Origin of the sequence: Hathewaya limosa (genome assembly GCF_030815255.1) — a bacterium.
Lineage (GTDB): Bacteria > Bacillota > Clostridia > Clostridiales > Clostridiaceae > Hathewaya > Hathewaya limosa.
Genome location: NZ_JAUSWN010000005.1, coordinates 1 through 57671 on the forward strand (window position 1 = coordinate 1; position 57671 = coordinate 57671).

Consider the following 57671-nt stretch of genomic DNA (forward strand, 5'->3'; position numbering starts at 1 on the left):
CCAGCAGATCGGGGTGTAGCGCAGATGGGAGCGCGCGTGGTTTGGGACCATGAGGTCGCAGGTTCAATCCCTGTCACCCCGACCATATAAAAAAATAAAAATACACTATGCGGGTGTAGCTCAATGGTAGAGTTCCAGCCTTCCAAGCTGGCTGTGAGAGTTCGATTCTCTTCACCCGCTCCAAAATATGCGTCTTTAGCTCAGCAGGATAGAGCAACGGCCTTCTAAGCCGTGTGCCAGGGGTTCGACTCCCTTAAGACGCACCAAAATGTGGTGGACGTAGTTCAGTTGGTAGAGCACCAGATTGTGGCTCTGGGTGTCGTGGGTTCGAATCCCATCGTTCACCCCACATTAATGGGATATCGCCAAGCGGTAAGGCATCAGACTTTGACTCTGACATTCGTAGGTTCAAATCCTGCTATCCCAGCCATATGATCCACTAGCTCAGTCGGTAGAGCACATGACTTTTAATCATGGTGTCCGGGGTTCGATTCCCCGGTGGATCACCAATTTAAGAAATGCCAAAAATATGCAGATGTGGCGGAATTGGCAGACGCACTAGACTTAGGATCTAGCGCCTTAGGCGTGGGGGTTCGACTCCCTTCATCTGCACCAAAATGCGGGAATAGCTCAGCTGATAGAGCGCCACCTTGCCAAGGTGGAGGTCGCGGGTTTGAGCCCCGTTTCCCGCTCCATTTCAATTGAATAGTTTTTAAAATATGCGGGTGTAGCTCAATGGTAGAGTTCCAGCCTTCCAAGCTGGCTGTGAGAGTTCGATTCTCTTCACCCGCTCCATTTTTTTGTAAAATAATAATTGAATTATTTTACAAAGTAGCACCCATAGCTCAGTTGGATAGAGTTACAGACTTCGAATCTGGAGGCCGTAGGTTCAAATCCTACTGGGTGCACCAAGGGCATTATACAAAAACGTAGGGTATAAATGAGGTATATCAATGGTTCTAGGACTTTTGAATGCCTTATTTTTTTATGTAAAAAAATATTTTAAAAATAGTAATTATTAAAAATATAATTACATAAAATTTTAATATAAGATAAATTATTTGATATATGTTTTATAAAGAAATCTAAAAAATAAAGCTCTATTATATTAATTAGTAAAAAGAGGGATGGTCTTGGGAAAATGGACTGCTTTAGCAGAAAAAACATTTAAGGACATTCAAAAGAGAAAAGAAGAAAGAAAAAAAGGAAAACTTGATGCTAAAAATCATATAATAGAAAATACTATAAGAGTAAATAAGAGACTTAGAAGATTTTAATAAGGATTAAAAAGGAACTATCTTATATTAAAGATAGTTCCTAAAAAGTTATCTAGATTTCTTTTTAGTAGTTTTAAATGAAGGAACAATGCTTTGTTTTTCTTCAAAAGATTTTTTATCTTTTCTTTTAGATCTTTTCATATCTAATTCTTTGCCAACACAATATAATAATTTAATAACATAAAATAATAATACAGTAATAACTAAGTAACTAATATACTTAAATATAGCTAATTGAAAATGCTTATCCAAAAATTCTAATACAAGTAAAGCTTCTAACAAAGTACTACAATATACAAAGTAATATAAAGAATTAATTTTATTTGTTGATATGGAGTTATACTTACTATATTTATATAATAATACAGTAAATGTACCCATTATAAAACAACTAGATAAATATTTAGATTTAGTTAAATACATAACGAAAATCAATGATAGATTTAAAATAGTCCAATATATTAAAGGTATTTTTTTCATAATTTCACCTCGAAGTTAAATAAAGAATATATATAAAATTTAGCATATATATAATATTCGATAAAAAATTACAAGTACCTTTTTATTTATATATAATTGTTTTTTAATAAGACAAAAAGGTTAATCGATAAGATTATTACTACAAAATGTCTTATGCTTAAAAGAATAATGAAAAATATGTTTTTAAAGTATTATTTTATTAAATTTTATTTTAAATAAAAGGGTATTATAATATATAATTAAATAAAAGGAATATAAACTTTAAGTAGTATTCTTATAGAAAGAGGTGAATGAAAATTAGAATATTAGTAGATGCCGATGCATGTCCATCAAAATCAATTATTGAGAAAGCCGCAAAGCAGCATAGTATACAGTTAGTTTTCTATTGTTGCTTAAGCAGTATTGTTACTGTAAATTATGGAGAAGTGAAAATTGTAGATGCAGGTTCTCAAATGGTAGATATGAAAATAGCAAATGAAGCTAAGAAAGGGGATATAGTAATAAGTCAAGATTATGGTGTTGCAGCCATGGTTTTAGGAAAGGGGTGTGGTGCTATACATCCTAAAGGTACCATATACAATCTTGATAATATAGATAGTATGCTTATGCAAAGACATATAAGTGCAAAAATAAGAAGAGGAGGAGGTAGATTTAACAATCCTAAAAAAAGAACTTCTGAAGATGATGAAAAGTTGTATAAAAATTTATGCTTCTTGATTAATAAATATTCATAAAAAACGGAAAAACCATAAAAAGGTATATACCAAATTATGTAATTATAGTATAATAATAGGGTAAGTGAATGGTATATAATTTTGTGGTAGGAGGCCAATAATTATGAATGAGTTATTAATTAATTTTGAGGATAATAAAACTAATAATGATCAAAAAACTATTGGCATTTTTGTTGAAACATTATTAAGAGAAGAATTATTATATAAATTTTTAGAGGGTAGAAATGGAATGTGGAAGGTTATTAAAGATTTTGGAAAAGAAAATTACATTTCATGGAAACCCCAAAAAGAAGGAAATTATATTATTATGGTACAAGGTAAAAAGGTGAATGGGTCTAAGCCTTTTGACTATTTAGAAAGAGAAGAATATAGTTATAAAAAAGATTTAGATATATGTAAAAATATAGAGGTGGATGAATATATAGAAGAAAATTCTAATATGGAAATAGGTGTAGATTTATATAATGAAAAGGGAGTTAAACAAAGGGAGGAACTACACATAAATACTATAGCGAATAATTCAAAGGAAATACTAAATCAAAATATAGAGAAAAGCAAAATAAAATATATATTAACATCACCTAATGAAAATCATGTTGTAGATGAGGAAATAATGTTGGCATTGGTTATAGAAAATGCCCAAAATACTCTTATAAAATATAAATTGTACATAAATAATATATTTATAGAAGAAAAGGCTTATGATTCTATTAAATCTTTTGTTTTTAGGCCTAGAATTATTGGAGAATATAGGATTGAATTTTACTCAAAGCATAGGGATAGTGAAAAAGAATTTGATAGTAAAAAGGATTATAAGTTTGAGGTTAAAGAAACAAGTGATATAACTGATATAACAGTAAATTGTAATGAAAATAAAATTGTATGTAATAAAGATGTTACATTTAATATAAATGTACAAGGGGGGAAAAGTGTTATATACGAATTTTATTTATTAAAAGATCAGGAATGGAAAATGGTTCAGGGGTATGGTGCAAAAAGTTTTTATACTTTTACTCCATTTAAAGAAGGTATATATGACCTATTAGTTTTAGCTAAAAGTGCAAAAAAAGATATAGATTATGAAAAATTTACAATATGCAAATTTGAAGTTGAAAAACAAATAGATAATATTAATTAGAATATTAAGATTACAAACGAATTTTTATTATAATAATAAACATAATAGAAAATTAAGAGGAGAATTGAAATATATGGAACGATTAGATAAGGTGCTTGCTAATTTAGGATATGGTACAAGGAAAGAAGTTAAAGGGCTTGTGAAAAGGGGAGAGGTATTAATAAACGGAAATAAGGTTAAAGATAGTGCTATTAAGGTTGATCCTTATAAGGATGAAATAATAGTAGGAGAAGAAAAAATAGTATATAAAGAATTTATATATCTTATGATGAATAAACCTGATGGTGTAGTTTCTGCCACATTTGATAATTATGATGAAACTGTAATAGATCTTTTAGAAGAAGAGGATAAAGTATTTGAGCCCTTTCCAGTAGGAAGATTAGATAAAGATACTGTAGGGTTATTACTATTAACCAATGATGGAGAGTTAAACCATAAGTTGATTTCACCTAAAAAGCATGTAGATAAGGTATATTATGCTCAAATAGATAGAGAAGTAGATAAAAAGGATATTAATGCCTTCGAAAAAGGTATTGTACTGGATGATGGGTATAAATGCATGCCAGGGAAATTAGAAATTTTAGATTCTACGGAAGATGGATCAAATGTATTAGTTACTATTCAAGAAGGAAAGTTTCATCAGGTAAAAAGAATGTTCCAAAGTAGAGAGAAAAAAGTTGTATATTTAAAAAGACAAAGTTTTGGACCTATAGATTTAGATGAGGAATTAAATGAGGGTGAATATAGAGAACTTACGGATGAAGAAATAAACTTATTAAAAAATTTAAATTCTAGAGAATAAATTGAAATAAGATTAAAAAAACAAACTGGAAAAATTAAACTTATATGTCGAAATAAAAAAATATAAATTTAAAATTATTTAATAAAGTTGCATAATAAATGTTAAAAATTACAATAACAAAAAATAGAGAAAAATTAAAGTTAAATAAATAATTAATAGTATTTTTCTAAAAACCCTTGAAATTATGAGGATAATAGCATATAATAATTATGCAAGAAAAAAACAACCCCCTTTTTATTATTAATAACAACCCATCCCCTAATGTTATTAAAATAAAAAAAATGTCGAAAACCCCTAAAATAATCGACAAACAATTAACTATTTAACGCACTGAACAGTGCGTTATTTTTTTATTATCAATATGTAAATAAAAGGAAAACGGGAATTGCATAATGGAATAGGTTTATATATAAAGGGTAAAATAAATATAAAAGATACAATATTCACATAAAAAATAAAAGTAATATAAAATATAATAAAATATGGTATAATTTATAGATATTTAGAAAAACATAAATACTGCATAAATATAATAAAATTGAGTAAAAAGTAAGTTAAGAGTGAAAAATAAATGATATATAAATAGAAAGATAATATTTGGACTTGAAAGGAAGTGTAATTTATTTGTATAAAGAACTTAGAAAAATATTAATTAATTTTATGACAGAAAAGGCTTACAAACCTATGACAGCTAAAGAATTAGCTAAGATATTTGGAATATATAAAAAAGAAATGCCAGATTTTAAAAAGTTATTAGGTTATATGGAAGACGATGGAGAGATTATTAAAAATAACACAGAACATTATGGAATTCCAGAACGTATGGGATTTGTAATGGGAAGTTTTGAAAGTAATGCAAAGGGATTTGGCTTTGTTATTCGCGAAGGTGAAGAAAAGGATGTATTTATACCTAGTTCAGGCGTAAATGGAGCTATGCATGGTGATAAAGTTTTAGTATCTATTATCAAGGAAGAAAAAGTAGGTAAAAAATGTGAGGGAGAAATATATAAAGTAATAAAAAGAGCCAATAAGGTAATGATAGGTACTTTTCAAGATAGTAGAAATTTTGGATTTTTGGTTCCAGAAGATAAAAGAATTCACCAAGATATTTTTATACCTAAAGATAAAATAGGTGATGCTAAAGATGGTCAAATAGTTGTAGCAGAAATAACTAAATGGCCGGATAATAGAAGAAGTCCAGAAGGAGAAATCATAGAAATATTAGGTAATAAAGGCGATAGAGGAATAGATATCCTAACAGTTATAAGAAAACACAATCTACCAGAAGCATTTCCAACTAAGGTTGAGGCTTATGCAGAAAACATAGAAGATGTTATTTCAGAAAGTGAATATGAAAGAAGACGTGACCTTAGAGACCTTCTTATGGTAACTATAGATGGAGAAGATGCTAAAGATCTTGACGATGCTGTATCAGTACAAAAATTAGAAAATGGTAACTATCTTTTAGGGGTTCATATAGCTGATGTTTCACATTATGTTAAAGAAAAAAATGTATTAGATAAAGAGGCCTTTAAAAGAGGAACTTCAGTTTATTTAATAGACAGGGTAATTCCAATGCTACCTAAAAAGTTATCTAATGGAGTGTGTAGTTTAAATCCTAAGGTGGATAGATTAGCATTAACATGTATGATGGAAATTGATGATAAGGGTAAAGTTATTTCACATGATGTTTTTGAAAGTGTAATAAAAACAAATGAGAGAATGACATATACTGATGTAACCAAAATTTTAAGAGATAAAGATGAAGACCTTATTAAAAAATATGATTATTTATATGAAATGTTTAAAGATATGGGAGAGCTTTTTCAAATTCTTAATAAAAAGAGAATGGGTAGAGGCGCTATAGATTTTGACTTTGAAGAGTGTAAAATTATTTTAGATGAAATGGGCAAACCTATAGATGTAAAACCATATGAAAGGGCTATTGCTAATAGAATAATAGAAGAATTTATGCTTATATGCAATGAAACTATAGCAGAATATATGTTCTGGACTAAAATGCCTTTTGTATATAGAATTCATGAGGATCCAAATGAAGAAAAGTTAGCTCATTTTAGAGATTTTGTTTATAATTTAGGATATGTATTAAAACCAAATCTAAGTATACATCCAAGACATCTTCAAGAAATATTAGAAGATGTAAAGGGTAAAAAAGAAGAGGTTGTTGTAAGTACTTTAATGTTAAGATCTATGATGAAAGCAAAATATTCTCCTGAATGTATAGGACATTTCGGATTAGCAGCAAGATATTATTGTCATTTTACATCACCAATTAGAAGATATCCAGATTTAATGATTCATAGAATAATTAAAGAATACATTAATGGAAAAATAGATGAAAAAAAAGCTGTAAGATTAAAAGCTATAGTAGAAGAAGCTTCGTTAAAATCTTCTGAAAGAGAAAGAGCCGCTATGGAAGTTGAAAGAGAAGTTGATGATTTAAAGAAAGCGGAATATATGAGCTATAGAATTGGAGAAGAATTTGAAGGAATTATTTCATCTGTTACAAACTTTGGTATGTTTGTTGAATTACCAAATACAATAGAAGGTCTAGTTCATATAACAGATTTATATGATGATTATTACATTTTTGATGATGCTCATTTATGCTTAGTAGGCGAACATACAAAGAAAATGTATAAACTAGGTGATCCAGTAAAAATAGTAGTTAGCAGAGTATGTATGGAAACAAATGAAATATATTTTGAGTTGGTTCAAGATGAAGAAGAAAATTTAGAGGAGTTAACCGTATCAGAAGAAGATGCTAAAATAGTTAAGGAAGGCATTGAAAATTTAGAGTAGGTTATAAGAAAAACCTATGTTAATAAAAAATAGTAGTTTTCGTACAAGAAAACTACTATTTTTTTTGAAAATTTTTGTAGTGTATATGTTTTAATTATTTTAAAATAGTTAAAAAAATTATAAATTAAAAAATATAATATAGAATATGTTACGCGTAAATCTAAAATATGTAAAAATTTTAAGTTAATTAGAATATAAAAATAATGATAACAAAAAATATCGAAATATTACATGGAAATAACATGAGTTGACTAAAATTTTCAATAAGCATATTAAGCCATTTATTTATAAGTTAAATATATATTTTGTATTTTAAACTTAAATTAAAAGTTGTAAATCTTTATTTAGAGGAGAGATGTTATGGAAAATAGATTAATTATCAAAAATATAAATTTTGTTTATCAAAAAAGAAAAATTTTAGATAATCTTTCTTTTTCGAGTACAAACGGGGTGGTTGCATTAGTTGGTAACCATGATGTAGGAAAAACTACTTTGATTAATATTATAGTAGGGCTTAAAAAACCTCTAAGTGGGGAAATAATTTTTAATAACAAAAATCTTTTAAAAGATTTTAAATTTATATCTAAATATATAGGATATTTGCCACAAAATTTTAATGTATATAATGAAATTTCAGGATATGATTTTTTAGCCTATGTCTGTGATGTAAAAGGGGTACGGGGTAAGGAGAAAAAATTAAAGATTGAAAACCTAATAGAAGAGTTCAATTTATATGAGAACATTGAAAATCCTATAGGAACATATTCTAGTGAATTTAAAAGGAAACTTGGAATTGCACAAGCTATGATAGGTAACTCACAATTAATTATTATGGACAATCCCATGGTAGGGCTTACTGAGCAAGGAAAATTGGACTTTAAAAATTATTTTTCTCATAAGGGGAAGGATAAAATAATACTTATAGCAACTAATTGTATTAAAGATGTAGAGTCCTTTTGTGATCAAATATTAATTATGAAAGATAGTAAAGTTTCATTAAAAAAATAGGGAAGGTGTCAAAGAAGAAATTTAATAATTATATTAAGGAGAGAAGTTTAAATGAATTTAGATAATTTTAAAATTGATAATCCTATATTTAAGAATTATTTTAAGATATTTGATCTTAAAGGAAAAAAATTAAAGATAACATTTTTATTTTTAGTAATTTTATTATATAAGGCTATATTCACTCCGGTTAAGCCTGAATATTTACAATTAATAAAATGTAGTTCAATAGTTAATGTAGATATATTATATGATTACATAGTACCATTGGTTTTAGCATTGATAATTTGTTATATATTTTATAGTGATTATAAAAATAAAGAATATGAATTATTAACCTTTTATAATAGAGGAAATATAAATTATAATGTTTTTTATAGATGGTTAATTCATACCTTGTTATATATATTAGGATCTTTTATTACGGCAATGATTTACTACAGAACTGTATCTTTTTTGGATAAAACTAATTTATTACTAAGTTTAAGATTTATTCCAAGTCTAGTTTTTTTATGTTCTTTAAGTTTATTTTTAATTATTTATATAAAAAAAATAAATATAGTCAGTTGTATTTTAATATTATATTGTGTGTTAGACTATGTATTTCTTGGTAAACTTGGTTATTGTTTTTCTATAGGAGCTAATATAAATAATTTTTATTATAAAATTTCACCTCAGTTTTTTTTCATAAATAGAATAAGTTTGTTGTTCATTGGGATTGTACTTGTTTACATAGCTTGCAAGAAAGCTATAAGAATTTAAGAATAATATAATAAATTTATGGAGTAAGGTATAAAATATTATAAACCTTACTCCATTTTTGTTATAAAATAATAGAGTTTATGTTAAATCTTTATTTTTTCATTGATATATTTATTAAAAAATTGTAAAGTAGCATACGAAAGGTAAAATTATTATTTTTTAATATAATATTATATTTTTTCTAAAATTTGTTATAATATTAACAAGGATAATAATATTAATTAAATAGCTAGTATTCTAAGTAAATCTTTATGAGAAAGTAGAATTTAAATTGTGGGGGGAAATATTATGGATTTTGAAACTCAATTAAAAAAACTTAAATATTTAACATTAAAACAGGTATCTACTTTGGCAAAAGAAAACAAACTTACAAAAGAAACTATAGAAAAAATACCTTATAATATTATAGAAGGTGATAAAGCTAATTATAGATGCTGTATTTATAGGGAAAGGGCGGTAGTTTTGCAAAGAGCTCAATTAGCGTCAGGTTATGTTCCAAATGATAATATTATAGATGACTTGGTAGATATGGATGAATATAATCACGTAATGTATGTTCTTCCAGCAGCTTGTGATAAGTGTCCTATACATCAATATACAGTTACTGAGGTCTGTAGAGGATGTATACAACATAAATGCATGGAGGTTTGTCCAGTAAATGCTATAACACGAGTTCAAGGAAGAGCTTATATTAATCATGATATATGTGTAGAATGTGGTATGTGTAAAAAAGTTTGTCCATATAATGCAATTGTTCAAGTTAATAGACCATGTAAAATATCTTGTCCAACAGGGGCTTTAGAGATAGATAGTAAAAGTAAAAGAGCAAAAATAGATAAAGAAAATTGTATAAATTGTGGAGCATGTATGGTTGCTTGTCCTTTTGGAGCTATAGCAGATAAAAGCTATATAGTACCAGTAACACAGGCGTTAGTTGATAAAAAAAAGGATGTATATGCAGTAGTAGCTCCTTCAATTGTTGGACAGTTAGAAAATAAAATAACAATAGGTATGATAAAAGATTCATTAAAAAAGATTGGATTTAAAGATATGATAGAAGTAGCATGTGGAGCTGATGCTGTTACAGTACATGAATCTAAAGAATTTACAGAAAGAATGAAAAATGATAATAAATATATGACTACTTCTTGTTGTTCAAGTTTTGTTGAATATATAGAAAAAAAGTTTTCAGATCAAATATCTAATATTTCTACTACAGTATCCCCAATGGTAGCAGTAGGTAGAATGATCAAGCAACAAAATAACAATGCTATTATTGTATTTATTGGTCCATGTACAAGCAAAAAAGCAGAAATTACTAGAGAGAATGTAAAATATTCTGTGGATTATGTATTAACTTTTGAAGAAGCTATAGCTTTATTGGGGGCATTCAATATAAAAATAGAGGAATGTAAAGACTTAGTTGTAGAAGATGCTACAATTTATGGTAGAGGTTTTGCACAAGCAGGAGGTGTTACCGCTGCCATTCAAAGTTATTGTAAGGAAAAAGAAATAGATATAGAACTTAAACCAGTAAAAGTTAGTGGAAAAGATGCAATAAAAAAAGCCATGACTATGGCTAAAGTAGGAAGATTAGGCGGTAATTTTATAGAGGGTATGATGTGTGAAGGTGGATGCATTAATGGAGCGGGAACAATAAAATCAATGATAAAATCAAAAGGACAGTTAGTTAAATTTAATAATTCATCACAAAAAAAATCTATTAAGGATAATGATCAGATGAAACAATTTAAAAATGTAAATATGAAAACTAGAAAAAATAATGAATAACAGTACAAATAAATAATTTTAAATAAAAGTACCAATACTATTAATGAAAAATTTAATTAATGGAGGTGTACTTTATGAAAAAGAAAGACAAAAGGGAATGGACAAAAGAAAATTATTTACACAATGGTGCAAAAACTCAAAATCAATGGGCAAAAAATAGATTAGACACAACTATAGAAAAGCCAGGGATTAATGAAAGTGGGAAAGAAATAAAGAAACAAGGTTTTTAAAAACATATAAAAATATGGGGTATAGGTAAAATATAATTTATATAAAAACACTATGAATTTTAATGTTTGTTACTAAAATTTGTAGTGTTTTTACTATTTTTATAATAAAAAGTTATGGTACATTATTTTTTTATTAATATGAGAGTTACAAATGTTTTAGAAAAAAATAAGTTTAAGTGATTGAGTAAGTTTATAAGGGGATATAAAAAGATAGCAATAAAATTAAGAAAGTCATATATATAATACAGTAACACTTTTTAAGGGGCCAGTTATGATGAAAGCAGATGCTGTATTCCAAGGAGGAGGAGTAAAGGCTATAGGATTAGTAGGTGCAGTTTGTAGGTTGGAAAAAGGAGGAATAAGATGGCAAAGAGTTGCGGGAACGTCGGCCGGAGCAATTATAGCATCTCTAATAGCAGTTGGATATACTTCAAATGAATTAGAAGATATACTGTATAATATAGATTTTTCTAAATTTAAAATAAAGGAACCAATTAGGAAAATACCAGGTATGGGAAATATACTAAGTTTATTAATAAATAAAGGAATTTTTAAAACAGACTATCCAGAAAAATATTTAAAAGAATTGTATAAAAAAAAGGGGAAAACTAAGTTTAAAGACATTAGTATAAATGGTGAATCAAGGTTAAAAGTAATAGCTTCAGATGTAACAAATAAAAAACTTCTAATTTTACCAGATGATATTAAAGAATATGGTATAGATCCCATGGAATTAGAAATATCTAAGGCTGTTATAATGAGTATGAGTATACCATTTCTTTTTTGTCCTACAAAATTAAAATATAAAGATAAAAATTCGTATATTGTAGATGGTGGTATTACTAGTAATTATCCTATATGGATATTTGATGTTGACGGAATACCAAGATGGCCTACTATTGGATTTAAGTTAAATGAAACTGAAAAAAATAAAATTTTATGTAAAAGAAAAAATAGTTTTTCATGTTATATATCCGATATAATAGATACTCTTCTAGAATGTTACGATGATAGATTTTTTAATGAGAGAGATAAAATAAGAACAATAAACATATCTACATTAGGAATAAAAACCGCACAATTCAAAATTAGTAAAAAAGATAAACAAGAATTATTTAATGAAGGATATAATAAAGCAAATAAATTTCTAGATACTTGGAATTTTCAAGATTATATAAGGAAATATAGGAGTGAAAAATAAAATATATTATTAAATAGGAAATTACTATAATGGAAGATAATTATACTAATTTCCTATTTAAAATTAATAAATTATCTAAAAAAGCAACTTTTTTATTCCTAAAATCATAAGTCCTAAGAATAAAGTTATTATTATAGCACCTAAAAAAGCAATTAAATTTTTTTTATTTAAGTTGTCATTGTTATTCATATAATGTACTCCAATCTTATTTTGTGTAATAGAAACAATATATTTATTATAATATAGTTTATTTAAAAAGAATAGTTATAAAATTCTATAAATTTAAAAGTGTATTAAAGAAGTTATTTAGTCTTAGAAATTCTATTTGAAATTTCAATTATTTCCTTTAAAATTATTTTCCTATTGATTTTTTATAAAAGGTAAAGTTGAAATAGTTAATATTAAAGCAGCTGGAATAATAGTGCTTAGAGTAATTCCTAAAATAAATAGTATAAGAGCAATACTGATATGATTTTTTTTAAGGTAATTTTTAAGAATTTTTATATAGGTCATGAACATTACCTCCTAAAATAGATTTTTTATTCTGAAAAGTTGATATTCATATTATAATTATAGCATTTATTTTTATAAATTTATATATTTAAAAATGAAAAAATGTTGAAAATTATCAAATTTCATTAATAAAGTATAAAGAAATATAAATAAGTTACATATTATATTACAAAATAAGTAAAATGGGATATATTAAGTAAAAATAAATAGAAAACCGTTGAACTATTGATAGTTTGAATATATATTTACATGTATTAGTCATAATAATATAATTTCATAGGGAATATTTATATATAACTTTAGGGAAAAGGGGAAAAACTATGAATAAAAAAATATTATCATTAATATTAAGCGGACTTATAACAACGTCTTTTATAGGTTGTACTAGCAAGGCTTCTAGTAATGGAAGTAATAATAAAATTGTAATGGATAAAGAACAATGTATGAATTTAACTTTAAATGAACCTAAAAGTTTAGATCCTGCAAAAACAGGAGATGCATATTGTACTCAAATAGCTACAGAGGTATTTGAGGGATTAACAAGATTAGAACAAGATGAAAATGGTAAGGATATAGTAAAACCAGCTGGTGCAGAAAGTTGGACATCAAATGATGATAAAACAGTTTGGAAATTTAAATTAAGAGATTTTAATTGGAGTGATGGTAAGAAAGTAACAGCTAAAGACTATGAATATAGTATAAAGAGAAATTTAAATCCTAAGACAGCATCTCCTATAGCATATTTATTATATGTAATAAAAAATGCTCAAAAGTTTAATGGAGGAAAAGTTTCAGAAGATAAGTTAGGAGTAAAAGCAATAGATGATAAAACTTTAGAAATCACTCTTTCAGAACCTTGTCCATATTTTTTGAATTTGACATATTATAAAGCAATGTTTCCTCAAAGAAAAGATATAGTAGAAAAAGATCCAGAAAAAATAGGATCAGAAGTAAATACTATGGTATACAACGGTCCGTTTAAAGCTACAAAATGGGTACATAATAATGAAATAGTATTAGAAAAAAATGATCAATATTGGGACAAAGATAAAGTTAATCTACAAAAAGTTAGTTTTAAAATAATAAAAGAAACAATATCTCAAAATCTATCTTTATTTAATGGAAGTGTAGATGTATTAGGCGTTAATGATGACAATTGGATAAAAAAATTAAGAGATTCTAAAAAATTTGGTGAACTAAATTTAAATATACCAACAACTCAATTTTCAATTTTAAATGAAAAATCTAAGTTGTTTAGTAATGCAAATGTAAGAAAGGCATTTTCATTAGCATTGGATAGAGAAGGATTAGCTAAAACCGTCTATGCAGGAGATGATCCAGCATATGCTTGGATACCTAAATCTATAACTATAGAAGATAAAAGTTTTAGAGAGGCATCAAAAGAAGAACCTGTAAAAGATATTGCAAAAGAAGGAGATGCAAAGGCTTTATTAGCTAAAGGGCTTAAGGAGTTAGGAATAAAAGAAGATCCTAGTAAACTTAATGTTAATTTCTTGTGTGGGGGAACAGATCAAGGAAATAAAGAATTGGGAGATTTCTTCCAAGAAAATTATAAAAAAGGTTTAGGAATAAATGTTCAACCTCAATTGGTTGAATGGCCAGTATTTTTAGATAATATTTATGCAGGAAGATATGATATAGCTACAATGTTCTGGACAAGTGAATATAATGATCCAAGTAATATGTTTGATATATATAAAAGTGATGCAGATATAATGCCTACTTTTTGGAAAAATAAAGAGTATGATCAAATCGTTAAAAAGGCAAAAATATCTATAGATAGTAATGAAAGAATAAAAAATTATAAAAAGGCAGAAAAAATGTTATTAACTGATCAAGCTGTAATAATGCCTATGGTGTATAGAAAAGGAAGAACATTTACTAATAAATGTGTTAAAAATCTTATGACCCCATTGTTTGGATCAATGGAATTAAAATATGCATATATTCAAGGTAGAGCTAAAAAATAGACGCACACAAGACTATCCTAGAAATTAGGGTAGTCTTTTTAGAATAATGAATTTTATAATATTAAAAATGTATAAAATTATTTTATAATTATAATTAAAAAATATATAAAATTTATGCTATAATAATGTTTAAAAATTAGGGGATTGTTATATAACGAGAGAGGATATAAAGATATGCTTAATACTTTAATGGAAATAGGGAAACAATTCAACGAAGAAAAAATTTTATGGGGGGTAGGAGCTTCTTTAGTTTTAAATTTTTATGGATTAATAGATGATCCACATGATATAGATTTAATAATTTCTATAAAAGATGTAAAAAAGGCAGATAGAATTTTAAGTAGGTTAGGAACAAAAGTTAGTGGAGAAGATGATAAATCGTATTCTACGAGATATTTTTATGAATATAAAATTAATGATATAGATATTGATTTTATGGCGGGATTTATTATAAATCATGAGTGTGGCAGTTATGAATATAAATTTGATCAAAAATCTATAACATTAAAAAAATATTTAAAAAATATAGAAATTCCATTGACTTCTCTAGAAGATTGGTATATTATATATCAGTTGCTAAAAAATCGACAGACTAAGGTTGAGTTAATAGAAAATTATCTTTTAAAATATGGTATAAAGAATAAGTTTTTATTAGAAAGAGCATTAGTACAAAATCTACCATACCATGTAAAATTGAAGATAAAAAACCTAATGAGATATACTAAATAGACTTATCTATAAGGTAGGTCTATTTAATTTTTCTTCAAACTTCAAAAAACATAAGAAAATAATAGTATTATTAAGGTAATGTTAAATATATGTTAAAAATACGGAGATTTTACCCTTAAAGTAAATTTCCCATTAAAAGAAACTTGGTGTATAATTATAAAAATTTATTTCAAAGGAGTGGTTAATATGGGTGATAACAGAGAATTGATTTTTAAGTATAAAAATTCAAGAATAATTTTCAATGCAATTACCGTAATTTGCTTGGTTACTATGGTGTTTTTAAGAAAATTGCCGACAAGAAATAATTTGACTGCTATCCTTTATGTAATATTCTTTTCAAGTGGGATGATATTTGCTATTGCACAAATATATGCATTTATAACTAAAAAATATAAAAAACCTAACTTAACTATAAAAAAAGATAAAATAATTTTTTTAGATGACTTTTTTATGAATTCTAATAAAATAAAATTAAATGAGATTTCTAAAATATATATACCGGAATATGACAATATAATAGAAATTAAATTAAAGAATCATAGACGTAGAACTATTAGTCTTTCACATTATAAGAAAGAAGATAGAGAATTAATAAAAGAAATATTTAAGGATATGCAAGAAGAAATAGTTTAAAAAAATCAACCTGTTCATGTAATGTGGATAGGTTGATTTTTTTATTTAATTAAATATAGCAAAAGACAATATCATAATTATAAATGATATTGTCTTTTGTGAAAGGAATAATTTTATCTATGAAAATTTAGGAAAACTACTATTTATTTATAGTTACATCGAAGATTTGGTCTATAGGAACATCTACTCCCTCTTCCCCTGCACTTGGAACTATTTTTACTAATTTAGAACCACCTAAATTTATTTTATCTTGAAGATCATTAGTAGCATTTTTAAATGTAGTAGGATCTATTTTATAATTATCTACTAATTGATATCTTAAAATAACTTTATCGATATTACTAGCTTGATAAGATATGTTTGTATTGCTTTCAAAAGTAGATTTTATTTCTTGATTATTGGTAAATGATTTAGAAGTAGTTTTATTTAATTCACCTGTTAAACTAGCCATAATTTTACCTGATGCGAAACTACATTCTCCACCAACACTTCCACTAACTTCACTTACAAGTTTTAATCCTAAAGTTTGGCCCATTTTTAATTCTTCATTTTTAGTAATGCCAGATGTATATTTTTTAGTTAGAGTATGGGTAGAACCAGCAGGAAGATCTATAGCATCGATAAGTTTCCAATAAGTTGTTCTTTGAACAGCATTATCGTGATAAAGGAATGCTAGTTTAAATAGAGTATCTCCTCTGTAAAAATCAGTTTTTAAAAGTTCTTGTATTGCCATATCTGTAACTTTTTTATCTTTATAATTTTGTTTATTAATGACAAAACCGTTGTTTAAAATAATGTAAAAGTCACCATCTTTTAGAGAATATTTATGGTCAGTGAAAAATCCGAAAGCTTTTCTTAAAGCTAATTCTGCATAGTTAAATTTTCCATGATCTGATTTAGTTTCATCTAATTTTATATCTACATACATCCATGGATTTACCGTAGAAGTTTCAGATTGAATATTTATTTTAGATTTAATTTTACCATCAACTACAGCAGTTTGAGATGTTGGAATAGTAATGTCTCTATCGTAACTATAAGCAGTTGCTAAAGGAGCAAAAACTAATAAAGCGCTTAATGCTAATAAAAATGCAGTTTTTTTCATAATATAATCACCCTACCTTTACATTTATTAATATTTAATTAAGAATATTAACTTTTAGTTAAAAATATTAATATCTTGTTTACAAATTTATTATAGCAAGTTAGATTAAAAAAGTATAATGAATCTTATAGGTAATTGAAGAAAAAGTTGGAATTATAAAAAATATTTAATGCAATTAGAATATACAGAATGTTATGTTTGATTTGTAGTTCTTATTTGAACTTTTGAAAAAAAGAATCCTTTATAAATACTATAATAAAATTTTTAAAATAGGTTAAAATAGATAATAACTAAAAATAGAAAGGAGCGTTTAGGATGCCAAAAGATAGTCAACCTGATAATAAAAAAGCAAGAATGGAAAAGTGTAATTATCAAACTCCAATTACTAGTGAAGAAGGAAAAAATCATAATAGAACGGCTAAAAAACATTCTATAAAAAGACAAGGATTCCAAAGCGATCACATAAGTTAGTGTTAGGGTTAATAATATAAATCCAAATTAAGAAAGATTAAGTATAGTTGCATGTGTATAGCATAGATATTTTAGGAAGAAATATCTATGCTATATTTTTATATAACATAGATTTATTTAAATATATGTTATATAATGCTTAAAATTTTAGGGTTTGTATGGTAGAATAGTTTAAATTATAATTTTAAGTATATGAAATATATGGAGGAGATAATGATAAGACAAGCTGAGCTTTCCGATATAAGTAGTATTATGAATATTATAGATGACACCTTAAAAGACATGCATTCCTATAATAATTATCAGTGGGATGAAAATTATCCTAAAAAAAATGACTTTATTAAAGATATAAAGAAAAAAGAATTGTATGTAGAAGAAATTGATGAAAATATTGCGGGATTTATATGTATAAATAAAGAACAAACTCCGGAATATAAGGAATTAATTTGGTCAAGTAATAAAGAAGCTATAGTAATACATAGAATGGCAGTTGCAATTAATTACAGAAGAAAAGGAATAGGAACAAAATTAATGAATTTTGCAGAAAACTTAGGAAAACAGCAAAATATCTATTATATAAAAACTGATACTAATTCATTAAATGTTAAAATGAATAATTTATTTAAAAAGTTTTCATACAATTTTATTGGAGAAGTCAATTTTCCAAGTAAGGAAACACCATTTTATTGTTATGATAAGATGTTAAAATAATATATTTATAAAGGAGTTGCTCAAAAAGTAACTTCTTTTTCTTAAAATTTATTACATGGAGGGATAATAGTGTATACTGAAAAGTTAAAAAAGGGAGATGTTATAGGAATATATTCACCATCATCTCCAATGACAAGTACAGCACCAAAAAGATTTAAACGAGCAAAAGAATTTTTGGAAGGTAAAGGTTTTAAAATTTTAGAAGGAAACTTAACAGGAAAATATGATTATTACAGATCAGGTAGTATAAAAGAAAGAGCAGAAGAGTTAAATGCGTTAATAAGAAATCCAGAGGTTAAATGTATAATGTCTTCTGTAGGAGGAATGAATTCTAATTCAATTCTTCCATATATAGATTATGAGGCTATAAAAAAAGATCCTAAGATATTCATAGGATATTCAGATGTTACTGCAATTTTACTATCAATATATGCTAAAACAGGAATTAGTACCTTTTATGGACCAGCATTAATTCCTTCTTTTGGTGAATTTGAACCTTTTGTAAACTATACTTATGAGTATTTTAAAGATGTATTAATAGATGAAAATAAGTTCCCTATTAAATTTAAAACGCCTGATTATTGGACAGATGAATTTATTAATTGGGAAGAAAAAGTTAAAGAAAAAAAGAAAGTTTCAAATAAATGGATTTCAGTTATTGATGGAAAAGCAAAAGGAAGAGTAATAGGTGGAAACTTAGATACTATTCAAGGTATATGGGGTAGTCCTTATATGCCAGAAATAAAAGAGGGAGATATATTATTTATTGAAGATACTATGAAAGATGCAGCAACTATTGAAAGAAGTTTCTCATTACTTAAGGTTAATGGGATTTTTGATAAAATTTCTGGGATAATACTTGGAAAACATGAGTTATTTAATGATAATGAAACAGGAAGAAAACCATATGAAATTTTATTAGAAGTTTTAGGGGATACTAATATTCCTTTACTTGCAGATTTTGATTGCTGTCATACTCATCCTATGTTAACTATGCCTATAGGAGCAGAAATTGAATTAGATGTAACTAACAAATCAGTAAAGATACTAGGATATTAGAAAAAGAAAAAATATAGGGTTAATATAAGAAAAGTGATTAAAAAATATTTTATTGGAAATAATAACTAGTAATCAAATAAGCGCTATGAAGTTAAGTAATAAACTTACATTTCATAGCGTTTTATATTTAAAAAATTTATATGCTATTTGTTTTATTAATTTAGCAAGTTATATAAAGATAAGTTATATACAAAATAATGTATTTTGATGAATAGAAGTAATTTATATGTAATTTATATGTAATAAAATTGTTACCTAATTTTAAATAATTTAAAAAAGTAGTAGTGTATAATATGTTTATTAATTTACGAAATGTTTATATATAATTAAGGTGTTTATTTATGGATGGAGGAAATGGATGGGATACACTATTATAAAATCAGAAAAAGACTTAGAATTATCAACAAATTATCTAGCATTAAAAAATTTAACTGCTATAAGAAATTTTAATGGTAAATTTAAAGAGGATAAGTTATTTTCAGTCAAAGACAATATGTTTTATTGCATAGATGGAGTTATTTTAAATCTTACAGATTTAAAAAAGAAATATGGATGTTTTAATATAGAATCTTTAATTCATTGTATGTTCAAAAAACATGGTATAAATTTTGTAAAAGAATTAAGAGGAAATTTTAGCGGAGTTGTATATGATGCGTTTAATGATAAAATTTATACATTTACAAATCAGTTAGGAAATAAGTTTGTATATTATTTTTTCGATAAAAAAAATGATGATTTTATAGTATCTACTAATATATTAGATATTGTAAGATTCAAAAAAGAGTTAGGATATAATAGTTCTATTTCAGAAGAAGGGGCTTATTTTATGTTAACTTTTGGATATATGCTTATGGATTATACAATGGTAGATGGTGTTAAAAAAATTAATCCAGGTTGTTATCTTGAATGTAATAAAAATAAATTAAATAGTGTAAGATATTTCGAATATAATAATGAAGATATATTAGATGTTTCAATGGATAAGGCCATCGATGAATTATATGAGAGATTTTCGGATACAGTAAATCTATCTTTTAAAAAGGATAAAGAATATGGATTAGATCATTTAAGTTTTTTAAGTGGCGGCATGGATTCAAGAATGATAGTATTTACTGCTAATAAGTTAGGATATAAAGATATAAATTGTATTAATTTTTCCAAGCTTAATTCCCAAGACGAAAAAATTAGTAGAAGTATTTGTAACGATCTAAACTTAAATTATACTTTTAATAGTTTAGCTAATGGGGATTATTTAAAAAATATAGATTATTATATAAGTAAAAATAATGGACAAATTTTATTTAATGGAGCGGCACATTTAGTTAATACTATGTCAAAAGTAAATTTAAATAAATTTGGAATAGTTCACAATGGAAATTTAGCAGATATAATGCATGGGGATTACTTAGGAAAACCATACCACGAAAAGCCTATGTTGAGTAAATGGGGATATTCGAATAAGTTACTAAATAGGGTGAGTGAATTTGATAAAATTGTAAAAAACACATATACAAATGAGGAAGAATTTGTAATTTTTAATGCAGGTATTAATGGAGTATATAACGGATCAGTAAGTTTACATGATAATACTGAAACATATGAAGAATATACAGATCCAACAGTTGTAGAATATGCAATGAGATTAAGTCCTAAATATAGATTCCAAGAAAAGTTATTTATTAAGATGATTCAAAAACATTGTCCAGAGGCTACTAAATATAAATGGCAAAAATGGAATTGCAAGCCTAGTAAGTTAAATTCAAAAATTATGTTAAATAGATTTTCTAATACCTATATAAAGATACTTAATAAGTCTTATGAAATGATACTTGGTAAAAATAACATGAGAGAGATGAATCCCTATGATTATTGGTATAATAAAAATGATAATTTGAGGAAATATGTTGATAATTATTTTAAAGATAATATTCATTTGCTTTCAAAATATTCAACATTAAAGAGGGATTGCGAAGAATTATTTAAAAAAGGCAGTTTTTGTGAAAAGGCTCAAGTATTAACTTTACTTGGTTTCTGTAAAAGTTTTTATAATATATGTTTCTTATTAAATTTATAAAATAGGTTAAAAAATAGTAGTGTTTTTATCTAAATAACACTACTATTTTTTTAGTAAAATAATTTTAATATATAATAATAGATATAATTTTAACAAATAACTATGAAGTTCTTCTTGATGTTTTACGTATAATTTCTATACTTTTATATAAAATATAGTTATATAATGAGAGTTTTAATATTTTTTATGTTAATATTTTAATAATATTAATAAAAATAGGACAAAATATAGATAATGTTAAAAAAATGACGAACTTTTATCTTTGAATTATTATCAATGATATGTTAATATAATATCAAGAAAGACAATTGAAAGATTTAAGTCAATAAAGATTAAAAAAATATTTATTTAGAATTGAAATACACAGATAAAGTCTTGATATAAAACCAATGATTAAATATTAAAGAATAATTGCAATGTTTTTGAAATGCAAGAAAACTTGATTTAATCTTTTTTTCACAAATTGTGTGTTAAAAAATATACTAAGTAACAAAGGGTATTAAAAAGTTTCGAAGAATAAAAATTAAATTTATAAAGGTGGGATTTGAATGTGTACAAAAATATACTTTGTTAAACATGGTGAGGTAAATGCTTCAAAAAATAATGTTATAAAAAAACTATCTAAAAAAGGTGAAGAACAAGCTAAAAGAATAGCTAATAGATTTAAAAATTGCGAAGTATCTAGAATAATTTCAAGTCCATATTTAAGAAGTGTAGAAACAGTTAATGAAATAGCAGAGGATAAAGGTGTAAAGTTAGAATTAGTTAATGATTTTAATGAAAGAGAAGTATCAGAAAATCAAGATGAGGTTTTAAAGGAAACTCAAAAAAGAAGTGTTGAGGCTATAAATAAAGTGTTAGAAGAATCAGTAGATGAAAATGTAATTATATCTACTCATAGTGAAACACTTAAAGGAATATTAAGCTATTTTGATAAAAGTAACAATTATACAGTTACTAAAGAAGATGCAGATATATTTGAATTGACTTTTGATAATAAAGACTTAAAAAGAATGGAGCATATAAATATTGAAATTAATTAATTTTTTATATAAGGTAGCATCAATTAATGATTTTATATTTTAATTGATGCTATTATTTTATATAAAATTTGATTTATTTTAATATAAAAACAGTATAAGTAGAAGATTAAGTTTCTAAGATAGTTTTTAAATTTTCTTTTAAATGATCAATTGATTTACTTCCAATCATTGACGCATATATATTTTTGTTACTTATAACATAATTTAAAAGTTTCTTAGGAGAAGCAGTAGAATTTAAATTTTTACATTGATTTAGCGGGGCACTAATTGTTACATATAATCCTAAGAGCTGAGCAGCTTCCATGAGAGAATAATGTTTATTTTTTATTAATTGATTTTTTTTAGTACTTGCTGAGGTGTTAAATTTATTATAAGGAACTTGTATAAACTTAAAATGATGATTAGGACCAGCTACTTTTTTTACAATATCCATTACTTTATTTAAGGAAATATACCACTTAGAGTCCATATCATCTATAAATGCATACCAAGTTGCCATACCATAAAATTATATAGTACCTTTCTTTACTTCCTGTTCATAAAAATAGATAAGTGGTTCTAATTTTGTATAAAAAACATTTTCACCTAAAACATATTTGGATATTTCAGGGTTGTGAATATAATGAATATCTATAGTGTCTATACATAAATTTTTTTTGCTTAATTCTATACAGTTTTTATAAAACTTCGGTTCTAAAGTATGTCTATGATTATCTATAATATTTACATCTTCTTTATTTAAAATGTTTTTAGGTATTAATATATTATTAAGATAATCTATAGGATGAACTCCTAAGGTATAATCACCATATATTTGACCTCCCTTTGTAGAAATCACTATTTCTTCACGTTTAATTGCTTTTTCATGTTGTATAAGTTTGACTAGTATTTCACCTATGTCCTTTTCAGAACGCATACCTCTATAGTTAATGGCAGTATCTATAAAATTTATTCCATGTATAAGTCCATAAGTTAGAGTTTCCTTATACATATTAGAATGAGAATCAGAAAAGTCGCCTAAATGAGTGCCTAGTGCCATGGGTAAAAAATAAAAATTTTTTGTATATTTTACGTGGGATAAAGATATATTATGATTAAAAAAATAATTTTTAGTTTCTTTAAGTGTAGAAAAGCCTTTAATGTTCACAAGCAGACCCCCTAGTTTTTTATTAACAAATACAAGTAAATTATATACATAAATACTAATAAATTAAAGACTATAAAAATTTTGTATCAAGAGGTATAATAAAAGTATAAGGATGGCTTATTGCAAGTATAAAAAATATAAAATTATTTTCAAAATTTACAGAAAATTATAAAAATAAATAGAAATTCTTTATAAGAAATGATAAAATTATTTATATAAAAGACCTTACGTTAAGAGAGGATAGCCATATGAAAAAAATAAAGAGAAATAGAAAAAGAAATATATCATTAGTATTAACCATATTATTTTTGTTTTTAATAATAAATATATTTAACTATATTACTAATTTTAATTTTTATAAAGCAGCGCCTTCTAAAAAATGGTCTAAAAGTAGAGCTTTAGGAGAAATAAAAGCAACAAGTAATTCTAAAATTGTTCCTGTAGGAAAAAATTATATTATAGCTGCCAACAACGATAAGAGCATTAAACTTTTAAAAGTAAATAATAGGGGAGATATATTAGAAAAATGTAAACTAGATATTGACACGGAAATATTAAATAGTTTAGATATCTTAACTTTAAAGGATAATAAGGTTTATATTCAGTGGAGTAGTATAAGATTAGAGGGATTAAAAGTAAATGGTGCTGTTTTAGACGATAAATTTAATGTGCTTTCAAAAAATAATGAAAAAATGATGAAAGATACATCTAGGCTAGATGAAAAATTAATGTTATTTGCCTATAAAGATAAAATTGAAGTTAAAGATATAAATATGGGTAAGATTAATACTCTTAAAGTTAATGACCCTGACTTTGTGCGAGGTATTAAATTAAAGGAGAACGAATATTGCATAGTTTATAGAGATAAGGAAAAAAACTTAATAAAGGTTATGTATAAAGATGGTAACTTTCAAAAGCCAGTTAAAATCTGTACTTTAGTTGAACTTAGTGGAGAGATATTAAAAAATATAACTTTTGGAACAGATTTGAATCAAGGATATTTAATAATTGAGAAACAAAATAAACAAGGTATAAAAAGTGAGTTGATATCTTTTAATTTAAATGATAAGAAAGAAGAATTATATAGTACTTTAAAATTAAAAGGTGTATCCAATATAGGAGAAGTAGTTTTTAATAAAGTGAAGGATAATAAGGCTTACTTTTTAGCTGTTGGAGATAGACGAATCGGCGTTAAGAAAACCTTTAATGATGTATTTGAATTCTATATACAAAATAATCAACCAGTATTAGGGGATTTTATTTCTAGGTCACCAGAATTAGTAGCATTTGAGGGGGCAGTAGATGATATAGTAATTTATAGTGAATATGACCCTGATAAGGGAGAGTATAGTTTAAGGTTTACATCAAGCAATGAAGAGTTTAAAAAAGAAAATAATAGGCCTAAAAATAAAGAAAGAAAACAAGCTTTATTAGAAACTATTGAGATAGCTATATATGGTATAGCATATACTTTTATATTAGGATTAAAATGGATTTTACCAGATGTCTTAATATTAACAGTTTTAAGTTTTATTCAAGACAAACTTTCAAAAAAGGGAAAAGTTATTACATTTACTATTTTAGCCTTTATAATAGCTGCCTTTAAATCTATGAATATTTATCAAATAGTTTATACAAACCCTATAGCATATTTACCTAAGGCTTTGTCCTATAGTTTTATAGGAATGGGTATAAGTATATTAATAAGTATAATATGTTATATATATGCTTACTTATTTTATAAGGAAGATATGGATAGTATGTATGTAATGATATTTTCACCTTTCTTAGTGTTGGATTCTATATTAACATTTATTTTATTTGCACAATATTTACTATAAAAAGTTTCGTAAAAGACTATCTTGATTTAAAGTAAGTTTTTAAATCAAGATAGTCTTTATTTTTAAAATCAGTTTGAAGATTCATACTATTTATGATAATGTAAAATTAGGTAGTTTTAATTAAAAAAAGTTAAGTTACTTGGGGGATAAGAACATGGAAAAGAAGAAACTAGATGATATAACTATATTAAGGGTTATAGGGATATTATTGGTAGTGTTGGCACATGCAACGCACGCATATACATCGGGGTGGGTATATGAAACTCATGTAAAGTCTTCATTTTTCAGAAGGTTAACTTTATATGTTTATAGTTTTCATATGCCCTTATTTCTTTTTATATCAGGGGCAGTATATTACTTTTGCAGAAAAGAATTAGAAAAATATAATGATTTTAAGGCATTTGCATGGAATAAAATTAAAAGATTAATAGTGCCATATATATTTGTAGGAAGTGTTTACTTAGTACCTATAAGATTAAAACTAGGAATAAATCTTTATCCAGGAATTACTTATGGAGGAGCTATATTTAATCAGATATTAAGAGTACAAATTCCAGGGGGATTATGGTATGTAGTCATGCTTTTTAATATATTTATTGTTTTTAGGTTGTTTGAAAAACTTATTGATGCCAATCCAATAATTACAAATCTAATTATTTTTTCATTTTTATATTATTGGTCACCTAAAATAACAAATCAGTATCAGATAAGTAGAACTTGTTTTCATATTATATATTTTTATTTGGGATATTTATTTCAACAATATAAAAATCAAATTATTGAAAAACTTAAAATGTTAAAATATCCATTTTGGATTTTATTTATAACACATTTTTGTTTATTTACTTTTATGAGAAAATGTCTAAGAGTACCATATCCATATTTCTTATGGAGGATGTTAAATCTTTCTGTTAGAATAATAGTTCCCGTATTAGGAATAGGATATTGTTATTTTGCAGTATTATGGATTTTGAATAAAATACCTAAGATTACTAAAAATAAGATTATTAAAGTTTTAGATAAAAATAATTTTATAATTTATTTATTTCATGAACCAATTATATATTGTATTTTATATAAATTATATGATAGTTCAATGAAACCAATTATATTAGTAAATATATGTTTTTGGGTAAGTCTTTTAGGGTCATTGATTTTAGCCTTTATAATTAACAAAAGTATAATTTTGCGTTTTTTAACAGGAAATAAATTTAAGAAAAATATCTTGAATAAAAGGTTTATTAATACTTAAATAAAAAAAGACATAAATTAAGTTGAATATACTTATTTTATGTCTTTTTATTTTGGAGAAGTTAGTTTATATAGAAATATAAAAAGATTCGACCAATTAATAAAGGTCTTTCTTAATTGGTCGAATTTACTAATGGATAGAAAAAAAATAAACTTAGGAGGAAATATGAAAAAAAGTACAGGAATACAGAAAAGACTTCTATTTTCACATGTAATATTAACAGTTGCAATTTTGCTTGTTTTTGGCACTTTCATTTATTTAAAAATGGCAAGCTATACTGAAGAACAGTATAATCAATTTGTATCTAAGAATATTATGGAAATCGATAGAGGGATAATTAACTATATTGATGCTATGAAAGAAAATGTAAAAATGTTATCTACTTCTGAATTAACTAAACAAATAGATTCAAGGATAACATCTTATGTAAAAGGTAAAAGTAATAAAGGTATAATAAAAATGGATCCTTTAAAAGCAAATGCTTATGAGGCAAGCCTTTATAAAAGTTTTCAAAACTATGTAGATACTCATGAGGATATTCAAAATGTTTTTGTGGGAGTAGAAGAAAATGGAGGGTTTTTAGAATATCCTGCTATAGATAGAAAAGTAGGTTATGATTCTAGAAAAAGAGATTGGTATAAAAATGTTTCAAATAATCCAAGCCAAATTATTGTATCTGATGCACGTAAAAGCATAGATGGAGATTTAAGTATTAACTTTCTAGCTCCTATAAAATTAAAGGATAAACTTAGAGGGGTAATGGGAATGAGTATGACTCTTGATGATTTAGCTCAAATGGATAAGGAAATAAAAATAGGAAATAGAGGATATTTGGTTATTGTAGATAAAAAAGGTACAATTTTAGCCAATCCTAAGGATGGAAGTACCGTTTTTAAAAATATAAAACAATTAGGAATTAAAGGTTTAGAAAATCTAAATAATTTTAAAAACGATAATGAGATGAATTCAAAAGATAAACAAGGTAATAAATACTTAGTTAGAGCTTATAAAAGTAAAAATAAAGATTTGGGATGGACTTATCTAACTTTTGTAGATAATAGTGAGTTAAGAGAAAAGGTAAATTTTATAGGAAGATCCAATTTAAAGTTATCTATAGTGTTTATATTTTTTAGTATATTAGTTGCTTATATTATAGCTAATAAAATTTCCAAACCCATAAAAGTTGTAGCAGAGGAAATTAAAACTTTTGGTACAGGAGATTTTTCAGGAAAAATTGATAATAGCTATTTAAATGTAAAAAATGAAATTGGAGAAATGGCTATAGCAACGGAAAATATGAAAAATCATATAGGAAGTATGCTTTTAAATGTTAAAGATAGTTTTAATTTGATTCATAATAAAGCAGATCATTTAAATTCTGCTGTGGAAGAAATGAATATGTCGTCTATAGAAGTTAATAGTGCTACACAAGAAGTTACAAAGGGTATAGTTAATCAAACTGAACAATTGGAAGAGATTAAAAGAGTAGCCTATAATTTAGAAGAATCTTTAGAAGCCATGATTAATTTATTATCAAATGTAAACACCAAAGTAAACGGTATAGAGAGTTTAGCTAACAGAAGTAATGGAGATATGGTTAACTTAGCTCAAAGCGTTAAAAATATTGAAAAGATATTTTCTTATTTTACTAGCAAAATTGATAATTTAAACGGTAAAATAACCCAAATTGATAAAATGACAAATTTAATAAATGCAATTTCAGAACAAACTAATTTATTGGCATTAAATGCAGCTATAGAATCAGCTAGGGCTGGAGAGGCAGGCAAAGGTTTTTCAGTTGTTGCAGATGAAGTTAGAAAGCTATCTGAACAAACAAAAGCTTCAGCAGATAATATAAATAATCTTATCCAAGAGATAGTAACTGAAACATCTGATATAATAAAAAGTACTCAACATTTAGATAAACAATTAGAAGTACAAGATGAACATATAACAAAAGGAATATCTTCTTTTAATAATATAGTTGGATCAGTACAAGAAGTAGTTCCTTCTATAAGAAATTTAAATGAGTTTGTGCAAAAGATTACTGATGAAAATCAAGTTGTCATGAGTAAAGTTGAAAATTCTTCTGCTTCAGCTCAAGAAATTTCAGCATCATCTGAGGAAATATCAGCTTCTACTGAAGCAATGAGAAATGTTGTGGAAAATGTCTCAAAGGCATCAGAAGAATTAGATATTTTAACTGTAGATTTTCAAAAAGAAATTAATAAATTTAAGTTAGAAGATAATTAATAAATAAGTTTGAATTAACTTATAATATATAGTAAATTAAAATCCAAGTAATTATAAAAGCTTGGATTTTAATTTTATAAAGAAAAAAGAAATGATTTTTAATTATATTTGTAATTTGGTATAATGTTTAAAGAACTTACAAATTAATTTTTAAAGGTTGGTGAGAATTCATGGCAAAGAAAAAGAAAGAAGGGACTTTAGCAGAAAATAGAAAGGCCTTTCATGATTACTTTATAGAAGAAACTTATGAAGCAGGTATATCACTTGTAGGAACAGAAGTTAAATCTATAAGAGCTGGAAAAGCTAATTTAAAGGATAGTTATGCATACATTAAAGATAGAGAAGTTTTTGTTAGTAATATGCATGTAAGTCCTTATGAACAAGGAAATATTTTTAATAGAGATCCATTAAGAGATAGAAAACTTCTACTTCATAAAAGTGAAATTTTTAAACTTATAGGGTATACATCTCAAGAAGGATATACATTAGTTCCACTAGCTCTTTATTTAGTAAGAGGAAGAGTTAAAGTAAAACTAGGCGTAGCAAAGGGTAAACACAATTATGATAAGAGAGAAGCATTAAAAGAAAAAGCTGCTAAAAGAGATATAGAAAAACAATTAAAGAATTCTATGAAATACTAGAATAAAATTAACTCTTGAATTACTATTAAATATGCTGTATTATAATTAGTGAACCTTAGAAATAAGGAAAGCTTAATATAGTCTGTGCATTAAAAACACAAGGAAATGATTTGTGTAATAAGGCACAAAATTTTACCTTGAAAATTGAATAACAGTGGAGTGCCTTCAAATAAACGAAGTGCCAACCTCTCATATAACATGGGGGCGTACTTGGTTTCGACGGGGGTAAGTAGCGTTTAGTAAGCGAGCCGAGGCAATTCTGGGACCTCGTAAATCACCTAGAAACTTAAAGATAAACGCAGACGAAAATTTTGCATTAGCAGCCTAATATAGCTGCTCGTCCTACCTGGGAGTCCCACGGCCTAGGATAGGGCGTCAATTAGTGGGGACCCGAGCTTAGCAAAGCTTTGAGCTAAGAACGGAATTTATGAAGCTACTAAATCTAGAAGCCAGTCTATGGGCGTCTAGAAGAGGGAATGTCAAAACATAGAATGCGCTCGGAGAAAGCTAGATGGGACTATCTTCGGACAGGGGTTCGATTCAAAAGAGTCGCCTTAAGAAGTGATTCTTAAGTGAAAACTTGGCTTTATCGGTGAAACCGTAACACGTAGTGGTGATGGCAATACCGAGTGGTATGTGAAGAAATTCAACAGCCATGTATCGACTTATAGGCTTCTAAATCTGAAAAGATATGAAGTACTAGGATAGAAGTTATAAAAACAAAAATACAACTTCTATAACACGCCAAGAGAGTTATTATTTTATAATAACTCTAAGATATAGTCAGTGCTATTAGAAATAATAGAATAAACGTCCCCTCGCCTCCACCAAATAATCAATCAAATATTGATACAATTAAAAGCTCTTGATTTCAAGGGCTTTTAGTGTTTTTTGTAACAAATCTTAGTGGAATATTTTAAGTTTTGGGTTCGAAATTGTAGATTTTTATATTAGAGATGTACACCCTGAGTGCAAATTTTCAAAGGGGTGTGCATTTTTTTAGTGAGGTGTGCACAATTTAGCGGAAATAAAAAAAGATGGTAATATTAATATAGTATATTTTAAAATTTATGAATTTAATAAGGAGGAGTAAAAATAATGGCTATTACAATTGAAAAAGTTAATGATAACTATATAATGGTAAGCTTTAATTATAGCTATGATAATGTTTCGGCAATTAAAAAAATAGAAGGCAGTAGATGGAATGAAGCAAAGAAAGCATGGATAGTACCAAATACCAATAAATCTCTACATGCAATATCTGTAGCTTTTTGTGACGAAGATATTATATTTGATTCATCAATTGATTTGTTTGATTTATAGTTGTTGGTTTGTAAATTTCCTATAAAATATGTTTTTGTAATTAAGCCTTATAATCGTGAAATATTGGGTAAGTTAAGATTGTGTGGAGATGGTGGGGACAGTGGATATGTTTCCACACACGGGGCATGTGGAGACGGTAGTAAGGCTTAAAAGGAAACACAGTTAGAACCTTGAGAAATCAAGGTTCTTTCTTTATGAAAAAATTTATATGTTACCTTATACAGGGGAAGGAAACAGCAAGTATGATACCACTCACCTCCACCATGAAACCCACGAAAATCTAAAATATTGGATTTTCGTGGGTTTATTTGCATTATAAATTAGATTTAGAAGAAATATGATCCATATTGCATGGTTATTAATGTAAAAAATACTAATGTTATGATATAATTTTATAGAATTAGTAATAATTAAAACAGAAAGGATAGAATTATGGACTTTCAAGAAATTATGGCATTTAATGCTCCATATAATCAAAAAAATTTTGATGCTTTAATACAAAAGATTAAGTTGCACCAAGTAGTTCCATACATAGGTGCTGGAATGTCTATGTTATTCGATGGTGTATATCCATCATGGGGAGGATTTCTAAATGCCACATTTGAAGAATTTGGGGATCTTTTACAAAAAGAAACGTTTGATAAATTAAATTATGAGGATAAAGCGGATTTCTTGTATGATGATATGGGAAAGCTATCATTTTCAGATAATCTAAAAAAAACATTTGCACAAGATTATCTAAATAGGGATATTAGTGATTTTGTAGATAAAACTATGTATTTATTACCACATATTTTTGAAAAAGGGTTAATAATTACAACTAATTATGATAAAGTGATTGAAAAAATTTATGGACTATATAATAATTTGATTTTATCGGTTGCACATCCAGGACATTTTGAAGCATTAAATGGTGCACTTAGAGATAATGAATTATTATTATATAAAATTCATGGTGATATTAGTGAACCAATTGAGTCTATTATTTTAACAAAAGCCCAATATGATTCTGCATATAATAATCCACAATTAATTGATACTTTAAAACAAATTTATACTAGTAAAAGCATGTTGTTTTTAGGATGTAGTCTTGAAAAAGACCGACCAATAAGTTTATTATGTGAAGTTTCAAAATCGGGAATGAAAAACTATGCTATTATTGAATGTGCAAATGAAAGCAAAAGGAAAAAAAGAGTAGACTTAGAAAATGAATATTATACTCAAGCTATTTTATATCCTGCGGGAATGCATGAGTGTGTAAAGATAATATTAGAACATATTGCTGAAATAATTAATCCAGATAAATTTAAAAATATAAAAAATAGATGTTGTGATAATATGGATTTGAATAGAGAATTGTCTCATGAATGGTTTATTAATCAAAATAAAATACAAATTGAAAATTTAGGAAATAGATACTTGCCAGAATTAAATATAGAATTAAATGAAAAATATATTTTTGATGCTATTAGCAGGAATGAGGAGTTTTATAAAAGATTTATTAATAAAGCCGATCAAATTTTAATTGCTCTAAAAGAATTAAAGATTACTGCAATAGAAAATAATATTAATAATATATATAGGATAATTGACAACTTTCAAATTAATTCAATTGATAGTATAAAAGTTGATGAAATAATAGAAAACTTGAATTATATAAGTGAAATACTTGATAATAAAATTAAAGTAAATAAAACAAACTTAGATGATGGTTCTAATTTAAATAGTAATTCATTGAGAGATGAAATTTATAAATTAAACCAAAATCAAACTTTAATTGATGAATATATACATTATATGACTTCTAATGAAATAAAGTCAGTAAATAATCCATTTATTTTATTAGATGGTGAAGGCGGTATTGGTAAATCACATTTACTAGCTGATACAATAAGTAAGAGAAATTGTGAAGGTAAAAAATCACTATTATTTTTAGGTCAACATTTTAAAGAAGGGGATAATCCATTTGAGGCTATTTTAAAAATGCTTGAACTTGATTGTACATCTGATCAATTTCTTGAAGAATTAAATAGAATAGCTAAAAATGATAAATTTCGTATTATTATTTTTATAGATGCGTTAAATGAAGGAAGTGGCAAAAAAATTTGGAAGGAATATTTAGCGGGGATTATAGAAAAGATAAAATTGTATCCGTGGATAGGCCTTGTTTTGTCAATTAGAACAGAGTATGTAGAAAATGTACTAAATGATAACGATTCATTAGTAAATAATTTAGTGAGGGCTACTCATAGTGGTTTCTCAACTGTAGAATATGATGCAATAAAGAAATATTTTAATTTTTATGAAATTCCTTATTCAGATATACCTTTTGCAAATCAAGAATTTAGAAATCCGTTATTTTTAAGACTTGTTTGCGAAGGATATAAAAAGAAAGTCATAGATTTAGATAACATAAGCTTTAATGATGTTTACAAAAATTATTTATCAGCTATGAATTTAAATATAGCAGATAAATGTGAATATAGTAAGCATATTAATGTAATAGAAAAAGTTATTAATGAGATGGTGTTATATAAATATAATATTGGACTTGGAAGTAACTTGATACCATTAGAAAAAACAATTGAAATAGTACTTGACGTTGAAAAAAAATATAATATAAAAAAATCTTTGTTAGATGAATTACTTTCAAATGGAATACTAACACAAAATACAAACTATGATAATGAAAAATATATTTATGTTACTTATGAAAAGTTAGAAGATTATTTATATGCAAAACTGTTAGTTGAAGAGTTTGAGAAAATAGGAGCAGAAAAGTTTGGTTTAAAATACAAAAAATTAAAATACCATAATGATATATTAGAAGCATTAGCAATAGCTTTATCTGAGAAAGGAGAATATGAATTATTTGAGTTACTTATAGATGAAGAATATAATAAAAATGTTGTTGAAGCATTTTGTAGTGCTTTAAAGTGGAGAAAATCTAATTCTCTTAATGAAAAAACTCTTAATTATATTAATGATGTAGTTTTAAAATCTCAGTACGGATTTAGAAATTTATATGATGCATTAATTTTAATTTCTACAAAGGTGGGACATGCATTTAATGCAGAACGTACTGTAGATAACATTTTAAAATATAGTATGCCAGATAGAGATAAACTATTTATTCCATTACTTGATGAAATTTACTTTGAAGATGGATCACCAATTAATCGAATGTTAGATTGGTGTCTAAATAAAAAGAATTTTTATAATGTATTAAATGAAACTATCAGATTATCTGCTATAATGATTTCAACTTTTTTAATATCATCTAATAATATATTAAGAGATAAAAGTACAAAGGCGCTCGTAAATTTGTTGAATGGACATATTGATATTTTATTATCAGTATTAAGAAAATTTGAGAATGTAGATGATCCATATATACTTGAACGATTATATGCAGTTGCATTTGGTTGTGTTGTATCTGAGAAATCTAATAGTAAAATAGAACAATTATCTATATATGTTTATGATAAAATTTTTCAAAATGAGTATGTATATCCTAATATTTTAGTACGTGATTATGCAAGAAATATAATAGAATATGCTAAATATAAAGTTTCTAGTGATATATTAAATAATTTTAATGTTCAACCACCATATAAATCTGATATGCCAGAAGTTCCAACGGATGGAGAAATATCAAATTATGAATATGATTATAAATCATCAAGTTTCAAAAATTATTTTTGGAGTCAAAATGCTATTTTAAGCTCAATGAAAGTGGAATATTCTAGGGATGGTTCACCTGGAGGTTATGGAGATTTTGGTAGGTATGTATTTCAAAGATATTTTTCTGAATGGGATGGATTAGATTATAATGACTTGAAAAATATAGCCATTAAGAAAGTATTCAATATGGGATATGATGTAGAAAAGCATGGAACGTATGATAGAAACATAGAGAGTGGTCGTTATAGAGATAATACTAGAGAAAGAATTGGGAAAAAATATCAATGGATTGCTTTATATGAACTTGCTGCTCAAGTAGCTGATAATTATAAAATGAAAATTCATACAGATTGTTATGGTGGCATTGAATATAATTACTGTAAGGGAGCATTTGAACCGGATATAAGAAATATAGATCCTACAGCTTTAGCTATTAATACAAGTGATAAAAATGATAAGATAATACACAATAAGTTATATGAATTTCCTAAAGTAGCTAATGATGAATGGTTAAGTACTGTTGATGATATACCTAAAATAAATAATTTAATAAATCTTAAGTATAGCAATGAAGATTTTATTTTACTTAGTGGTTGGTATAGTTGGACAGAAGAAAAGCAATTAGGTAGTAAACAATACGAAAATCCTCAAAAGGATTTATGGGTACAAATTAATAGTTATATTGTAGACTCTAAATCAATTGATTCTATTCTAAAAAATTTAAAGAATAAAGATTTTATGGGAAGAAGTGCATCTGAGCCTAATGAAACTTATAATCTTTACAATAAAGAGTATTATTGGTCTGATGCATATAGATTTTTTAATAATTCTTATTATTGTGGTAATGATATAAAGGAGTTTCACAAATTTTCAGATGAAGATAATGAAAACTTTAAAGTATTGATACCATGTTGTAAATATGTTACTGAACGTAAAGGCGATAAAGTAATAGATAATAATTTAAGTTCATGGTATAAACCTTGTATAAAGTTATTTACAGATTTAAATATTCAATATGGAAAAGGAAATTCAATTCTATACGATTCTTATGGTAAGATTATTTGTTTTGATAGCTCTGAAGTATTAAAAGAAGATATAGGATTCTGTATTGATAAAAATATGTTTTTTAAATATTTAAAAGAGCATAATTATAGTTTATTTTGGACTGTATTATCGGAAAAAAGAATTATTTCTGAAAGAGATTGTGGTAATAAACATTATAAACAGCCACATATTAGCGGTGTTTATACAATTGATGAAGATGGTAAATTAAAAGGCTATACAAATACGTTTGAAGAATAGTTTTAAGGATAGAGAAATTGGTGGATTTCAAAGGTAACGCTTCGCTTCCACCAAATAATCAATCAAATATTGATACAATTAAAAGCTCTTGATTTCAAGGGCTTTTAGTGTTTTTTCAAACAAATTTTAGTGTAATATTTTAAGTTTTTAATTTGAAATTGTAGAATTTTATATTATAGATGCACACCCTGAGTGCAAATTTTCAAAGGGTGTGCATTTTTTTAGTGAGGTGTGCACAATTTAGCGGAAATAAAAAAGATGGTAATATTAATGTAGTATATTTTAAAAATTTACGAATTTAATAAGGAGGAGTAAAAATAATGTCTATTACAATTGAAAAAGTTAGTGATAACTATATAATGGTAAGCTTTAATTATAGCTATGACAATGTTTCGGCAATTAAAAAATAGAAGGCAGTAGATGGGATGAAGCGAAGAAAGCATGGATGGTACCCAATACTGATAGAACCCTACATGCAATATCTGTAGCTTTTTGTGACGAAGATATTATATTTGATTCATCAATCGATTTATTTGATTTATAGTTGTTGATTTGTAAATTTACTATAAAGTATGTTTTTGTAATTAAGTCTTATAATCGTGGAATATTGGGTAAGTTAAGATTATGTGGAGGTGGTGGGGACAGTGGATATGTTTCCACACACGGGGCATGTGGAGACGGTAGTAGGACTACGTCGCAAAGATACCTTATAATCCTTGAATTCATGCACTTTACCAGCTTTTTTAACTTTAACACAAAAGGTGATGATTTTAAGAATAAAGAACAAATTAATGGTGTTAAAGTAAGAGTTGGTATTTGATATGGTGTGAGTGGATATGTTAGTGTTAATTTAATATGAAATAGAAAAAGACTATGAAGGAAGCTTTTTAGATAATAACTTCATGGTCTTTTTGTACTCTAGAAGTATTTATGAAATGTATTAGTAATTGTATTATAATAAAGAATAATTAAGATATTCAAAAATAAGGTATGGTTTCTAGAGAACAATAAATGCTTCATTTGATTGTATTACTTTACAACATTGACGATAATAAAATCATATACCCAAAATTAAATATGCTACATTAGTTTTAATGGAAATTTATTTGTATGCATTTGAGAGGAGAGATGAACAAAGAATGGGATGTTCCGAATGTAATACTAATTTTAAACCGTCTATTTTGATAGAGAAAAATGAACAAACATGTAAAACATGTAAGAAAATAAAAGATTTTATTGAGGGTTCTATTAATTCGTCATTTCAAATTTACCATGTTAATTTGCAGAAAAAGTTTAATATGATTGCCCCTACTTTTACTGGTAATGAACTTATATCTATTAATCCTAAATTTATAGATATGGGATTAACAGAGGAAGATATCTTTATTGATATAATAAATTATTTAGGTATAAAGAATACATATTATACAGATAAAAAAGCCATAAAAAATATTTGTAATCGGATTATGGGATTAATAATAGATAAAATAAGTGACTTAATTTGGATTAATCCAAAAGGTTATTTATTAGCTCTTTTAAATGCACTTGAATATACTGTTCACCTAACATTTGTTACAGTAGGATGGCTTAACGATAAAAACAATAATATTGAAGTGGAAGAAATAACTGATAATTTTGGAAGGATGATAATTAAAAGTTTAAAATTTCAAAGGGATTTTAATTTTTTGGGAAATTTTGAGCATATGTATAAAGAGTGGGAAGGTGTATTAAGTTTTGATAAATATGCTTTGGAGTATGGAATTGAAATTGTTACATATTTATCAGGAGAGAAGCAATTAAATGAGGAAAAAGTAAATCCAAATAATTTTGAAAAGCTACTGATAACAATTCGTGCTATGTATACATTATTATATATAAGTGATAATGCTTGTGAGAATAAAGAACTTATTATTGATGAGCAAGGAAATATTATTACTAAAGAAAAAAATAATTACAAGGAAATTTCAAAATTATACGTAGAGTGTATGACAGATAAAAAAATAAGTGACTTAGATGTTGCAACAAGAAATAAATTCAACAGGGTCTGCAAGAAGTATATTGGTATATCGTTAGACGATATTTTTCAAATTATAAATGGTTTGAAGAAGCATTATATTAATTCTGACGAATTTTTAATTGGTAGTATAGATTATTTTCAGAAATTAATAAAACATTTACTTGCATGTTCAGATGACGAAGCGGAAAAATTTTTATTGAATTTAGTGGCTACAAAGAATGATAATTTTGTTTATGCTACCGCTACTTCATTAAGAGATAATAGACCTTTGCGGAAATGTTTAATTTTAATAGAAAATAATAAAGTTATTTGTCCTGTTAGCCTTCTAGAATTCTCATTAATTGGATTATATACGGATATTATTCATGCAACATTACCAGAAAGTGATTTTCAGAAAGAATTATACACTATAGTTAGTAAATATATTCATGAAAAATTTGAATTAGATGTAATGTTGTATCTACAAGAAAATTTTACAGGAGCAATGATAAAGAGGGATATAAAGGAAAATGTTATTCCGAATATTAAAACTGGAAAGGGATTTGTACAATTTTCAGGGCAAATAGATGTTATGATGTTATATAAGGATAAATTATTTATTATTGAATGTAAAGATATAGGACTTAAATATACAGAAAAATCATTATTAAGTGAACTACATAGATTTAGCAAGATTAGTAATAAGTCTTTTCAAGAAAAATTAAATACTAAATCAGCTGAAGTCTATGAAAACTGGGATTCAGTTATTCATTTTTTAGGGGTTCCAATTGGGAAAAAAGTTGAGAGGCATATGCCAATAAGCTTATTTGTGGTAGATACTTTTTCTATTGCTGCAACAGAGAAGAATTTGCCTAATTCAGTTGTACCACTAGCTAAACTAATTGAATGGATAAATTCAAAATATTTATAGATATTAATCATAATAGCCAATTAATCAAAAATTTAAGTGAATGTATAATTTTAAATAGTAATATTTTGTATGTAAGATTGAACAAAGTTTAGCTATAAAAATAAAGTATAAAAGTAATACAAATGTTTGTTTTTACTATTCTACAAGCAATAAATGCCAAACATCCTCTTTATATAAATTTTAAAAATATAATAAGTATTGATGGAAATTATTTGCATGATAATGACAGGCTCTTACTTATTATAATCCTACAATAAGCAATTTGTTAACAAAAATAGTATAGTTAATTATTTACAGTGAAATGAGATAGAGAAATGATACTTTTATATCATTTCTCCATCCTCAAAAATAAAATATCCTTCAAATTTACACCCAAGAGCTTCAGCAATTTGCTGGAGCTCTTTTTCTGAGAAATTATCACGAGAGAGTTTATTGGATAAATTTTGGTTAGTAGTTCCAATTAATCTTGCAAGCTCCGAGATAGTAATATTTTTTCTTTTTATTAAAATACGAATCTTTTCACCCATAGTTAATTGCATGTGATTCACCATCCTTAGATTTAAATATACACTTTTTAATGTGAATTTTCAATAATAAGAAAAATAATTGATGAAATCAAAAGATTTTTCTTGATTACATACATTTATAAGTGTATTATTAAATTAAATAGTGTGAATTAGAAAAACGGGAAAAATTAATTTATAAAGGTGGATGGTAACTATGTGTAAAAGTAAAGTTATTTCTATTGTTAATCAGAAAGGAGGAGTAGCCAAAACTGTAACAACTTTAAATTTAGGATATGCATTAGCAGAAATGGGAAAGAAGGTACTACTTATAGACTTTGATCCTCAGAGTAGCTTAACAGTATGCTTTGGCTATGATAATACGGATAGTATAAAAACAACAATATATAATCTTATGGCAATGGCTATTGAAGAGAAAAGTTTACCTAAAAAAGAAGAATATATTCTTTCAGCAGGAAATATTGATATTATTCCTTGTAGCTTAGAGTTATCAGCAATAGAAATAGCACTTGTTAATGTTATGAGCAGGGAACTGGTTTTAAAATCTATAGTTGATGAAGTAAAAACTGATTATGACTACATTATTATTGATTGTTCACCATCACTTGGAATGCTTACTATAAATGCATTAGCTGCTTGTGATAGTGTAATTATTCCTGTTACTCCTCAATATCTTTCAGCTAAAGGCTTGGAGCTACTTCTTAGGAATATTATAAGAGTTAAAAAGAGAATAAATCCTAGTATTGAAGTTGATGGCATACTGCTTACAATGTACGCAGAAAGAATGAAACTTTCAAAGGAAGTGCTATCAATTATTCAAGAAGCTTATGGAAGTCATATTCACATCTTTGAAATCAAGATACCAACATCGGTAAAGGTTGGAGAAGCAAATATGAGAGGTAAAAGCACCATAGAATATGATCCTAAGAATAAAGTATCCATAGCTTATATGGAATTTGCAAAGGAGGTAGCAGCACTATGAGTGAAAAAAGATTAATGAGTTTAGATGATATGTTTGGAGATACTCAACCTGAAAAAGAAACTAAATCAGGAATAACAGAAATTGAAATAGAAAAACTGGTGTCTTTTAGTAATCATCCTTTTAAGCTATATGAAGGAGAAAGACTAAATGACATGGTAGAAAGTATTAAGGAGTTTGGAGTTATAGTACCTATAGTTGTAAGGACTATAGGTACAAGCTATCAGATCCTATCTGGTCATAATAGAGTTAATGCTGCAAAACTTGTAGGAATACTTAAAGTGCCAGCAGTTATTAAGGAAGGACTTACAGAAGATGAAGCTACTTTAATTGTTACTGAAACAAATACAATGCAAAGGTCATTTTCAGATTTACTTCATTCAGAAAGAGCTGCTGTTATTTATACAAGACATAAAGCTATGGCTAATCAAGGAATTAGAAATGACCTATTAAATGAGATAGAAAGACTTTCTAAATCTAATGAAATCAAGGAGGATGAAACTTTTTCCCCATTGGGGAAAAAGTTAAGAACCCATGAAGAAATAGGAGAAACATATAAACTTTCTAAAAATTCTATAGCAAGATATTTAAGAATTTTCAAGTTAATAGATGAAATAAAAGAGTTTTTAGATAAAGGACAAATATCTATAAGAGCAGGTGTGGATTTATCATATTTATCAGAAGAACAGCAAAATATGATTGTAGAAATTACAGCAGAGAATAACTACAAAATAGATATGAAAAAAGCTGAAGTTATTAGAGATTACTCAGAAAAAGGTAAACTAAATGAAAAAACAGCTTATTCAATTCTTTCAGGAGAAGTTAACAAAAGAACAATATCAAATAAGCCTGCTTCTATGAAGTTAAAGCAAAAACTAATAAACAAATATTTTAAGCCAGAAGCTAAGCAGCCAGAGATTGAAGATATTATTGATAAGGCTTTAAAGCTATATTTTGAAACTCAGGGGAAGGAGGTACTTGATGAGTAGATTAACAGAAGTAAGAGAAATCTACGAAAAAGTAACAGGAATAGTTACAAGCAATAAAAAAGAATGGAAAGAATTCTTAGACTTTGCATCAAAAATTTATAAATATAACTTTGATAATGCAATTTTAATTTATGCTCAAAGACCCAATGCTACTATGGTTGCTAGTATGGAAATATGGAATAAAAAAATAGGAAGGTATGTAAATAAGGGAACAAGAAGTATAGCAGCTTTTGACACCTCAATGCCAACCCTTAAATTAACCTATTTATTTGATGTTAAAGATACCAATGGAGAGCCTCATACTATTCCTAAGCTATGGAAGTTAAATGATGTTATTAGTGAAAAACTTTTAGAAAATATAAATGAAAAATATGATTTAAGTAGCAGTTCTATTGAAGAGTTAATATTAAAGATTACTGATATTAAAGTTAATGAAAGCTTTGATAATATTTTACAAGGTTATGAACAGGATATTAAAGAAACATGGCTTGAAAATTTACCTGAAGAAGGTTTTATAAGTTGTTTTACTCAAACTGTTATTGAAAGTATAAATTATATGGTGGCAAAAAGATGTGGGATACAAGCTTCAAACTTTGATGATGATAATAATTTTAGAATAATAAATCATTTTAATACACTACCATTAACCTTTAGACTTGGAAATTCTGTGTGTAGTATATCTCAGCAAATTCTTAGAGAATTTGAAAGTGAAATATTAAAAATTATAAAAGAGCAAAGGAGCGAAAAAAATCATGAGAGAGAATCTAAACTTAAATTACAAGGAGATAGACGGAATATTTTATCCAGAGATACAAATACCCAAGGACAAGGAAGTAGATCAGAAACCCTTAGGAAAATATGGACAAATGGCAATGAATTATCTAAAGAACAATCATCAGAGCAGATACAGTCTACTTCTAGCCCAAGGGGAATTGATAGAGAAAATGCATCAAGTAAACGAGGAAGCTTATCAGAGGTTAGAAATATTGATGGAGCAAATGCTAAAGACAAATCCAATACAGAATCCAGAAAACACAATGGAGAACTTCAAACACAGGGAAATGATAAAGGAAACAGCAGAAGAGATAGTTCTTCACGAGATAGTATACAAAACGAGATAAAGCAAGTAGATATTTTTGAGCCACAAGCTAGTGGCTCTTTTTTAATGCCTGAAAATAATCATAATGCAGATAAAAATATACAAGATATTAAAGATGAAAAAAGTAAAGTTATTAACAATGAAGAAGATAGGGATACAGATAAAAATTCAACTTGGGAAGATTATAAAAATAAAGCCATAGAAAACTATGAAAGTAATATATTAGGCTGGTTAAATAACAATGAAGTTAATAAAATGACTGAACACAAAGAAAAAGTAGATGTAAAAGAAAAAACTAAGAAAATAAATTACAGATATAGTTTAGAAGATGAAATTGGTGTTGGAGGACTTAAAACTAAATTTAGAAACAATATAGAAGCCATTAAAACATTAAAGGTTATTGAAGAAGAAAATAGATTGGCAACACCAGAAGAACAGAAAATACTTGCTAAGTACGTAGGATGGGGAGGTATGGCACAAGCCTTTGATATTAATAGTACAGGATGGAATAGTGAGTATGCAGAGCTAAAAGCACTACTTACTCCTGAGGAATATGTATCTGCAAGAGCTTCAACACCTAATGCTCATTACACTTCAACTACAGTTATTGAAGGAATATACAAGGCGCTTGAAAGCTTTGGGTTTAAAATAGGAAATATATTAGAACCTTCCATGGGAGTCGGAAATTTCTTTTCTATGCTTCCAGATAGCATGAAAGATTCTAAATTATATGGAGTAGAACTTGATGATATTTCAGGGAGAATAGCAAAGCAGCTATATCAAAAGGCCAATATTAAAATACAAGGCTTTGAGGAAAATAACTATCCAGATAATTTCTTTGATGTTGCTATAGGTAATGTTCCCTTTGGAGATTATAAGCTGCATGATTCTAAATATGATAAACAAAATTTTTTAATACATGATTACTTTTTTGCTAAAGCTTTAGATAAAGTAAGACCGGGCGGAATTATAGCTTTTATAACATCTAAGGGTACTATGGATAAAGAAAACAATAGTGTAAGAAGGTACATTGCAGAAAGAACAGAATTAATTGGAGCAATAAGACTTCCAAATACGGCTTTTAAATCAAATGCTAATACAGATGTTACTGCTGATATTATATTTCTTCAAAAGAGAGAAAGGGTACAAGTTACAGAAGAAAATTGGCTTCATGTATCTAAAACAGAAGATGGAGTTCCTATAAATGAATACTTTCTTGATAATCCAGAAATGCTTCTTGGAAAAATGGTTTTTGACCAGAGAATGTTTGGAGAAGGTAGCAAATACACAGCTTTGGTTAATGATGATGAAAACTTTGATTTAAAAGAAGCTTTGGAAAAAGCAGTAGGTAATTTAAATGCTAACATAACAAGTTTTGAAAGAGAAGAAGTTAATGCAGAAGATTTTATCCCTGCTGATCCTAACATCAGAAACTATACTTACACTTTTATAGATAATCAGTTGTATTATAGAGAAAATGCTGTAATGAGAAAAATTGAAGCTACAGGAAAAACTTTAGAGAGGATAAAAGGACTTCATTCTATAAGAGAAATTACAAGAGAAATAATAGATATTCAAACAAATGGTTGTACATATGAAGAACTAAAAGAAAAGCAGGAAATATTAAATAGAAGATATGATTATTTTATTAAAAGTTATGGATATATAACAGCAAGAACTAATAATACAGCTTTTAGAGATGACAATGATTATCCTCTTTTATGTTCTCTTGAAGTAGTAGATGAAAATAAGAACGTTACAAAAGCTGATATGTTTACTAAACAAACAATAAGACCACAGATAAAAATAACAGAAGTAGATACGGCTATTGAAGCATTAACTGTAAGCTTAAATGAAAAAGGAATAGTAGATTTATCTCTAATGTTAGAAATTTATGATAGCACAAGAGAAAACATTATAAATGAACTTAAAGGTTTGATATTCTTAAATCCTGAAAAATATAATAAAGATGATTTACTTCAAGGCTGGGAAACTCAAGATGAATATTTAAGTGGTAATGTAAGGCAGAAATTAAAATTAGCAAAACTTTATGTGGAAACTAATCCAGAGCTTTTTACTCAAGATGTAGAAGCCTTAGAAAAGGTTCAGCCAGTAAATTTAGAAGCTAGTGAAATTGACATAAGGCTTGGGACAACATGGATTGAAGAAAGTGATATAGAAAATTTTATTTATGAAACCTTAGGAACTCCAAAGTATGCTCAAAACTCAGATTCTCGTTATAGCAGTAATGAAGTAAAAGTGCATTATAATAATTATAATGCTTCATGGGCTATTGAAAATAAAGGAGTAGATGGATATTCTGTAGCTGCAACAGAAACCTTTGGAACAAAAAGACTTAATGCCTATTACATTATTGAAGAAACTTTAAATCTTAGAACTGTTACTGTAAAAGACAGAATAGAAGATGGAGATAATGTAAGGTATGTACTTAATCAAAAGGAAACCATGCTGGCAAGAGAAAAGCAAAATCAGCTTAAAGAAGAATTTAAAAATTGGATATTTAGAGATCCTGACAGAAGAAAGAGGTATGTTGAATTTTATAATGAAAACTTTAATAACATAAGGCTTAGAGAGTATGATGGAACGCATTTAACTTTTCCAGGTATGAATCCAGATATTAAACTTAGGCAACATCAAGTAAATGCTATAGCAAGAATTCTTTATGGAGGCAGTACACTTCTTGCTCATTGCGTTGGTGCAGGAAAAAGTTTTGAAATGATAGCAAGTGCTATGGAACTTAAAAGATTAGGACTTTCTAAGAAAAGCATATTTGTAGTTCCTAATCATTTAACAGAGCAGATGGGAGCAGAGTTTTTACGATTATATCCTTCAGCAAATATTTTAGTTACAACTAAAAAAGATTTTCAAAAGCAGAACAGAAGGAGATTTGTAAGCAGAATTGCTACAGGAGCTTATGATGCCATAATTATAGGACATACTCAGTTTGAAAAGATACCAATTTCAAAGGAAAGACAAGAGAAAATGTTAAATTATCAGATAGACCAAATGACCTATGCTATTGAAGCTACCAAAAGGGAAAGAGGAGAAAACTGGTCTATAAAGCAGATGGAAAAGTTTAAAAAAAGTTTAGAGAGTGAACTTAAAAGACTTCTTGATGAATCAAGAAAGGATGATGTTATAAACTTTGAAGAGCTTGGTATAGACACTATGTTTGTAGATGAAGCACATTATTATAAAAACTGTGCAGTATTTTCTAAGATGAGAAATGTGGCGGGAATATCCAATACAAGAGCTAAAAAAGCAAGCGATATGCTTATGAAATGCCAATATATCCATGAGATTAATGAGGGCCGAGGAGTAATATTTGCAACAGGAACTCCTATTTCAAACTCTATGACAGAAATGTATGTAATGCAGAGATATCTTCAAAACCATGAACTAGAAAGGCGAGGAATACAGCATTTTGATGCTTGGGCAGCAAGCTTTGGTGAAGTAGTTTCATCACTAGAACTTGCTCTAGAAGGTACAGGCTATAGATTTAGAAGCAGGTTTTCAAAGTTTACAAACCTTCCAGAACTTATGACCTTATTTAAAAATATAGCAGATGTTCAAACCGCAGATATGTTAAAGCTACCAATACCAAAACTTAAAGAGGATAAATATATTTTAGTATCTTCAAATCCAAGTGAATTTATAAAATATGAGATGGAAAACTATGTAGAAAGAGCAGAAAGAATTAGAAATGGTATGGTTGATCCCTCTGTAGATAATATGCTTAAGATAACCAATGAAGCAAGACTTTTAGGTACTGATCCAAGACTTATTAATAAAGAGGCTATAAATGAGCCCGATTCAAAGGTTAATAAGTGTATTGAAAATATTTATGAAGAATATAAAAAATCAGAAAGTATAAAAGGAACTCAAATAGTATTTTGTGATGTGGGAACGCCTAATTCAGATGGACGTTTTTCTATTTATAATAGCATTAAAGATGAGCTTGTAAGAAAAGGTATACCTGAAAATGAAATATGTTTTATTCATGATGCTAAAAACGAAGTACAAAGAGAAGAGTTATTTTCAGATATGAGGTCTGGAAATAAAAGAGTAATCATAGGAAGTACACCTAAAATGGGGACAGGAACTAATATTCAAGATAGGCTTATATCACTTCATCATTTAGATTGTCCTTATAGACCTTCTGACATTGAACAGCGCGAAGGAAGAATTTTAAGGCAGGGAAATTTTAATCCAGAAGTAAACATATATAGGTATGTTACTAAAGATACCTTTGATTCATACCTCTGGCAGATTGTAGAGCAAAAGCAGAAATTCATCTCACAGATAATGACTTCAAAATCCGTTGCAAGAAATTGCGAAGATGTAGATGAAACAGTACTGTCTTATGCAGAAGTTAAAGCCTTAGCTACAGGAAATCCGTTAATAAAGGAAAAGATGGATGTTGATAATGAAGTATCAAGACTTAGAGTTTTAAAAGCTGCCTATGATAGTCAAAAATATACATTGCAGGACAACTTTACTTATAAATATCCTAAACTTATTAGTGAAGCTAATAGCCAGCTTGAATGTGTTATTAAGGATATTGGTAAAAGAAATATGGAAGATGGTAAGGATTTTTCAATAATTATAAATGGCAAACTATTTGATGAAAGAGAAAAGGCAGGAACAATGATCCAAAGCCTTTATGTCAAAATACCTAAAGGTGAAGAACTTCATGTAGCAAGCTATAAAGGATTTGAATTAAAACTTAGAAAAAATCTCTTTTATGAAAAGTATGAACTTTTAATTCATGGTAATTTAAAATACACTATAGACCTTGGGGATAGTGCTCATGGAAATATGCTAAGAATTGAAAATGTGTTAAATAATCTTGAAAGTAAAATGGAGAATACAGAAACAAAGATAGAGGAATATAAAAGAAACTTAGAACAATCAAAAATAGAATATGAAAAACCATTTCCTTATGAAGAATCATTAAAAGAAAAGCTATCAAGACAATTTGAATTAAACTCATTACTGGATCTTAATAAAAAAGATGCTGAAGTTATAGTAGATGAAGATGCATTTATGGATAAAAAAGAAGGGGAAAATGAATTTGAAAATGAAGAAGGGATGGTAGTATAAAAAATAAATAAGGCTTGTTATCAAACAGGTCTTTTTATTTTTATTTAAAAAGTTAATAGAAAAAGGTGATATAAATGAATAAAAATAAAGGAATAAATCGAGATAATTATAAGTATTTAAGTGCTCTAATAGCACAGCTTTTGGAACTTGATATGGATACTGAAGAAAAAATAACAGTATATATTGAAAATTATGGTGTAGATAATTTCTTGAAGGACTACGACAAAATGGAATTACCTTATGAAGCTTATGAAAAATTAGAAAATTTAGAGTTAGTCTTAGAGACTCTAAATTACAAGGAAATTAATTTAGATAGTATAGGAGGTGTATTGTAAATGGATAAGAACATGCCATACACCAATACTTTTCTAAAAGGTTTAACCAATTTAACGGGCATTCCTATAAAGAAAATTCAAGAATATGCAAAAGAAAATAATCCTTTTAATATTTTAGAACATCCCAATATAATAGAACCAAATGAAAAGCAACTTCAAAAAATAGGACTTCTTAATGAATTTATAGCATCATATAACTTACTTAAAGCTCATGAAAGTGAAAATAAGATTAAATTTTCAACCCCAGAGAAAGCAGCAGATTATTTTATTCCTCTACTAAGTGGTATAAAGGATAAAGAAAAATTTATGATAGCGTTTTTAGATAATGGAAATAACATAATTCAAACAAAGGTAGTATCAGAAGGAACTGTTTCTCAAGCAGTAATTTATCCAAGGGATATTTTAAAAGAAGCTTTAGCTTGTGATTGCAAGGCAATGATATTAGCACATAACCATCCAGGAGGATCTATTTTACCATCCAATGAAGATAAAGCAATAACACAAAAACTCGTAAATATATTTCAACCATTAGATATTAAAATACATGATCATATTATAGTTGCAGGAGTAAATTACTGTTCTATGGCTGAAAAAGGTTATGTTCCAGCTTCAGTAAATGGAATGGCAGTATATGAACCTATAAAGATGGAGGATAAAAGGATTATAGAGGAAAAACAAAGCTTCAATTCTGAATTAGATGAGGAATTGGAGCTTTAGTTTTTATAGGAGGTAAAAAGCTTATGGAAAGGAAAAAGTTAAAATTTACTGATGATGAAATAGCTCTTGCAAACAGTATAAATATAATAAGTTATGCTTTAAGTTTAGGTTATCCTGTAAAGCAAGTTACTCCTCGTTCCTTTAAAATAGATGGTTATGGAGGATTATATATTCATAGTGATGGTCATAAGTGGAACTGGTTTTCTCAAAATAAAGGTGGTGGAGCCATTCAATTTGTTATGGAAATAGAAAATAAGTCTTGGGTAGATGCTGTAAAAACTCTAATAGGGAAATCAGATGAAATTGTAAAATATATAGCTTCAGAAGTTATTGAAGAAGAAAGCAAAGGCGAGTTTATTCTTCCAGAGAAAAATACTACCTTTAAACATATTTTTGCATACCTTATAAATTACAGGGGTATTAAAAAGGAAATAGTAAGAGATTTTGTTAAAGAACACAAGCTTTATGAAAATAAGTATGGTAGCTGCGTATTTGTAGGGTATGACAAAGAAAATAATCCTAAATATGCAAGTATAAGAAGTACTAATACTACTGGAAAATTTTTTAGATGTGATGTTAAAAATTCAGATAAAGCCTACCCTTTTTGCAAGGAAGGAAAGAACAATACAGTATGTGTATTTGAAGCACCTATTGATTTGATGAGTTATCTTACATTGATTAAGAAGCATAATATATTGAATTTTGAAAATCACTGTATTTCTCTTGGAGGAGTTGCTGATAAAGCTCTTGAATACTATTTAAAAGAAAGTCCTTATATAAATAAAATAATGCTCTGCCTTGATAATGATGAGGCAGGGTATTTTGCATGTAATCAAATATTTAATAAATACAAAGACAAATATGAAATTGTAAGGCATACACCAAAAGGAAAAGATTTTAATGAAGATTTAATAGCTCTAATTACGGATTCAAAGGTAAGAAAAATAAGTGAAAATGAACCTATGTATGGAAGTAATGATTACTCAAATGAGTTTGATGATATAAGTTTTTAGAAAGGTAAAGAGTTCTTTTTTCAATATCCAAGAGGACTGAGCCAAAGCCATGGGCTTGGGGTGAAGGCAAGCTTCCTATTGGTATAGCCAATAGATTGTAAAGAGTGGGGAATCCCCACGCCCTTTTTAAAATAATTTCTTTGCAGAAAGGAGGGAATGGATGAGAAAAAGAAACTTACAGACCAATATTAGAATGACAGAAAATGAAGTGGAACAAATAAAAAAGAAAGCAAAAAGAGCTAATATGACCTTTAGTAATTATGTTATATCTTCTGCATTAAATAAAGAAATTGTTGTTATTGATGGGATAAAAGATTTTACTCACCAACTTTCTAAAGTAGGTACAAATCTTAATCAATTAACTATGCTTTGCCACCAAGGAAAGGTTAGTTGTGCAGACATAGGTGCTGTGAATAAGGTGCTTAAGGAGATATGGGAGGAATTAGTGTGCATTAGAAAATAAGAAATTAAGTTCTTTAAATTATTTGAAATTTAAATATATATGGTATATAATTACAATGTTTAAGAATAAATGAATTTGGTTTATGGTGACTATGGAATAATTTCTCGATAAAATTATAATAAATACACTGGTTATATGAAAGGGTATTAAGTAGACGAAAACTGTTTAATAATATATTGTTTTTAGGGGAAGGGAGGAAAAGTTGTGTTTATACCACCAGGTAAAATCTATATGGAAATGCAAAGTGATTCTTTTGGAATATGGATAACAGAAGTCGAAGGAAACGATTATCCTCATATTATAGCTAAACTTCCAACTAATGTAATTAAATCAATTTATAATGGAGTTGATACATTTTTAAATATAGCAATTTATGAACATCAAGGTCAAAATATTTTAGTATTAGGATTATTTATAATGGATAACCTAAAATATCCTTATAATACATATCAAATTATTAGCAAGGAAAGTGAGGGCAAACTATTTTTGTCGTTGCTTAAAAATAACAATAAAGAGTGGCACATTCATTTTTTTGATGAATTAGCAAGACCTTTAGTTTCATCAGTATGTAATGTTGATAAAATGGAATCTGAAAAGTTACTTTCTACGTTAAATAATTTGATATTATATTATGGAGATGTTAGAAAATTAGATGATGCTATATTTGATAAATATAAAGCGGATATTGAACAAATATTTATAAATAAATTTTTTGAGCCTTCAACGATATTTTATAAATTCAAGTGTGAATTTATATTTAGTAATCCTGTAAATATAATAGGAGTAGGAACAGGAGAGTTTAAAATTGATGATGAAGATGAAGGTGGTGGGTTAGAACAACAAATATTTCAATTGATAGAATCATTATATGGTGATTCAAGAAGTTATAGGTCTCCACAGATTTATAAAAAAGATAAACTAAGAGAATTGACAGATATTTTAGCTTGGGATGAAAAACACATTTGTATAATAGAATCTAAAGTTATGTCTATTTTTAATATTGAATCAGATAGAATTAGTGAACGATTCACTTTAAATATTGAAAAACAGATAAAAAAAGCTTTAAATCAGCTTTGTGGAGCAACAAAGAGTATAAAAAGAAATGAAACTATTTTTAGTCAATTAAATAATATTATTAAAATTCCAAATGAATCAATTGAAACAATACATTGCATAGTAATTATTTCAGAGATGTATCCAAATTTGAATTGGAATGACTGGGCACTCAAGTTAATAGAGATTAATAATAAATATAAAATAATGATTCATATTATTGATCTAGAGGAATTGCATAAATTGATTGTTAGTAGTAAAAATCCAACTGAAATTCGTATAAGTTTACTTTCGAGATGGAATAAAATGCTAGAAGTGAAAAGTGCTTTTATCAGAGGAAAACTAAGAACTAAAAAATAGTTATATGATGGTTAATATTTATAATGGCAAATTATGAAGAAAACAATGTAATGTTAAAAAAAATAATTTGCAGTTTATATATTTGTGCAAAGTAATTTAAAAATTTACTAAGACTCAAATAAGTCAAGACTTTATAATAGATTGATAAGTACAATAATGAGAATTAATAGAATCTGTGATTTGTAAGCAAATCAACAGATTTTTTTAATTATAAAAAAGTGAAAAGGGTGAAGCTATGGCTGTAATTGAATTTATTAACGGTTCAAATAATACCTATAAAGGTATGAAAAGAGCTATAAATTATATAAAGAATCCTCTAAAGACATCAGAAAATTTAATAGGAGGAAAAGATTCCTCATTAGATACAGCTTATGAAGAGTTTGTTATGACTAAGCAGAATTTTAATAAAGAAAAGGGAAGGCAGTTTATACATTTTATTCAGTCATTTTCACCTAATGATAAAGTTACACCAGAAATTATAAATGAGATAGGTAAAAAGCTTTTAGAGCATGAAGTTTTTAAAGATTTTCAGGTGGTATATGCAACTCATACAGATAAAGAACATATTCATACTCATTTTATTGTTAATTCAGTTAGCTTTACAAAAGGACATAAGTGGCAACTATCAAAGGAACAATTAGAAAGTTTAAAGGAATACTCAGATGAATTATGCAAAGAATATGGTCTTATTGTTGTTGATGGAGAAAAAGGAAAGCATAAGAATAGAGGAGAATACAGAGCAACTGATAAAAAACAAAGTTGGAAATACGAGCTGTATCTTGCAGTGAAGCATTGTAAATGGTGCAGTAGAAGTAAGGATGAGTTCATAGAAAATATGAATAAGCTTGGTTATAAAGTTGATTGGACAGATGAAAGAAAATATATAACTTTTACAACTGCTGATGAAAAAAAGTGCAGGAATAGAAAACTATATCCACCAGAACAATTTACAAAAGAAGCACTTCTTAAAGCTTTTGAATTAAATAGACAAAAGGCTGATAAAATGCAACTTCAAGCAAGAATGGAATTGTTATTGACAGCGATTGAAATGATTTCTAATGACAAAAGTAATAATTATAATTACCATTTACCTTTGACTGTTCTTGAAGGACAAGCAAAGAAGGAAAGAGTTATTGAGGAAACTAAAGGAAGGGGACTTGATTGGGAAAATGGAAAAGATATGTAGAAAACTTATGGATTTAGATAATTTGTCATGATAAGATAAGTTTATATGAATCAATAAAGAATGCTAGATTTAAGGGATAAATTTGTAATTTATGGAGGTGATTTTATAGATAATATATTAAAAGATTGGTTGCCTATAGTTTTTTCTGGTATAGCGTTGGTTATAAGTATATTCAACATATACAAAAGTTTGAGAAATGATAAAATCATGGAAAAATATAGGAATTGGCAAAGTGATTTTGAAGTATATAAAGAAAAAATGAGACAACAAGAGAAGCAGAGTGATAACATTGTGTCAAAATTAAATAGCAGAGCTGGATTGATACCATATTTTCACTTGTTATTAGATGATTCAAATATTATTTTTGAAAAAAATAATATTATATTAGGTATAACTTTAATAAATGTTGGAAAAGAATGTGCATCAAATGTCATGCTATATCCGATAGATGGAAAATCGGGATTGGAAAACTATTTTAAAACTGAGAATCAAGAAAAAAATAATCATTTTATACATGATTATTTAAATCAATACTATGCTTTGCCAAGAGAAAAAGTAAGTTTTAGTATGATAACAAAAGCACCAAAAGATGGTAATGGATATGTAGTTAACTTTATTCAATTTAAAATACGTTTTAGTGATTTAGTTGGAAATTTATATGAACAAAAATTTAGATTTGGATATGATAATTATATGGTAAAAGGATTTAACAGAGATAATACTTCAGATTTGCCCAAATTTATAGAAGATAAATAATTTTTGGTAGTACTTAATATGTATATTTAATATATATTCCAGTTTGTAGATAGTCTGATTACTAAGTAAAAAATAATGATATATAAAAATACCGTACTATTCAAAAGAATATACGGTATTTTTTATGTTGCAATTCTAAGATAGTTTGTAGAAATTGCGAACTAAATATCCTCTTTAATAATTGAATAGTACAGTATTGAAAAATATATTATAATTAACTTAATAAGTAAGATAAATTGAAAATTTATCGAGATGTTAGGAGATAATATTATGGCTAATTCAATACAAGCAATAAGAAATGTATATGATATTGCAAAGGTAGCTAAGGATAATGAGAACCCTATGAGTGATAAAGAGGTAAAAGCTCTTTTAGAAAGAACGGTTTCAGATAAATCGCTAATTTCAAAGTATTGTAGATTTGAGAAGGGTTATGCTGCTGAAGATTTATTTATGCGTATATTTTCTCTTTTACCTTGGGTGAAAACTGTTGTTCCTTTAGGACAGGAACAATTTCCTGAAAAGAGCAAAGAAACATTACAAGTTCCAGATTATGAAATTACATTTGAAGCTGGAAATGAAACAAATACATCATGTATTTTGGTAGAGGTAAAGTTGGTTGATGGAGATAAACAGACATATGAGCTGCAGAAATATAAATATGAAGTTTTAAAGGGATATTCAAGTCAGAAAAATGAGCCTCTTTTATTTGGTATATTCTGGAGAAAGCAAGGGATATGGACAATTAATTCAATTGAGTCATTTTCAGAAAAGAGCAGTGCTTACAAGATATCGTACGAAAATGCATGTATGGATGATTTATCGGCAATATTTGGTGATTATACGTATTTGTTTCGAAAACAGTGTTATAGAAAATCGATTTTTTCCAAAAAAGAAGATGTCGATACTGAATTTGTTCACAGCCATGAAAAATATGGTCGTACAAAATATGAAGGCTTATCTTTAGATGGGCAAAATTTTGAGTCGCTGTGTATGCTTGAACCAGCACTATTAGATTGTGCTTTTGACTTTAAAAAAATTTCGTGCAATGAATTGTCAGATACTGATACTGAGTTAATTGAACAATATGACCGAGTACCATATGTTTATAAATTATCATCTTTGATATTAGCATATTTATTGAAAATGTATTGTTTAGATAAGAATGATATGTATTATAAAAATAATATTGTGGTGGAAAATTCATTTGGTATTGTTGATACTGTTCGTCGAAAATGTGGGGGAGAGAAATTTTATTTACTACCATATAATATTAATGACATAGCAACTCAAATGATAGAATTACAATTTGGAAAAGCAAATCACATAATTGAAGCATATAAAGAAACTCAAAGGAATGAAGGATATAAAATTATAGTCAGTCATGAATAAGAGCATTGTTTAGGCTGACAAATTTCAAATTATAGAGCAGATAAAATTTTAAGACTTACCACGTGTAGGTCTTATTTTTATAATTAAAACTCAGTTGAGAAAGGAGACTTGCTCCATGAAATCCAAAAAGAAAAAACTTTTAATAGGCTTGCTTATATTAGTGAGTGGTATTTCATTTAACCTTTATTTTTCAACAATAATTCATAAGCTGTTTTCAAAGCAAATGGCAGTTTTAAAAATTCCAAGTTTAATAATTTGTATCCATAGCATGGCGGTAAGTAAACAGCACTTACTGCTTTTTTTATGTCTTAATGGATTAATAATTTTATTTTCAATATTCTACTATGTAGCAAATAACAAGCCTTATCAAAGTGATTTAAGAGAAATAACCCCTAAAGTTTCAACTCCAGTGCCAGCAGGACAAAAACAATTTGGTTCAGCAGAATGGCTTACAGAAAAAGATAAGGATTCAGCTTTTAATAGCTTTATTCTAAATACAAATAACAACGGGGTAAAGACATTAATAGAACAAGGATATGATGATTTAAAAGAAATGAAGAAAGGATGGAATGAAAAAAATGAAAGAGAAGATGAAGAGGAAAAGGAACAGGAAAAAAGTTGTGAAGGCAAAGAACAATTTACCATGGAAGGACAAAAAGCAAATATTCAAAGAAAGTCTACAGATGAAACCTCAAAAAGTTCAGGTAAATTTACCAAAGCTTTTTTACCGCAGGGTGGGATAGTTTTAGGTTCCAAAAATCATAAAGGAAGTGAAAAGATTTATTTTATAGGAGAAGATGTTCATACTCTTTGTATTGGAGCTACTCGTTCAGGTAAAACAAGAACTGTGGTACTTGAAAGTATAGGTACAATAGCACTTGCAGGGGAAAGTATGATATTAAGTGATCCTAAGGGAGAGCTGTATGCTTATACTTATCCTTTTTTAGAAAGGTTAGGATATGAAGTTATTGCAATTGATTTTAAAAATCCTGAAAAAAGCAGTAGATATAATTTTCTGCAACCTATAATTGATGCAGTAGATAATAATGATGTTGCTAAAGCTATTGATGCTACTTGGGATTTAACATCACAGCTTGTAGGAGAAGCAAAGGGTGAGAGAATATGGACAGATGGGGAAGCTTCTATTATTGCAAGTGCTATTATGAGTGTAGTTTATGATAACAAACATGGCAATAACAGAAAGTATCAGAATATGACTAATGTTTATTACTTTATTAGTGAGATGTGTAAGGCTACTGGAAATACTATGCCTATTATAGAATATGTAAAAAAACTTAATCCCTCTCATCCTGCCAAAGCTCTTCTTGCAATTTCAGAAGTAGCACCAAGCAAAACAAGGGGAAGTTTTTATACAGCAGCTCTTACTACTCTAAGATTATTTACAAATCCTTTAATCAATTCTATGTCAAATGTTAGTGATTATGACCCTAAGGAAACTGGCAATAAAAAAAGGGCTATATTTATAATACTTCCAGATGAGAAAACTACTTACTATACATTAGCAAGTTTGTTTGTATCTCAGCATTATGCAGAACTTGTAAAAAGTGCAGATGAAAGAGGTGGTAGACTTAAAAACAGAGTGAATTTCTTGCTTGATGAATTTGGAAATTTTGCTACAATACCTGATTTCTCAAATAAGTTAACCGTTGGTGGTGGCAGAGGAATTAGGTTTAATTTATTTCTACAGAGTTTTGCCCAGCTTGATGATAAGTATGGAAAGGAGGTGGCAAAGACCATAAAAGGGAATTGTGAAAACTGGATTTATCTTCAGGCAGATGATATGGAAACTCTTGAGGAAATATCAAAAAAGCTTGGGAACTATACAGTATCTACCTATTCATTAAGTGCATCTCATGCAAAATTTTCTACACCATCCAGTTCTCAAAGTATTAATTTAACTCATAGAGCACTACTTGCAGCAGATGAAATAAGGCTAATATCAAGACCTTATAGCTTAATTACTTCAAGAAATAATCCTTCAATTATGTATTCTCCAGATTTATCAGCATGGAAGTTTAATGAAATGTTTGGACTTGGAGATAAGGAACATAACAGAAAAATAAGGGAAATAAGGCAAAATAGGAGGAAATCAAGGAACATAAACATGTTTAATATGGAGCTATGGGGAATATGGCTTTATTATGCTGCAAATGAAGAAATGGGATTAACAAAGCAGTCTGTAAGAGATATGCAAATGCAAGTTTCAAAATTTCAATCAGGATACTCATATGAAGAAAGTAAAAAGAAAGGAGAACTATACAGCAATGAAGATTAAAATTTTATTCAAAAAAGTAAAAGAAAAGGCCTGGGCATTAATTATTAGCATAGTTACTGTACTCATGAGTAGTTATACTGTTTATGCTAGTGGTAGTGTACAGAGCAGTAAGCTTGTAAAAGGTACAGAAAAGCTTATTAATGATGTAACTACATGGTTTATGATTCTTGCACCAATAGTTGCAGGTGTTCTTATAATATATTTCTTTATAAGGCGTAGTGCTGCTGATGAAATGGATCAGAAAAAATGGAATAACAGAATTGTAGTTGCAATAGTTTCTTGCATAGGTGCTGTTATAGCTTCAGCGACTTTAAATTTAATAATTGGATACTATAGATAATTTTTATAAAGAAAATGGAGGTTTTATTAATGAGAAATTTAGTTCTAATAACACAGGTAAAAGCAATGAATAAGGTAAATTCAATAAAGGAAACTTTAAGAAGTAA

The 57671-nt window shown here is 27.1% G+C and carries 47 protein-coding genes, 10 tRNA genes and 1 other RNA gene (1 of these 58 running past the window's edge); 52 read left to right on the forward strand and 6 right to left on the reverse strand.

Annotated elements, in window-relative coordinates; all coding sequences use genetic code 11:
• The first annotated feature begins 9 nt into the window (after positions 1 to 9).
• The 11 genes from QOZ93_RS03775 to QOZ93_RS03825 all read left to right on the forward strand — a co-directional run bounded on the left by QOZ93_RS03775 (position 10) and on the right by QOZ93_RS03825 (position 1277).
• Positions 10 to 85 (forward strand) — tRNA-Pro (locus tag QOZ93_RS03775).
• 24 nt (positions 86 to 109) lie between these two features.
• Positions 110 to 183 (forward strand) — tRNA-Gly (locus QOZ93_RS03780).
• 6 nt (positions 184 to 189) lie between these two features.
• A tRNA-Arg gene (locus QOZ93_RS03785) sits at positions 190 to 266 on the forward strand.
• Between the two features lie 7 nt (positions 267 to 273).
• Positions 274 to 349: transfer RNA gene (locus QOZ93_RS03790), tRNA-His, on the forward strand.
• A gap of 6 nt (positions 350 to 355) precedes the next feature.
• Positions 356 to 430, forward strand: a tRNA-Gln gene (locus QOZ93_RS03795).
• Between the two features lie 3 nt (positions 431 to 433).
• Positions 434 to 509, forward strand: a tRNA-Lys gene (locus tag QOZ93_RS03800).
• A 22-nt stretch (positions 510 to 531) separates the two neighbouring features.
• Positions 532 to 615: transfer RNA gene (locus QOZ93_RS03805), tRNA-Leu, on the forward strand.
• Between the two features lie 4 nt (positions 616 to 619).
• Positions 620 to 695 (forward strand) — tRNA-Gly (locus tag QOZ93_RS03810).
• A gap of 26 nt (positions 696 to 721) precedes the next feature.
• Positions 722 to 795 (forward strand) — tRNA-Gly (locus QOZ93_RS03815).
• Positions 796 to 834: 39 nt separating this feature from the next.
• A tRNA-Arg gene (locus QOZ93_RS03820) sits at positions 835 to 911 on the forward strand.
• A gap of 222 nt (positions 912 to 1133) precedes the next feature.
• On the forward strand, positions 1134 to 1277 hold the full coding sequence (locus QOZ93_RS03825) for a hypothetical protein (protein WP_162630336.1): 144 nt from the start codon (positions 1134 to 1136) through the stop codon (positions 1275 to 1277).
• Positions 1278 to 1325: 48 nt separating this feature from the next.
• Here QOZ93_RS03825 and QOZ93_RS03830 read toward each other — a convergent pair whose 3' ends face one another.
• A complete protein-coding gene (locus QOZ93_RS03830; protein ID WP_307355155.1) occupies positions 1326 to 1757 on the reverse strand; it encodes a hypothetical protein in 432 nt (143 codons plus the stop codon).
• Between the two features lie 296 nt (positions 1758 to 2053).
• On the opposite strand from QOZ93_RS03830, the gene QOZ93_RS03835 reads away from it, so the two are divergent.
• The 9 genes from QOZ93_RS03835 (at position 2054) to QOZ93_RS03875 (ending at position 12243) form a co-directional block, all read left to right on the forward strand.
• Positions 2054 to 2491, forward strand: a complete 438-nt coding sequence (locus tag QOZ93_RS03835; protein WP_307355256.1) for a YaiI/YqxD family protein — start codon at positions 2054 to 2056, stop codon at positions 2489 to 2491.
• A gap of 103 nt (positions 2492 to 2594) precedes the next feature.
• On the forward strand, positions 2595 to 3629 hold the full coding sequence (locus QOZ93_RS03840) for a triple tyrosine motif-containing protein (protein WP_307355156.1): 1035 nt from the start codon (positions 2595 to 2597) through the stop codon (positions 3627 to 3629).
• Positions 3630 to 3702: 73 nt separating this feature from the next.
• The gene (locus QOZ93_RS03845) at positions 3703 to 4431 is read left to right on the forward strand and encodes a 16S rRNA pseudouridine(516) synthase (RefSeq protein WP_111941036.1); all 729 of its coding nucleotides are present in this window, start codon (positions 3703 to 3705) and stop codon (positions 4429 to 4431) included.
• Between the two features lie 624 nt (positions 4432 to 5055).
• On the forward strand, positions 5056 to 7254 hold the full coding sequence (gene rnr / locus QOZ93_RS03850; RefSeq protein WP_307355157.1) for a ribonuclease R: 2199 nt from the start codon (positions 5056 to 5058) through the stop codon (positions 7252 to 7254).
• 360 nt (positions 7255 to 7614) lie between these two features.
• The gene (locus QOZ93_RS03855) at positions 7615 to 8262 is read left to right on the forward strand and encodes an ATP-binding cassette domain-containing protein (protein ID WP_111941038.1); all 648 of its coding nucleotides are present in this window, start codon (positions 7615 to 7617) and stop codon (positions 8260 to 8262) included.
• Between the two features lie 51 nt (positions 8263 to 8313).
• The gene (locus QOZ93_RS03860; protein WP_307355158.1) at positions 8314 to 9021 is read left to right on the forward strand and encodes a hypothetical protein; all 708 of its coding nucleotides are present in this window, start codon (positions 8314 to 8316) and stop codon (positions 9019 to 9021) included.
• Positions 9022 to 9306: 285 nt separating this feature from the next.
• Positions 9307 to 10812: a 4Fe-4S dicluster domain-containing protein gene (locus QOZ93_RS03865; protein WP_307355257.1), complete on the forward strand. Its 1506-nt coding sequence runs from the start codon at positions 9307 to 9309 to the stop codon at positions 10810 to 10812.
• A 74-nt stretch (positions 10813 to 10886) separates the two neighbouring features.
• Positions 10887 to 11042 (forward strand): hypothetical protein, encoded by a 156-nt coding sequence (locus QOZ93_RS03870; protein ID WP_307355159.1) that lies wholly within the window; start codon positions 10887 to 10889, stop codon positions 11040 to 11042.
• Positions 11043 to 11313: 271 nt separating this feature from the next.
• Positions 11314 to 12243, forward strand: a complete 930-nt coding sequence (locus QOZ93_RS03875; protein WP_307355160.1) for a patatin-like phospholipase family protein — start codon at positions 11314 to 11316, stop codon at positions 12241 to 12243.
• A gap of 360 nt (positions 12244 to 12603) precedes the next feature.
• On the opposite strand, the gene QOZ93_RS03880 is transcribed toward QOZ93_RS03875, so the two are convergent.
• Complete coding sequence (locus tag QOZ93_RS03880; protein WP_307355161.1) at positions 12604 to 12756, reverse strand: hypothetical protein; 153 nt, start codon at positions 12754 to 12756, stop codon at positions 12604 to 12606.
• Between the two features lie 320 nt (positions 12757 to 13076).
• Between QOZ93_RS03880 and QOZ93_RS03885 the strand changes: the two genes are divergently transcribed.
• From QOZ93_RS03885 to QOZ93_RS03895, 3 genes are all read left to right on the forward strand, one after another.
• Positions 13077 to 14747, forward strand: a complete 1671-nt coding sequence (locus QOZ93_RS03885) for a peptide ABC transporter substrate-binding protein (protein WP_307355162.1) — start codon at positions 13077 to 13079, stop codon at positions 14745 to 14747.
• 174 nt (positions 14748 to 14921) lie between these two features.
• Positions 14922 to 15476 (forward strand): nucleotidyltransferase family protein, encoded by a 555-nt coding sequence (locus QOZ93_RS03890; protein WP_111941046.1) that lies wholly within the window; start codon positions 14922 to 14924, stop codon positions 15474 to 15476.
• Positions 15477 to 15662: 186 nt separating this feature from the next.
• A complete protein-coding gene (locus QOZ93_RS03895; protein WP_307355163.1) occupies positions 15663 to 16109 on the forward strand; it encodes a hypothetical protein in 447 nt (148 codons plus the stop codon).
• Between the two features lie 139 nt (positions 16110 to 16248).
• Here QOZ93_RS03895 and QOZ93_RS03900 read toward each other — a convergent pair whose 3' ends face one another.
• On the reverse strand, positions 16249 to 17214 hold the full coding sequence (locus QOZ93_RS03900; RefSeq protein WP_307355164.1) for a hypothetical protein: 966 nt from the start codon (positions 17212 to 17214) through the stop codon (positions 16249 to 16251).
• Between the two features lie 315 nt (positions 17215 to 17529).
• Between QOZ93_RS03900 and QOZ93_RS03905 the strand changes: the two genes are divergently transcribed.
• The 5 genes from QOZ93_RS03905 to QOZ93_RS03925 all read left to right on the forward strand — a co-directional run bounded on the left by QOZ93_RS03905 (position 17530) and on the right by QOZ93_RS03925 (position 22572).
• The gene (locus QOZ93_RS03905; protein WP_307355165.1) at positions 17530 to 17685 is read left to right on the forward strand and encodes a hypothetical protein; all 156 of its coding nucleotides are present in this window, start codon (positions 17530 to 17532) and stop codon (positions 17683 to 17685) included.
• Positions 17686 to 17898: 213 nt separating this feature from the next.
• Positions 17899 to 18396 (forward strand): GNAT family N-acetyltransferase, encoded by a 498-nt coding sequence (locus QOZ93_RS03910; protein WP_307355166.1) that lies wholly within the window; start codon positions 17899 to 17901, stop codon positions 18394 to 18396.
• A gap of 69 nt (positions 18397 to 18465) precedes the next feature.
• Positions 18466 to 19455 (forward strand): S66 family peptidase, encoded by a 990-nt coding sequence (locus tag QOZ93_RS03915; RefSeq protein ID WP_307355167.1) that lies wholly within the window; start codon positions 18466 to 18468, stop codon positions 19453 to 19455.
• Between the two features lie 358 nt (positions 19456 to 19813).
• A complete protein-coding gene (locus tag QOZ93_RS03920; RefSeq protein ID WP_111941056.1) occupies positions 19814 to 21529 on the forward strand; it encodes an asparagine synthetase B family protein in 1716 nt (571 codons plus the stop codon).
• A gap of 548 nt (positions 21530 to 22077) precedes the next feature.
• Positions 22078 to 22572, forward strand: a complete 495-nt coding sequence (locus QOZ93_RS03925; RefSeq protein WP_111941058.1) for a phosphoglycerate mutase family protein — start codon at positions 22078 to 22080, stop codon at positions 22570 to 22572.
• 106 nt (positions 22573 to 22678) lie between these two features.
• On the opposite strand, the gene QOZ93_RS03930 is transcribed toward QOZ93_RS03925, so the two are convergent.
• Together QOZ93_RS03930 and QOZ93_RS03935 are read right to left on the reverse strand one after the other, a co-directional pair.
• The gene (locus QOZ93_RS03930; protein ID WP_307355168.1) at positions 22679 to 23071 is read right to left on the reverse strand and encodes an aldo-keto reductase family protein; all 393 of its coding nucleotides are present in this window, start codon (positions 23069 to 23071) and stop codon (positions 22679 to 22681) included.
• Between the two features lie 9 nt (positions 23072 to 23080).
• Positions 23081 to 23719 (reverse strand): aldo/keto reductase, encoded by a 639-nt coding sequence (locus tag QOZ93_RS03935; protein WP_307355169.1) that lies wholly within the window; start codon positions 23717 to 23719, stop codon positions 23081 to 23083.
• A gap of 248 nt (positions 23720 to 23967) precedes the next feature.
• Here QOZ93_RS03935 and QOZ93_RS03940 point away from each other — a divergent pair, with 248 nt between their 5' ends.
• The 10 genes from QOZ93_RS03940 to QOZ93_RS03985 all read left to right on the forward strand — a co-directional run bounded on the left by QOZ93_RS03940 (position 23968) and on the right by QOZ93_RS03985 (position 38942).
• On the forward strand, positions 23968 to 25560 hold the full coding sequence (locus QOZ93_RS03940; RefSeq protein ID WP_307355170.1) for a hypothetical protein: 1593 nt from the start codon (positions 23968 to 23970) through the stop codon (positions 25558 to 25560).
• Positions 25561 to 25714: 154 nt separating this feature from the next.
• The gene (locus tag QOZ93_RS03945; RefSeq protein WP_307355171.1) at positions 25715 to 26812 is read left to right on the forward strand and encodes an acyltransferase family protein; all 1098 of its coding nucleotides are present in this window, start codon (positions 25715 to 25717) and stop codon (positions 26810 to 26812) included.
• 165 nt (positions 26813 to 26977) lie between these two features.
• A complete protein-coding gene (locus QOZ93_RS03950; RefSeq protein WP_307355172.1) occupies positions 26978 to 29065 on the forward strand; it encodes a methyl-accepting chemotaxis protein in 2088 nt (695 codons plus the stop codon).
• Positions 29066 to 29235: 170 nt separating this feature from the next.
• Positions 29236 to 29706 carry an SsrA-binding protein SmpB gene (smpB, locus tag QOZ93_RS03955; RefSeq protein ID WP_307355173.1) on the forward strand — a complete coding sequence of 157 codons (471 nt, stop codon included), beginning with the start codon at positions 29236 to 29238 and terminating at the stop codon, positions 29704 to 29706.
• Positions 29707 to 29915: 209 nt separating this feature from the next.
• Positions 29916 to 30249: a transfer-messenger RNA gene (gene ssrA, locus QOZ93_RS03960) on the forward strand.
• Between the two features lie 555 nt (positions 30250 to 30804).
• Positions 30805 to 31029, forward strand: coding sequence for an integrase (locus QOZ93_RS03965; RefSeq protein WP_307355174.1), 225 nt, complete (start codon positions 30805 to 30807; stop codon positions 31027 to 31029).
• Between the two features lie 3 nt (positions 31030 to 31032).
• A complete protein-coding gene (locus tag QOZ93_RS03970; protein WP_307355175.1) occupies positions 31033 to 31179 on the forward strand; it encodes a hypothetical protein in 147 nt (48 codons plus the stop codon).
• A gap of 282 nt (positions 31180 to 31461) precedes the next feature.
• Positions 31462 to 36015 carry an SIR2 family NAD-dependent protein deacylase gene (locus QOZ93_RS03975; protein ID WP_307355176.1) on the forward strand — a complete coding sequence of 1518 codons (4554 nt, stop codon included), beginning with the start codon at positions 31462 to 31464 and terminating at the stop codon, positions 36013 to 36015.
• A gap of 607 nt (positions 36016 to 36622) precedes the next feature.
• Positions 36623 to 36835, forward strand: coding sequence for a hypothetical protein (locus QOZ93_RS03980; protein ID WP_307355177.1), 213 nt, complete (start codon positions 36623 to 36625; stop codon positions 36833 to 36835).
• Between the two features lie 319 nt (positions 36836 to 37154).
• Complete coding sequence (locus QOZ93_RS03985; protein WP_307355178.1) at positions 37155 to 38942, forward strand: hypothetical protein; 1788 nt, start codon at positions 37155 to 37157, stop codon at positions 38940 to 38942.
• Positions 38943 to 39265: 323 nt separating this feature from the next.
• Here QOZ93_RS03985 and QOZ93_RS03990 read toward each other — a convergent pair whose 3' ends face one another.
• Positions 39266 to 39481 (reverse strand): helix-turn-helix transcriptional regulator, encoded by a 216-nt coding sequence (locus tag QOZ93_RS03990; RefSeq protein WP_307355179.1) that lies wholly within the window; start codon positions 39479 to 39481, stop codon positions 39266 to 39268.
• 181 nt (positions 39482 to 39662) lie between these two features.
• On the opposite strand from QOZ93_RS03990, the gene QOZ93_RS03995 reads away from it, so the two are divergent.
• The 14 genes from QOZ93_RS03995 to QOZ93_RS04060 form a co-directional block, all read left to right on the forward strand.
• Entirely contained in the window at positions 39663 to 40448 is a 786-nt protein-coding gene (locus tag QOZ93_RS03995) for a ParA family protein (RefSeq protein ID WP_307355181.1), read from the forward strand.
• The gene (locus QOZ93_RS04000) at positions 40445 to 41434 is read left to right on the forward strand and encodes a ParB N-terminal domain-containing protein (RefSeq protein WP_307355182.1); all 990 of its coding nucleotides are present in this window, start codon (positions 40445 to 40447) and stop codon (positions 41432 to 41434) included. Before QOZ93_RS03995 ends, QOZ93_RS04000 begins: the two co-directional genes overlap by 4 nt.
• The gene (locus tag QOZ93_RS04005; RefSeq protein ID WP_307355183.1) at positions 41427 to 47657 is read left to right on the forward strand and encodes a DEAD/DEAH box helicase family protein; all 6231 of its coding nucleotides are present in this window, start codon (positions 41427 to 41429) and stop codon (positions 47655 to 47657) included. Before QOZ93_RS04000 ends, QOZ93_RS04005 begins: the two co-directional genes overlap by 8 nt.
• A gap of 74 nt (positions 47658 to 47731) precedes the next feature.
• Positions 47732 to 47992 carry a hypothetical protein gene (locus tag QOZ93_RS04010; protein WP_307355184.1) on the forward strand — a complete coding sequence of 87 codons (261 nt, stop codon included), beginning with the start codon at positions 47732 to 47734 and terminating at the stop codon, positions 47990 to 47992.
• Positions 47993 to 48709 carry a JAB domain-containing protein gene (locus QOZ93_RS04015; RefSeq protein WP_307355185.1) on the forward strand — a complete coding sequence of 239 codons (717 nt, stop codon included), beginning with the start codon at positions 47993 to 47995 and terminating at the stop codon, positions 48707 to 48709.
• 23 nt (positions 48710 to 48732) lie between these two features.
• A complete protein-coding gene (locus tag QOZ93_RS04020) occupies positions 48733 to 49722 on the forward strand; it encodes a DUF3991 and toprim domain-containing protein (protein ID WP_307355186.1) in 990 nt (329 codons plus the stop codon).
• Positions 49723 to 49882: 160 nt separating this feature from the next.
• Positions 49883 to 50185, forward strand: coding sequence for a MobC family plasmid mobilization relaxosome protein (locus QOZ93_RS04025; protein WP_307355187.1), 303 nt, complete (start codon positions 49883 to 49885; stop codon positions 50183 to 50185).
• 204 nt (positions 50186 to 50389) lie between these two features.
• Positions 50390 to 51598, forward strand: coding sequence for a hypothetical protein (locus tag QOZ93_RS04030; protein WP_307355188.1), 1209 nt, complete (start codon positions 50390 to 50392; stop codon positions 51596 to 51598).
• A gap of 235 nt (positions 51599 to 51833) precedes the next feature.
• Positions 51834 to 52784 carry a relaxase/mobilization nuclease domain-containing protein gene (locus QOZ93_RS04035; RefSeq protein ID WP_307355189.1) on the forward strand — a complete coding sequence of 317 codons (951 nt, stop codon included), beginning with the start codon at positions 51834 to 51836 and terminating at the stop codon, positions 52782 to 52784.
• Positions 52785 to 52844: 60 nt separating this feature from the next.
• Positions 52845 to 53540 carry a hypothetical protein gene (locus QOZ93_RS04040; protein ID WP_307355190.1) on the forward strand — a complete coding sequence of 232 codons (696 nt, stop codon included), beginning with the start codon at positions 52845 to 52847 and terminating at the stop codon, positions 53538 to 53540.
• A 270-nt stretch (positions 53541 to 53810) separates the two neighbouring features.
• The gene (locus tag QOZ93_RS04045; RefSeq protein WP_307355191.1) at positions 53811 to 54929 is read left to right on the forward strand and encodes a hypothetical protein; all 1119 of its coding nucleotides are present in this window, start codon (positions 53811 to 53813) and stop codon (positions 54927 to 54929) included.
• Positions 54930 to 55044: 115 nt separating this feature from the next.
• Positions 55045 to 57225 carry a VirD4-like conjugal transfer protein, CD1115 family gene (locus tag QOZ93_RS04050; RefSeq protein WP_307355192.1) on the forward strand — a complete coding sequence of 727 codons (2181 nt, stop codon included), beginning with the start codon at positions 55045 to 55047 and terminating at the stop codon, positions 57223 to 57225.
• A complete protein-coding gene (locus tag QOZ93_RS04055; RefSeq protein ID WP_050607392.1) occupies positions 57215 to 57565 on the forward strand; it encodes an Mbov_0395 family pilin-like conjugal transfer protein in 351 nt (116 codons plus the stop codon). The genes QOZ93_RS04050 and QOZ93_RS04055 overlap by 11 nt, the downstream gene beginning before the upstream one ends.
• Before the next feature lie 29 nt (positions 57566 to 57594).
• Positions 57595 to 57671 carry the 5' portion of a DUF6133 family protein gene (locus tag QOZ93_RS04060; protein WP_050607393.1) on the forward strand. It continues 154 nt past the right edge of the window, so the window shows 77 of its 231 coding nt (coding positions 1-77); its start codon is at positions 57595 to 57597; its stop codon lies beyond the right edge, outside the window.

Excerpts from the sequence above, each read along its gene's own strand:
- QOZ93_RS03830 (WP_307355155.1), bottom strand. The coding sequence starts at position 1,757 with ATGAAAAAAATACCTTTAATATATTGGACTATTTTAAATCTATCATTG.
- QOZ93_RS03840 (WP_307355156.1), top strand. The coding sequence starts at position 2,595 with ATGAATGAGTTATTAATTAATTTTGAGGATAATAAAACTAATAATGAT.
- QOZ93_RS03845 (WP_111941036.1), top strand. The coding sequence starts at position 3,703 with ATGGAACGATTAGATAAGGTGCTTGCTAATTTAGGATATGGTACAAGG.
- QOZ93_RS03855 (WP_111941038.1), top strand. The coding sequence starts at position 7,615 with ATGGAAAATAGATTAATTATCAAAAATATAAATTTTGTTTATCAAAAA.
- QOZ93_RS03860 (WP_307355158.1), top strand. The coding sequence starts at position 8,314 with ATGAATTTAGATAATTTTAAAATTGATAATCCTATATTTAAGAATTAT.
- QOZ93_RS03870 (WP_307355159.1), top strand. The coding sequence starts at position 10,887 with ATGAAAAAGAAAGACAAAAGGGAATGGACAAAAGAAAATTATTTACAC.
- QOZ93_RS03875 (WP_307355160.1), top strand. The coding sequence starts at position 11,314 with ATGATGAAAGCAGATGCTGTATTCCAAGGAGGAGGAGTAAAGGCTATA.
- QOZ93_RS03880 (WP_307355161.1), bottom strand. The coding sequence starts at position 12,756 with ATGACCTATATAAAAATTCTTAAAAATTACCTTAAAAAAAATCATATC.
- QOZ93_RS03885 (WP_307355162.1), top strand. The coding sequence starts at position 13,077 with ATGAATAAAAAAATATTATCATTAATATTAAGCGGACTTATAACAACG.
- QOZ93_RS03890 (WP_111941046.1), top strand. The coding sequence starts at position 14,922 with ATGCTTAATACTTTAATGGAAATAGGGAAACAATTCAACGAAGAAAAA.
- QOZ93_RS03895 (WP_307355163.1), top strand. The coding sequence starts at position 15,663 with ATGGGTGATAACAGAGAATTGATTTTTAAGTATAAAAATTCAAGAATA.
- QOZ93_RS03900 (WP_307355164.1), bottom strand. The coding sequence starts at position 17,214 with ATGAAAAAAACTGCATTTTTATTAGCATTAAGCGCTTTATTAGTTTTT.
- QOZ93_RS03905 (WP_307355165.1), top strand. The coding sequence starts at position 17,530 with ATGCCAAAAGATAGTCAACCTGATAATAAAAAAGCAAGAATGGAAAAG.
- QOZ93_RS03910 (WP_307355166.1), top strand. The coding sequence starts at position 17,899 with ATGATAAGACAAGCTGAGCTTTCCGATATAAGTAGTATTATGAATATT.
- QOZ93_RS03920 (WP_111941056.1), top strand. The coding sequence starts at position 19,814 with ATGGGATACACTATTATAAAATCAGAAAAAGACTTAGAATTATCAACA.
- QOZ93_RS03925 (WP_111941058.1), top strand. The coding sequence starts at position 22,078 with ATGTGTACAAAAATATACTTTGTTAAACATGGTGAGGTAAATGCTTCA.
- QOZ93_RS03930 (WP_307355168.1), bottom strand. The coding sequence starts at position 23,071 with ATGGCAACTTGGTATGCATTTATAGATGATATGGACTCTAAGTGGTAT.
- QOZ93_RS03940 (WP_307355170.1), top strand. The coding sequence starts at position 23,968 with ATGAAAAAAATAAAGAGAAATAGAAAAAGAAATATATCATTAGTATTA.
- QOZ93_RS03945 (WP_307355171.1), top strand. The coding sequence starts at position 25,715 with ATGGAAAAGAAGAAACTAGATGATATAACTATATTAAGGGTTATAGGG.
- QOZ93_RS03950 (WP_307355172.1), top strand. The coding sequence starts at position 26,978 with ATGAAAAAAAGTACAGGAATACAGAAAAGACTTCTATTTTCACATGTA.
- smpB (WP_307355173.1), top strand. The coding sequence starts at position 29,236 with ATGGCAAAGAAAAAGAAAGAAGGGACTTTAGCAGAAAATAGAAAGGCC.
- QOZ93_RS03965 (WP_307355174.1), top strand. The coding sequence starts at position 30,805 with ATGGCTATTACAATTGAAAAAGTTAATGATAACTATATAATGGTAAGC.
- QOZ93_RS03975 (WP_307355176.1), top strand. The coding sequence starts at position 31,462 with ATGGACTTTCAAGAAATTATGGCATTTAATGCTCCATATAATCAAAAA.
- QOZ93_RS03985 (WP_307355178.1), top strand. The coding sequence starts at position 37,155 with ATGGGATGTTCCGAATGTAATACTAATTTTAAACCGTCTATTTTGATA.
- QOZ93_RS03990 (WP_307355179.1), bottom strand. The coding sequence starts at position 39,481 with ATGCAATTAACTATGGGTGAAAAGATTCGTATTTTAATAAAAAGAAAA.
- QOZ93_RS03995 (WP_307355181.1), top strand. The coding sequence starts at position 39,663 with ATGTGTAAAAGTAAAGTTATTTCTATTGTTAATCAGAAAGGAGGAGTA.
- QOZ93_RS04000 (WP_307355182.1), top strand. The coding sequence starts at position 40,445 with ATGAGTGAAAAAAGATTAATGAGTTTAGATGATATGTTTGGAGATACT.
- QOZ93_RS04005 (WP_307355183.1), top strand. The coding sequence starts at position 41,427 with ATGAGTAGATTAACAGAAGTAAGAGAAATCTACGAAAAAGTAACAGGA.
- QOZ93_RS04010 (WP_307355184.1), top strand. The coding sequence starts at position 47,732 with ATGAATAAAAATAAAGGAATAAATCGAGATAATTATAAGTATTTAAGT.
- QOZ93_RS04015 (WP_307355185.1), top strand. The coding sequence starts at position 47,993 with ATGGATAAGAACATGCCATACACCAATACTTTTCTAAAAGGTTTAACC.
- QOZ93_RS04020 (WP_307355186.1), top strand. The coding sequence starts at position 48,733 with ATGGAAAGGAAAAAGTTAAAATTTACTGATGATGAAATAGCTCTTGCA.
- QOZ93_RS04025 (WP_307355187.1), top strand. The coding sequence starts at position 49,883 with ATGAGAAAAAGAAACTTACAGACCAATATTAGAATGACAGAAAATGAA.
- QOZ93_RS04035 (WP_307355189.1), top strand. The coding sequence starts at position 51,834 with ATGGCTGTAATTGAATTTATTAACGGTTCAAATAATACCTATAAAGGT.
- QOZ93_RS04040 (WP_307355190.1), top strand. The coding sequence starts at position 52,845 with ATGCTAGATTTAAGGGATAAATTTGTAATTTATGGAGGTGATTTTATA.
- QOZ93_RS04045 (WP_307355191.1), top strand. The coding sequence starts at position 53,811 with ATGGCTAATTCAATACAAGCAATAAGAAATGTATATGATATTGCAAAG.
- QOZ93_RS04050 (WP_307355192.1), top strand. The coding sequence starts at position 55,045 with ATGAAATCCAAAAAGAAAAAACTTTTAATAGGCTTGCTTATATTAGTG.
- QOZ93_RS04055 (WP_050607392.1), top strand. The coding sequence starts at position 57,215 with ATGAAGATTAAAATTTTATTCAAAAAAGTAAAAGAAAAGGCCTGGGCA.